Source organism: Staphylococcus sp. GDX7P312P, assembly GCF_008385775.1.
GTDB lineage: Bacteria > Bacillota > Bacilli > Staphylococcales > Staphylococcaceae > Staphylococcus > Staphylococcus haemolyticus.
The window spans coordinates 57,672-115,342 of the sequence record NZ_VUKI01000020.1 but is presented as its reverse complement, the minus strand read 5'-3'; the positions used below and the strand labels follow the sequence as shown (position 1 = coordinate 115,342).

The 57,671-nt window shown below is 32.6% G+C and carries 54 protein-coding genes and 1 riboswitch (1 of these 55 only partly in view); of the genes, 17 read left to right on the top strand and 37 right to left on the bottom strand.

The genetic code is table 11. The annotated features are described in order from the left end of the window. Positions 1-56: 56 nt before the first annotated feature. The 4 genes from hpf to fakB1 all read right to left on the bottom strand — a co-directional run bounded on the left by hpf (position 57) and on the right by fakB1 (position 3,632). A complete protein-coding gene (hpf, locus tag F1592_RS06110) occupies positions 57-635 on the bottom strand; it encodes a ribosome hibernation-promoting factor, HPF/YfiA family (protein ID WP_011276401.1) in 579 nt (192 codons plus the stop codon). A 61-nt stretch (positions 636-696) separates the two neighbouring features. Then, entirely contained in the window at positions 697-1,371 is a 675-nt protein-coding gene (locus F1592_RS06105; protein ID WP_053017761.1) for a ComF family protein, read from the bottom strand. Then, positions 1,364-2,620, bottom strand: a complete 1,257-nt coding sequence (locus F1592_RS06100) for a DEAD/DEAH box helicase family protein (protein WP_188294678.1) — start codon at positions 2,618-2,620, stop codon at positions 1,364-1,366. The genes F1592_RS06105 and F1592_RS06100 overlap by 8 nt, the downstream gene beginning before the upstream one ends. Positions 2,621-2,765: 145 nt before the next feature. Beyond that, on the bottom strand, positions 2,766-3,632 hold the full coding sequence (fakB1, locus tag F1592_RS06095) for a fatty acid kinase binding subunit FakB1 (RefSeq protein ID WP_053019042.1): 867 nt from the start codon (positions 3,630-3,632) through the stop codon (positions 2,766-2,768). Between the two features lie 143 nt (positions 3,633-3,775). Here fakB1 and F1592_RS06090 point away from each other — a divergent pair, with 143 nt between their 5' ends. After that, positions 3,776-4,417: a YigZ family protein gene (locus F1592_RS06090; RefSeq protein ID WP_037536361.1), complete on the top strand. Its 642-nt coding sequence runs from the start codon at positions 3,776-3,778 to the stop codon at positions 4,415-4,417. Positions 4,418-4,477: 60 nt separating this feature from the next. On the opposite strand, the gene F1592_RS06085 is transcribed toward F1592_RS06090, so the two are convergent. Continuing rightward, positions 4,478-5,563 carry a glycosyltransferase family 4 protein gene (locus F1592_RS06085; protein ID WP_107609767.1) on the bottom strand — a complete coding sequence of 362 codons (1,086 nt, stop codon included), beginning with the start codon at positions 5,561-5,563 and terminating at the stop codon, positions 4,478-4,480. Between the two features lie 364 nt (positions 5,564-5,927). On the opposite strand from F1592_RS06085, the gene gdpS reads away from it, so the two are divergent. The 4 genes from gdpS to pepT all read left to right on the top strand — a co-directional run bounded on the left by gdpS (position 5,928) and on the right by pepT (position 9,739). Beyond that, positions 5,928-6,998 (top strand): GGDEF domain-containing protein GdpS, encoded by a 1,071-nt coding sequence (gene gdpS / locus F1592_RS06080; protein ID WP_037536363.1) that lies wholly within the window; start codon positions 5,928-5,930, stop codon positions 6,996-6,998. 224 nt (positions 6,999-7,222) lie between these two features. Next, positions 7,223-7,984 carry a threonine/serine exporter family protein gene (locus F1592_RS06075; protein WP_037536365.1) on the top strand — a complete coding sequence of 254 codons (762 nt, stop codon included), beginning with the start codon at positions 7,223-7,225 and terminating at the stop codon, positions 7,982-7,984. A gap of 16 nt (positions 7,985-8,000) precedes the next feature. Then, the gene (locus tag F1592_RS06070) at positions 8,001-8,495 is read left to right on the top strand and encodes a threonine/serine exporter family protein (RefSeq protein WP_011276409.1); all 495 of its coding nucleotides are present in this window, start codon (positions 8,001-8,003) and stop codon (positions 8,493-8,495) included. Positions 8,496-8,509: 14 nt separating this feature from the next. Then, on the top strand, positions 8,510-9,739 hold the full coding sequence (gene pepT, locus F1592_RS06065) for a peptidase T (protein ID WP_053017756.1): 1,230 nt from the start codon (positions 8,510-8,512) through the stop codon (positions 9,737-9,739). A 75-nt stretch (positions 9,740-9,814) separates the two neighbouring features. Here the strand turns inward: pepT and F1592_RS06060 are convergent, their stop codons facing one another. The 3 genes from F1592_RS06060 to F1592_RS06050 form a co-directional block, all read right to left on the bottom strand. Further along, positions 9,815-10,936, bottom strand: a complete 1,122-nt coding sequence (locus F1592_RS06060) for a glycerate kinase (RefSeq protein ID WP_053017754.1) — start codon at positions 10,934-10,936, stop codon at positions 9,815-9,817. 310 nt (positions 10,937-11,246) lie between these two features. Continuing rightward, positions 11,247-11,567, bottom strand: a complete 321-nt coding sequence (gene ytxJ / locus F1592_RS06055; protein ID WP_011276412.1) for a bacillithiol system redox-active protein YtxJ — start codon at positions 11,565-11,567, stop codon at positions 11,247-11,249. A gap of 121 nt (positions 11,568-11,688) precedes the next feature. Continuing rightward, the gene (locus F1592_RS06050) at positions 11,689-12,564 is read right to left on the bottom strand and encodes an EMYY motif lipoprotein (protein WP_037536372.1); all 876 of its coding nucleotides are present in this window, start codon (positions 12,562-12,564) and stop codon (positions 11,689-11,691) included. Between the two features lie 109 nt (positions 12,565-12,673). Here F1592_RS06050 and F1592_RS06045 point away from each other — a divergent pair, with 109 nt between their 5' ends. The 3 genes from F1592_RS06045 to F1592_RS06035 all read left to right on the top strand — a co-directional run bounded on the left by F1592_RS06045 (position 12,674) and on the right by F1592_RS06035 (position 14,549). After that, on the top strand, positions 12,674-13,189 hold the full coding sequence (locus tag F1592_RS06045) for a GrpB family protein (RefSeq protein ID WP_053017781.1): 516 nt from the start codon (positions 12,674-12,676) through the stop codon (positions 13,187-13,189). An 89-nt stretch (positions 13,190-13,278) separates the two neighbouring features. Further along, positions 13,279-14,202 carry a UDP-N-acetylmuramate dehydrogenase gene (gene murB, locus F1592_RS06040; protein ID WP_037536374.1) on the top strand — a complete coding sequence of 308 codons (924 nt, stop codon included), beginning with the start codon at positions 13,279-13,281 and terminating at the stop codon, positions 14,200-14,202. Between the two features lie 32 nt (positions 14,203-14,234). Continuing rightward, positions 14,235-14,549: a CHY zinc finger protein gene (locus F1592_RS06035; protein WP_029376644.1), complete on the top strand. Its 315-nt coding sequence runs from the start codon at positions 14,235-14,237 to the stop codon at positions 14,547-14,549. A 57-nt stretch (positions 14,550-14,606) separates the two neighbouring features. Here F1592_RS06035 and F1592_RS06030 read toward each other — a convergent pair whose 3' ends face one another. The 8 genes from F1592_RS06030 to nrdI form a co-directional block, all read right to left on the bottom strand. After that, a complete protein-coding gene (locus tag F1592_RS06030; RefSeq protein ID WP_053017750.1) occupies positions 14,607-15,644 on the bottom strand; it encodes a ferrated catecholamine ABC transporter substrate-binding lipoprotein SstD in 1,038 nt (345 codons plus the stop codon). Positions 15,645-15,798: 154 nt separating this feature from the next. Continuing rightward, complete coding sequence (locus F1592_RS06025) at positions 15,799-16,836, bottom strand: ferrated catecholamine ABC transporter substrate-binding lipoprotein SstD (RefSeq protein ID WP_053017748.1); 1,038 nt, start codon at positions 16,834-16,836, stop codon at positions 15,799-15,801. A gap of 115 nt (positions 16,837-16,951) precedes the next feature. Then, complete coding sequence (locus F1592_RS06020) at positions 16,952-17,734, bottom strand: iron ABC transporter ATP-binding protein (protein ID WP_053017746.1); 783 nt, start codon at positions 17,732-17,734, stop codon at positions 16,952-16,954. Continuing rightward, a complete protein-coding gene (locus F1592_RS06015) occupies positions 17,731-18,690 on the bottom strand; it encodes an iron chelate uptake ABC transporter family permease subunit (protein ID WP_037536382.1) in 960 nt (319 codons plus the stop codon). Before F1592_RS06015 ends, F1592_RS06020 begins: the two co-directional genes overlap by 4 nt. Continuing rightward, positions 18,680-19,648, bottom strand: coding sequence for an ABC transporter permease (locus tag F1592_RS06010; protein ID WP_011276422.1), 969 nt, complete (start codon positions 19,646-19,648; stop codon positions 18,680-18,682). The genes F1592_RS06015 and F1592_RS06010 overlap by 11 nt, the downstream gene beginning before the upstream one ends. A gap of 249 nt (positions 19,649-19,897) precedes the next feature. Beyond that, positions 19,898-20,866: a class 1b ribonucleoside-diphosphate reductase subunit beta gene (gene nrdF / locus F1592_RS06005; protein WP_011276423.1), complete on the bottom strand. Its 969-nt coding sequence runs from the start codon at positions 20,864-20,866 to the stop codon at positions 19,898-19,900. Positions 20,867-20,993: 127 nt separating this feature from the next. Further along, entirely contained in the window at positions 20,994-23,099 is a 2,106-nt protein-coding gene (gene nrdE, locus F1592_RS06000) for a class 1b ribonucleoside-diphosphate reductase subunit alpha (protein ID WP_011276424.1), read from the bottom strand. Continuing rightward, positions 23,062-23,460, bottom strand: coding sequence for a class Ib ribonucleoside-diphosphate reductase assembly flavoprotein NrdI (nrdI, locus tag F1592_RS05995; protein WP_037536384.1), 399 nt, complete (start codon positions 23,458-23,460; stop codon positions 23,062-23,064). The genes nrdE and nrdI overlap by 38 nt, the downstream gene beginning before the upstream one ends. 788 nt (positions 23,461-24,248) lie before the next feature. On the opposite strand from nrdI, the gene F1592_RS05990 reads away from it, so the two are divergent. The 4 genes from F1592_RS05990 (at position 24,249) to F1592_RS05975 (ending at position 28,816) form a co-directional block, all read left to right on the top strand. Further along, positions 24,249-25,133, top strand: a complete 885-nt coding sequence (locus F1592_RS05990) for a DMT family transporter (RefSeq protein ID WP_011276426.1) — start codon at positions 24,249-24,251, stop codon at positions 25,131-25,133. A gap of 5 nt (positions 25,134-25,138) precedes the next feature. Beyond that, entirely contained in the window at positions 25,139-25,639 is a 501-nt protein-coding gene (gene queF, locus F1592_RS05985; protein ID WP_011276427.1) for a preQ(1) synthase, read from the top strand. A gap of 300 nt (positions 25,640-25,939) precedes the next feature. Continuing rightward, positions 25,940-27,445, top strand: a complete 1,506-nt coding sequence (locus tag F1592_RS05980; protein ID WP_053017742.1) for an S-Cys-Gly-3M3SH uptake peptide MFS transporter — start codon at positions 25,940-25,942, stop codon at positions 27,443-27,445. A gap of 444 nt (positions 27,446-27,889) precedes the next feature. Further along, entirely contained in the window at positions 27,890-28,816 is a 927-nt protein-coding gene (locus F1592_RS05975) for a diacylglycerol/lipid kinase family protein (RefSeq protein WP_149809660.1), read from the top strand. 72 nt (positions 28,817-28,888) lie between these two features. Here the strand turns inward: F1592_RS05975 and F1592_RS05970 are convergent, their stop codons facing one another. From F1592_RS05970 to F1592_RS05940, 7 genes are all read right to left on the bottom strand, one after another. Further along, positions 28,889-29,422: a 5' nucleotidase, NT5C type gene (locus tag F1592_RS05970; protein ID WP_053017740.1), complete on the bottom strand. Its 534-nt coding sequence runs from the start codon at positions 29,420-29,422 to the stop codon at positions 28,889-28,891. Between the two features lie 174 nt (positions 29,423-29,596). After that, positions 29,597-30,652 (bottom strand): histidinol-phosphate transaminase, encoded by a 1,056-nt coding sequence (gene hisC, locus F1592_RS05965; protein ID WP_037536396.1) that lies wholly within the window; start codon positions 30,650-30,652, stop codon positions 29,597-29,599. Between the two features lie 108 nt (positions 30,653-30,760). After that, a complete protein-coding gene (locus F1592_RS05960) occupies positions 30,761-32,275 on the bottom strand; it encodes a peptide MFS transporter (RefSeq protein ID WP_053017733.1) in 1,515 nt (504 codons plus the stop codon). Between the two features lie 168 nt (positions 32,276-32,443). Beyond that, entirely contained in the window at positions 32,444-33,958 is a 1,515-nt protein-coding gene (locus tag F1592_RS05955; protein WP_149809650.1) for an ABC transporter permease/substrate-binding protein, read from the bottom strand. Then, positions 33,955-34,923 (bottom strand): ABC transporter ATP-binding protein, encoded by a 969-nt coding sequence (locus F1592_RS05950; protein ID WP_149809651.1) that lies wholly within the window; start codon positions 34,921-34,923, stop codon positions 33,955-33,957. Before F1592_RS05950 ends, F1592_RS05955 begins: the two co-directional genes overlap by 4 nt. A 185-nt stretch (positions 34,924-35,108) precedes the next feature. Continuing rightward, a complete protein-coding gene (gene recQ, locus F1592_RS05945; RefSeq protein WP_053017728.1) occupies positions 35,109-36,887 on the bottom strand; it encodes a DNA helicase RecQ in 1,779 nt (592 codons plus the stop codon). Positions 36,888-36,901: 14 nt separating this feature from the next. Then, the gene (locus tag F1592_RS05940; RefSeq protein WP_149809652.1) at positions 36,902-38,782 is read right to left on the bottom strand and encodes an ABC-F family ATP-binding cassette domain-containing protein; all 1,881 of its coding nucleotides are present in this window, start codon (positions 38,780-38,782) and stop codon (positions 36,902-36,904) included. A gap of 119 nt (positions 38,783-38,901) precedes the next feature. On the opposite strand from F1592_RS05940, the gene F1592_RS05935 reads away from it, so the two are divergent. Next, positions 38,902-39,720, top strand: coding sequence for a ZIP family metal transporter (locus F1592_RS05935; protein ID WP_053017726.1), 819 nt, complete (start codon positions 38,902-38,904; stop codon positions 39,718-39,720). Positions 39,721-39,938: 218 nt separating this feature from the next. Here F1592_RS05935 and ltaS read toward each other — a convergent pair whose 3' ends face one another. The 7 genes from ltaS to F1592_RS05900 all read right to left on the bottom strand — a co-directional run bounded on the left by ltaS (position 39,939) and on the right by F1592_RS05900 (position 46,742). Continuing rightward, positions 39,939-41,876: a polyglycerol-phosphate lipoteichoic acid synthase LtaS gene (gene ltaS / locus F1592_RS05930; protein WP_053017237.1), complete on the bottom strand. Its 1,938-nt coding sequence runs from the start codon at positions 41,874-41,876 to the stop codon at positions 39,939-39,941. A gap of 537 nt (positions 41,877-42,413) precedes the next feature. After that, entirely contained in the window at positions 42,414-43,418 is a 1,005-nt protein-coding gene (locus F1592_RS05925; RefSeq protein WP_053017236.1) for a 5-oxoprolinase subunit C family protein, read from the bottom strand. After that, positions 43,406-44,122 (bottom strand): 5-oxoprolinase subunit B family protein, encoded by a 717-nt coding sequence (locus tag F1592_RS05920; protein WP_053017235.1) that lies wholly within the window; start codon positions 44,120-44,122, stop codon positions 43,406-43,408. Before F1592_RS05920 ends, F1592_RS05925 begins: the two co-directional genes overlap by 13 nt. 24 nt (positions 44,123-44,146) lie before the next feature. Then, positions 44,147-44,353, bottom strand: coding sequence for a hypothetical protein (locus tag F1592_RS05915; protein ID WP_037536417.1), 207 nt, complete (start codon positions 44,351-44,353; stop codon positions 44,147-44,149). A gap of 57 nt (positions 44,354-44,410) precedes the next feature. After that, positions 44,411-45,019 (bottom strand): aminotransferase class IV, encoded by a 609-nt coding sequence (locus F1592_RS05910; protein ID WP_037536419.1) that lies wholly within the window; start codon positions 45,017-45,019, stop codon positions 44,411-44,413. Continuing rightward, positions 45,020-46,165: a chorismate-binding protein gene (locus F1592_RS05905; RefSeq protein ID WP_037536421.1), complete on the bottom strand. Its 1,146-nt coding sequence runs from the start codon at positions 46,163-46,165 to the stop codon at positions 45,020-45,022. It lies immediately after the preceding gene. Further along, the gene (locus tag F1592_RS05900; RefSeq protein ID WP_053017234.1) at positions 46,149-46,742 is read right to left on the bottom strand and encodes an anthranilate synthase component II; all 594 of its coding nucleotides are present in this window, start codon (positions 46,740-46,742) and stop codon (positions 46,149-46,151) included. Before F1592_RS05900 ends, F1592_RS05905 begins: the two co-directional genes overlap by 17 nt. Before the next feature lie 155 nt (positions 46,743-46,897). Continuing rightward, a riboswitch (PreQ1 riboswitch) is annotated at positions 46,898-46,944 on the top strand. A gap of 160 nt (positions 46,945-47,104) precedes the next feature. On the opposite strand from F1592_RS05900, the gene queC reads away from it, so the two are divergent. The 4 genes from queC (at position 47,105) to F1592_RS05880 (ending at position 49,629) form a co-directional block, all read left to right on the top strand. Beyond that, positions 47,105-47,776 carry a 7-cyano-7-deazaguanine synthase QueC gene (gene queC, locus F1592_RS05895; protein WP_011276447.1) on the top strand — a complete coding sequence of 224 codons (672 nt, stop codon included), beginning with the start codon at positions 47,105-47,107 and terminating at the stop codon, positions 47,774-47,776. Position 47,777: 1 nt separating this feature from the next. After that, entirely contained in the window at positions 47,778-48,197 is a 420-nt protein-coding gene (queD, locus tag F1592_RS05890; protein ID WP_053017232.1) for a 6-carboxytetrahydropterin synthase QueD, read from the top strand. Further along, on the top strand, positions 48,197-48,913 hold the full coding sequence (gene queE / locus F1592_RS05885; RefSeq protein ID WP_149809653.1) for a 7-carboxy-7-deazaguanine synthase QueE: 717 nt from the start codon (positions 48,197-48,199) through the stop codon (positions 48,911-48,913). Before queD ends, queE begins: the two co-directional genes overlap by 1 nt. A gap of 104 nt (positions 48,914-49,017) precedes the next feature. After that, positions 49,018-49,629: a DUF2273 domain-containing protein gene (locus tag F1592_RS05880; RefSeq protein ID WP_053017231.1), complete on the top strand. Its 612-nt coding sequence runs from the start codon at positions 49,018-49,020 to the stop codon at positions 49,627-49,629. 47 nt (positions 49,630-49,676) lie between these two features. Here F1592_RS05880 and F1592_RS05875 read toward each other — a convergent pair whose 3' ends face one another. From F1592_RS05875 to ybaK, 7 genes are all read right to left on the bottom strand, one after another. Continuing rightward, positions 49,677-50,669 (bottom strand): glycosyltransferase family 2 protein, encoded by a 993-nt coding sequence (locus tag F1592_RS05875; RefSeq protein ID WP_053017230.1) that lies wholly within the window; start codon positions 50,667-50,669, stop codon positions 49,677-49,679. A gap of 163 nt (positions 50,670-50,832) precedes the next feature. Then, positions 50,833-51,672 (bottom strand): aldo/keto reductase, encoded by an 840-nt coding sequence (locus F1592_RS05870; RefSeq protein ID WP_053017229.1) that lies wholly within the window; start codon positions 51,670-51,672, stop codon positions 50,833-50,835. Positions 51,673-51,911: 239 nt separating this feature from the next. Beyond that, positions 51,912-53,288 (bottom strand): hemolysin family protein, encoded by a 1,377-nt coding sequence (locus F1592_RS05865; protein ID WP_037536437.1) that lies wholly within the window; start codon positions 53,286-53,288, stop codon positions 51,912-51,914. A gap of 555 nt (positions 53,289-53,843) precedes the next feature. After that, positions 53,844-55,817, bottom strand: a complete 1,974-nt coding sequence (locus F1592_RS05860) for a PTS fructose transporter subunit IIABC (protein ID WP_053017228.1) — start codon at positions 55,815-55,817, stop codon at positions 53,844-53,846. 5 nt (positions 55,818-55,822) lie between these two features. Continuing rightward, the gene (gene pfkB / locus F1592_RS05855; protein WP_053017227.1) at positions 55,823-56,743 is read right to left on the bottom strand and encodes a 1-phosphofructokinase; all 921 of its coding nucleotides are present in this window, start codon (positions 56,741-56,743) and stop codon (positions 55,823-55,825) included. 2 nt (positions 56,744-56,745) lie between these two features. Next, positions 56,746-57,501, bottom strand: coding sequence for a DeoR/GlpR family DNA-binding transcription regulator (locus tag F1592_RS05850; RefSeq protein ID WP_053017226.1), 756 nt, complete (start codon positions 57,499-57,501; stop codon positions 56,746-56,748). A 153-nt stretch (positions 57,502-57,654) separates the two neighbouring features. After that, positions 57,655-57,671, bottom strand: the final stretch of a protein-coding gene (gene ybaK, locus F1592_RS05845) for a Cys-tRNA(Pro) deacylase (protein WP_053017225.1). The gene runs 463 nt beyond the window's last position; only the last 17 of its 480 coding nucleotides appear in the window; the start codon falls outside the window, past its right edge — the gene reads right to left on this strand; it ends in the stop codon at positions 57,655-57,657.

Here is a 57,671-nt window from a genome sequence, read left to right as displayed (position 1 = left end):
TAACACCATAAATATATTTCAAAATTGATTTAAATTAATAACTTACTATTAATCAATTATTCAGTCGTTTCAATTAATCCATATTTACCGTCTTTACGTTTATAAACAATACTTGTACCATCTGTTTCACGATCAGTGAAGATATAGAAATCATGCCCTAATAATTCCATTTGTAATACTGCTTCTTCAGAATCCATTGGTTTTAAGCTAAATTGTTTAGAACGGATAATCTCAATTTCACTATCATTTGTTGGTTCAGCATTAACGTCATCAACATTTTCTGGCGGTGCTTCTTGTACTTCAGCTACAAACGCTTCTGGTTCTCCATGCGTTTTATGCTTACGATTAACACGTGTTTTATATTTACGTACTTGACGTTCTAATTTACTAGTAACTAAATCAATACCTGCATATAAATCATCATGTCTTTCTTCTGCTCTTAATGTAACATTCTTCAATGGAATTGTTACTTCGATTTTAGTTGTAGAATTTTGATACGTTTTTACTTTAACGTGTGCGACTGCATTAGGCACATCGTTAAAATAACGTTCAAGTTTACCAATTTTGTCCTCAATATAGTTGCGGATGGCATCTGTAATAGTGAGGTTATCTCCATGAATTTCAAATCTAATCATAGCTATCTCTCCTTTAACCTCTTATGTTGGTAATTCTTACTATTATAATACCACGTTTAACCTATCTTGAAAACGTAAACACTTTGAATTTTCTGACATTTTTATCGTATAATTTACACCCTGCATGATGAATTGTTAATCCTGTTGTATAAATATCATCAACGAGTAATATTTCTTTACCAGTTAAGTCCACATCTTCTTTAATATAAAAAGGATTTATAGCTCTTGCTCTCTCTACTTTCCCAAGTTTTGACTGTTTGGGACGCAATTCAGTTGCCAATAGGTTCGAATATTTAACCCCCATTTTTTCTAATACTGTTGCGACTGGGTTAAATGTTCTTTGAGTGTCTCGTTCAATTGGAGATGGAATTGGTACAATCAAATCATAAGATGTTTTTGGTAATTTGAGTTGTGAGGCTATAACCTCAGCTAAATAATAATCTTTCATTAGTTTGTATTGCTGTATCATTTCTTTCATAATACCGGAATATTGGTAGTCACAATAAAGCTGTTCCATTAGTTTAAAATTTTTAGCTAAAAATTGACAATCCAAGCAGTCATTTTCTTTATTATCCCGATAATTTAAGCACTTAGGACAACGTTGGTCATTCTTAATTAATTTCACACTATCCCACATTTCTAGACATGATGAACACATACGTTGAGGTACTCGATAAAAGTTAAAAACATTAAGCGATTCATATATTGGCAATCCGCATTGTATACATTTAACCAATTACCCACCCACGTTCTATACCTAATCGATTCATTTTTTTAATTTCTCTTTTAGCTTGTATCATAGCTATACTCACACCTTCATGCATAAATATCACTTTTCCTGTAGGTGCTTCTTGTTTACGACCAACCCGACCCGCAATTTGAATAAGTGCAGACTTTTCAAAAGTATGTGCATTGATGACAATGACATCTAATTGTGCCATTGTGAAACCTCTTTCTAAAATTGTTGTCGTAAAAACGATTGCATGTTCACCATTTCGTAGTGCTTGAACTTTGCTAAATCGTAGTGCATCTTTGCTTGAAACATAGATTAAATCTGAAAAGTGGTAACGATAATGTTCGTATGTCTTTACCATCAATTCAATATTGTTAAAGAATACTAGTGTGTATCGTTTTTCGGTAATTTGATTCATTAAAATTCTTTTCAATTTAAGTTGTATATGCTTAACGTTTAATTTGAAATATGTGAAATCGGGGACTGGTAGTGGATGTTTATGGAAACGCGCAGGTAATGTAATGATTTGCTCAGAAGATAAACGGTTCAACAGCTCTTTCGGAGGTGTTGCCGTCATAAATATGTGGCTATGTTTTTGTTTTGATGATAATCGAATTGCCTCCATAAGCCGAGGATCCATTGATAAAGGAAAGGCATCAACTTCGTCGATAAATATAACATCAAAGTGAGATTTAAATCTAAACAATTGGTGAACGGTTGCAACAATGAAGTGACCATTATATTGTTGTTGGCTACTTTGGTGTAATACATCTATGTCTTCTGAAATGAATGCTTCTTTAATGCGCAAACTAATTTCTACTACAACATCTACTCTTGGGGATACTATGGCTACATTAAACCCAAGTTGGCGCGCTACCCGTATACCTTCATACATCATTTCAGTCTTACCCGCACCAGTAACCGCATATAATAATAATGGTTGAAGCGTTTTAATTGCTTGTACAATGGCCTCTGAAGCATATTGTTGTTGTTCTGATAATTGAAAGGGTAAGTCGTAATATCCATCAGAAATAGCATTCTCACTTTGCGTAATTCTAAATTCTGTAATATTGTCCATGCGCCCTAATTGTATACAATACCTACAATAAATAATACGTTCTTCTGAAAAGGGTGTTTCATATTCATACATATAACGTTTATCTGAATTGCCACATTGAAGACATTGATAATTATCATCTGTAGCGATAATACCAGGTGTAACTTGAGTAACTGTCTCATCACTTAACGCCACATCTGGACTAACTAACTTTCCGTAAAATTTTATTACGAATCACTCCTTTTAAAATAAAAAAGCCTAAAAGATGTTAAAAAAGTATTGAAACACTATGTGCTAAACAATACTTTCTTAAACGCTTTTAGACTTAAATTATCAACAATTAATTAATTTCGATTTTTCTTGGGAAATATCCTAAACCTAATCCGCCTGAACCAAGGTGAGATGCAATAACTGGTCCAAATTCTGAATACTGGATATTGATGTTTGGATATGTTTCTTTTAAATGGTTATAAAAGTCTTTACCTTCATCAATTTTATCACCATTAATTACAAAAACGGTCACTTCATCAATATCTTTAATAATTTCAAAGATATTCTCTTCTAATGTATTAAATGCACGTTTTTTAGTACGTACCTTTTCAAAAGGATGAATTTTGCCATCTTTTTCGAAACGAAGTACAGGTTTCATTTTTAATAATGTTCCAACCCATGCTTGAGCACCAGTTATACGTCCGCTTTTTTGTAAATTCTTAAGATCATCGACAATTAAGTATGCGCCAGCTTGTTCTCGGATTTCTTGTAATTCTTCAATAATTACTTCTGGTGTAAATCCTTTGTCAATGAGTTCTTTAGCATAGATTGTATAACTTCCTTCAATCATCGCTGCCAATTTACTATCAAACGTATGAACATTGACACCCTCTACCATTTCTCCAGCTTGTGTAGCTGATTGATAGCTGCCACTTATACCACTTGATAAAGCAATCACAATAATATCAGTGTAGCCTTTATCTCTTAACTTCTCATAATTCTCAATCCATTCCCCAATAGCCGGTTGACTTGTTGTTGGGAATGTTTTAGATGAGGCCATTTTATTATAAAAACGTTCAATTGGTACGTTATCATTCTCAGTAAACGTTTCTCCATCATCAAATGCAACACTTAATGGTGCAATAGGTATCTCATACTGGTCCATAAAGTCTTGTGGTAGATACCCAGTTGAATCTGCCATTAATGCGATTTTCATAGTAGTCCTCCTCAATTATACTCAAAGCTATTATAAATTATTTTTATTGAAAAAGAAATTCATAATCAGATATTTATTCATTTAAAATGAAGCGTGTATAATAAAGGTCAAATATTCTTTTTATTTATTGGAGGTGAACATCTTTGAGCAATCATATTATCACGATTAAACAGGAACATTCGATTGAAAATGTCATTAATAAATCTAGATTCATCGCACATATCAAACCTGTTTCATCAGAGGATGAAGCTAAAGCATTCATAAACGAAATTAAGCAACAACACAAAGAGGCTACGCATAACTGTTCAGCTTATACAGTCGGTGATCAAATGAATATTCAGAAAGCCAATGATGATGGTGAACCAAGTGGCACTGCGGGTGTCCCTATGCTTGATATATTAAAAAAACTAGATGTACATAATGTTTGTGTCGTTGTTACTCGATACTTTGGGGGTATTAAACTTGGTGGTGGCGGACTTATACGGGCATATAGTGGTGCTGTTAGAGACGTCATTTATGATATAGGACGTGTAGAACTGCGTGATGCCATTCCTACTACCGTGACTATCAATTATGATTTAACTGGAAAGTTAGAATATGAATTGGCCTCTACAACGTACTTTCTAAGAGATACCACTTATACCGATAAGGTTAGTTATCAAATTGATGTCGTACAAACTGAATATGATGACTTTATTGCATTTTTAAATAAGAACACAGCTGGAAATTTCGAATTGCATGAAGCGGACGTAAAGAAATTACCTTTTGATATACCCACTAATTAATAAAAAACCTTGTTTGTATAACACTACCTAATCATTTAAGTAGTTATTACAAACAAGGCTTTATTTTTTATCATGTTGATCAACACCATTATCACCGTGATGTTGTTCATTCTTTTTTGTTATTAAATTAAGTATCGGACGGTAACTATCATCAATCAAACCTGTAAATTCAACAATCAATTCAATTGTGATAACAATTAAAATGAACATTAGGAGTACACCTAAAGGTTGAGATAAGTATAAAATGATACTTGATAAACTAAATAAAATCGCTATTGAATAAATTAATAATACCGTTTGTCTATGGCTATATCCTAAAGCTAAAAGTTTATGATGCAAATGCGACTTATCTGCTTGCATAATATGCTGACCATTTCGCATTCTTCGAATCATTGCAAATAACGTATCAATAAATGGTACAGCTAAAATCACAATTGGGAAAAACAATGAAATAAATGTGATGTTCTTAAAGCCAAGTAAGGATAGAAAACCAATGATAAATCCTATCAGTAGTGCACCACTATCCCCTAAAAAGATCTTAGCCGGGTGAAAGTTGAAACATAGAAATCCTAATAATGATCCTATTAGTACACTACAAATCATGATAATAAATACATTAGCTTGTAAAATCGCAATAAAAGCAATTGTAATAAGACCAATTGCAGATACTCCAGAAGCCAGTCCGTCTAAACCATCAATTAAATTGATAGCATTAGTTATCGCCACAATCCAAATAATGGTAATCGGTATACTTAATATTCCAAAATGTATTGTCGGGCCCATAGGAAACGAAATAAAATCTATGGTAATTCCATAAAATGCTACGATTGAAGCTGCGACAATTTGACCAATTAACTTTAAAATAGGCTTTAAATCATAAATATCATCAATTAATCCTATTAAATACATAACTATAGCCCCCATAACTAAGGGCTTAACTTCTCTTTCAATCGGATGTCCAAGCCAGATTCCTATTAAGAAAGAAAGTAGTATAACAGTACCACCCAATACTGAAACTGGTTTTGTATGTACTTTTCTAAAATTTGGCCTATCTACTAAATCAAATTTAATAGAGACCTTTATAATCATAGGTGTTAATATTAAACTGATTACCAATGTTACAGCAATAAGTAGTAAAGTATACATCAGTTCACCTTCAATAAATCTCTTTTAATTTTACATATTTGCGAGTTATCTATTCATTCTATTTAAACAATTTTCAAATCATTTTTGTATTGGACTATAGTTGTAAATTACTAACTATTCTTTAAATAGTTCATTAAACTTCAACTATTTTACCCTATTTCTTCAAATTAATCCTTATTTTTTAATTAATTGTAAATTTTTTGTAAAGATAATCAATTTATATCATATCACTTCAGTATTCATTTGAATATAAAAGTTCAAATATTCTATCTATTTTATTTATGTTATCTGATACAACTTAATGACAAATAGTAAGTTTTCACTTACAATAACTAATGGTTAAATTAAAGGAGTCGATTCCAATATGATTGAATCTATCATTTATAATGTTGCAGTTATGGTAGCTGGCATTTATTTATTTCATCGATTACAATATTCCGAAAATAAAATAATGGTCTTTTCAAAAGGCTATGTCACTGTATTAATGACGATTGTTGCATTGCTACTTGCAGCTTATCCAATTCCATTCCATCAAGAGTATTTAGTTCATTTAACATTTGTCCCATTGTTATTTTTAGGACGCTTTACTAATATGGGCTATACGCTTGTATCGGCAGTTATCGTTGCTTTAGTAGAAGTGTTCGCATTTGGAAACTCACTTCTTTATGGTGTAGTACTTATAGTAATAGGTATCATTGTAAGTATGGTTGGACCTTTTTTAAAACAAAATGACATTGTAGCTTTAGTCGTTTTAAATTTGATTAGTGTTATTATTTTACTTATTTTATCTATCTTTAGTCCGCTATATGATCTTACTGAAATCGCATTTTTAGTCCCAATTTCATTCGTTTTAACCATCGCTTCTGCAATTACATTTGTTGATATGTGGCACTTCTTTTCATTAGTCACACGCTATGAAAATGAAGATAAGTATGACTATCTTACTGGACTAGGTAATGTAAAAGAATTTGATAGACATTTAAATCATGTATCTCAGATTGCTGAGGATAAAAATGAAAGTCTTGCCTTATTATTAATTGATATAGATGGTTTTAAAGATGTAAATGATACTTATTCACATAAATCTGGTGATGCTGTGCTCAAACAAATGTCACAGTTATTGAAGAATTATGTACCAAAACAGTTTCAAATTTTTCGTAATGGAGGCGAAGAATTTTCAGTCGTGATTCGTAATTACTCATTGGATCAAAGCGTTAAATTAGCTGAAAATATTCGAACAGGTGTTGAAAAGTCTTCATTCCACTTACCAAATAAGGAAGTCATAAAATTATCTGTCTCTATTGGTGTAGGTTACCTATCGCAAGATGACCATAAATCACAACGAAAAGTCTTCAAAGATGCCGATGATATGGTTCACGTTGCTAAGAATGAAGGTCGTAATCAAGTGATGTTTAATCCAATCATTAAATTATAGAAACGTAAAAGAAGTCAACGTATTGATTAACCAAATTATTAATATATCTGGTTATCTAAATATGTTGACTTTTTTATATGTAATTAGACTTAATTTCATGTTAGCAACGGCCTAGATTTGGTATGAATACTAAGCGTACTATTGCAAGTTGCGTGTGCAAGTTGTACACTTCAAATTGTCTATTGAAATAAATTCAATTATCTAATGTTACGGAGGTGCCGTTTATGTCAGATTCAATCACTATTATCGATGAAAATAAAGTGATTGATGTAGTTTTAATAGCTGGTAGAATTCTTTTAGAAGCTGGTGCGGAAACTTATCGTGTTGAAGATACGATGAATCGTATAGCTCATAGTTATGGTTTACATGATACATATAGCTTTGTAACATCAACAGCCATTATCTTTTCACTCAATGATCGAACAAATACACGACTTATTAGAATCCGTGAACGTACTACAGATTTAGAAAAAATCGCACTCACTAATAGTTTATCTAGAAAAATTTCCAGAAATGAATTAACCATTGATGAAGCAAAGTCTGAATTAATTCATTTGCGCCGAGCATCATTGCAATATTCATTTTTACTAAACTTTTTTGCTGCTGCAATTGCCTGCGGATTCTTTTTATTCATGTTTGGCGGTGTAGCATCTGACTGCTGGATTGCTGTTATAGCTGGTGGAGCTGCTTTTCTTACTTTTAGTTTAGTACAGCGTTTTATTCAAATTAAATTCTTCTCAGAATTCGTTGCTTCCGCTGTCGTCATAACGATTGCAGCCACATTTACCAAACTTGGTATTGCCACGAATCAAAATATCATTACCATTTCAAGTGTAATGCCACTTGTACCTGGTATATTAATCTGTAATGCAATTCGAGATTTAATGGCTGGTGAATTATTAGCTGGAATGTCTAGAGGCGTGGAAGCTGCATTAACTTCATTCGCCATCGGTGCTGGTGTAGCCATCGTTTTACTAATTATTTAAGAAAGGCTGTTTATAAATGTTATTTTATTTATTCCATTTTACAATTAGTTTCATTTCTACAGTACTCTTCTCAATTATTTTCAATGCACCGAAGCGACTACTCGCAGCATGTGGTTTTGTAGGTGCTGTAGCATGGACAATTTATCAATTCACTGTAGATATGGATTTAGGAAAAGTAGGTGCCTCATTTCTAGGAAGTTTAATACTCGGGTTACTTAGCCATGTTATGAGTCGTCGTTATAAGCGCCCTGTTATCATTTTTATAGTGCCCGGAATTATTCCACTTGTTCCAGGTGGAACTGCATATGAAGCAACACGTTATCTAGTCTCAAATGATTATACGCAAGCAGTGAATACTTTCTTAGAAGTTACACTTATTTCTGGTTCAATCGCATTCGGCATTTTAGTAGCAGAAATCCTCTACTATATTTACACACGTATAAAGCAGTATTATGATAAAATTAAAGGTAAAACATATAGAAAATCATATAATATGAATAATAGAGTCTAAGGGGATGTCTTGCTATGAAAGCACAGCTTATAGATAGATTATCACGTTACGTAAAAATCGATACACAATCTAATCCGGAATCTTCAACTACACCTTCAACTGAGAAGCAATGGGATTTATTGCGTTTATTACAACAAGAACTTGAAGGTTTTGGCTTAGAAACGGATCTCGACGACAATGGATATTTATTTGCGACGTTAGAAAGCAATGTATCTTTCGACGTCCCTACCGTTGGGTTCCTGGCACATGTTGATACATCACCAGATTTTAATGCCAGCAATGTGAATCCGCAAATTGTAGAACAATATGATGGTAAAACAATTAAATTAGGTGATACTGGTCGAGTATTGAGTCAAGAAACTTTTCCAGAATTAAAAAAACTTATAGGTCATACGCTAATGATTACTGACGGCACATCACTGTTAGGTGCAGATGATAAAGCTGGAGTTGTCGAAATCATGGAAGCAGTAAAATATTTAATAGAACACCCAGAAATCAAGCATGGTCGAATCCGTATCGCATTCACGCCAGACGAAGAAATTGGACGAGGTCCTCATAAATTCGATGTGGAACGTTTCAATGCAGATTTCGCTTATACAATGGACGGCAGTGAATTTGGAGAATTACAATTTGAAAGTTTTAATGCCGCTGAGGCTAAGATAACTACACATGGTGTGAATGTCCATCCAGGATCTGCTAAAAACATCATGGTCAATGCTATCTCATTAGGCCATCAATTTCATAGTCTACTACCCGCTGGCGAAGTTCCTGAACGTACGGAAGACTATGAAGGATTTTATCATTTGATGAAATTCGAAGGTAATGTTGAAAAAGCAACATTACAATATATCATTCGTGATCATGATAGAGAATCATTCGAATTACGTAAGAAAAAATTATTAGAAATTCGTGACGATATTAATGTCCATTATGAAGATTTCCCAGTGAAAGTAGATATAGAAGATCAATATTATAATATGGCTGAAAAGATTGAACCACATCCATATATTATTGATATTCCTAAAAAAGTGTTTAAAGATTTAAATATAGAACCAAACACTGCACCTATTCGTGGTGGAACTGATGGTTCACAATTATCATTTAAAGGCTTACCAACTCCTAATATATTTACAGGTTGCGGTAATTTCCATGGACCTTTTGAATATGCGTCAATCGATGTAATGGAGAAAGCAGTGCAAGTCATCATTGGTATTGCTCAAGAAGTCACACATCACCATAAATAAACATAACGAATAAGGCAAACCACAATTACCATGCTTATATAGGTAATTGCGGTTTGCCTTTTGTTAGTTATTCATTTATGCATTATTTAATGTCGTTTTTAATAATCTAAGTGCTTGAACAGTAAAGTGTCGGATTTGTATACCCATTTTAAAGTCTGTGTATCTTTCTGGCATCTCAACGAAAGTATTAAACATTGCTGTAACATGGTACTGATCAAAGACATCAAACTTGTCATCAGTTGCACAAATAGCAATCGCAGGTTTATTATGTTTTTGCGCTAATTCTGCAATCGTTAAAGTCGTTGTTTCAAGTAAGTGATCCTCTTCTTTAACACCTTCACCAAAGATGATTAAATCCGCCTGAGAAACTAAATCATCTAAATGTGTTATTTGGTTAACCAATTCATGACTTGTTAATATTTCAGCATCGTACAATCCATTTAATAATGCTGCAATACCACCACCAGCGCCACCTCTATCGATAGGACCCATAGCAATTTTCATTTCATTTTTAACAAGTTCACTGAAGTACCAAATTAAATTATCTATTTCTGCAGCTTTTTCTCGTGTCATTTGATGTGTTTCATACGTCTTCATAATTTCACTATGCTTACCATATAATTTACTAGAAAAATCAGACATCAATTTAATGTGTGCATCCTTGAAATTTTGAGGTATTGCAGAAAAATCTATTCGACGAATAAATTTAATCACTTGAGCACCTTCACGTGCATCTAGAAGTTCTCCTTCATCATTATAGAATTGAGCACCTAAAGCTTGCATCATCCCAATACCACCATCGAAACTATCGATGCCACCAAGTGAAATAACAATGTTATCGGCTCCATTATTCAGTGCATCTATAATTACTTCTCCTAAACCGTAACTTGAACGTTGTTCAACCGGTTTTTGTCCTTTTATAAATAAATTCCCCTCAATTATAGTTAATCCTTGTTCAGTTTGACCATAAACTGTTTCGACTTCCTTCATATCCGCATCATGCACATTTACTCTATATTTCGTACCTGATTGCCATAAGAACACCGAATCCATTAGTTCATGACGCCCATTAAATAATGGCACTTGTACAATATCAGCATCTTCAATTTGACTGGCTACCGCTTCTTCAACGAAGCGATTCGCTTGATAACTTGAGATTATACCGTTAAATTCATCCATTGCTACTAATATTTTCATCTGTTAATCACCTCATGCCATTTTCTTTATTTATATATTGATTTAGATGTTATACATTCGACTTCACTTTCACATTATACATGGGTTGTCTCTACTTTTCATAATAATAGCTGTTGCAAATAGATAAATAAAAACAGGAGTGACACGGAATTCATCTAGAATTCATTGCTCACTCCTGCATGGATGACTAGAGCTGAGAAGCCATTGTGTGGCCAGTCTCTCAGATTTGTCAGTTACTGCGCTTTATAATGCAGTCTAAACTATTATTTTTAACCTAAACGCGTTTACTATTTTTAATTGTTGATAGTTGTTATTCTTCAGCTTGAGCTAATGAAGATACATTAATATCACTGTGACTAGCATTCCAAGTTGCTTCACCATCAATAAAATAGAACGCTTGTGGCGATTCATGTTTCACATTTGTCTTTTCAGCGATATAGTCAGAAAGTTTTCTTTCTTCTTGAACGACTAAGTAATAGCCATCCATATCTCTTTCATATAAAAATTTATTAAATTGATCGTATGCATCTGCTGAGATAGGACAAGTATCACTATGTTTTAATACAAATACATATTTATTATCTTTAAGTACTTGCTCAAACTGGTCAATCGAACTCAGCTTTATAGCCATTCTATTCACCTCTAAAATTATTTATGCCCATGTTTCTTTATAAACTACTCAACGGGTTCAATTATACACATTTCAAAGTCCATTGTTAACCAAAAATTTTAATTTTATCAACTATGTCTATCTATTGCTTTTTTAACTTTTTCAAATCTTCGTAAAAACCATTATTATCCTTACTTAATTCTTTACCCGTTTTCGGTAACTTTTCTACATCAATTTTAGAAAGTTTTTTCTCTATTTCAATCGTAGTTTCTCGCGTATCATAGTAATTCAATAAATTATAATACATTTCAATCGCATTTTTGCGAGCACTGTTGACTTTTGGGTCAGTAATATTGGTTTGGTTTAATTCTGTAATTTGCTTCTCAATTAACGGTTTAATATGTTCGTCAATTGCTTTCTTAGAATTAGTATCATCACTTTCTAAGTATTTTTGTGCAGCTTCTTTAAGATTTTGATTGTTACTTTCAATTTTAGATGTTAACTGATTGGCATCTTCTTGATTATTTGCCTTTTTAATTTGCGTTTCTACTTGTGAGCGATTACTTTCAAATAACTTTGTATAATCCAAGATATCTTCATTCGCCTTAATTGACTTATTACATAAATCTACAAAGGTTTTAATATCATATATAGATTGTTTTTCCTGTTTTACATTTTCTAAGTACTTGTTCTTTAAGTCTTTAACATCTTGATGTTCAGCTGGTAAATGTTTAGCTGACTTTTCATATTTTTTAAATTGTGGAATTAAGTGTTTGTTAATATCTTTCTGTAGTGCTTCAAACTCTCTTTTATTCTTATCAGTGGTGTCCGTCTTGCTCAATTGATCCAATTGTTTCAAGTGAATCTTGTCCATTACAGTTTTAAGATCTTTCTTCTCATCTTCAACCTTATTAAGTTGTGTTTGAAAATCCTTTAAGTCCGCGCTACTTTGATTGCCACACGATGAGAGCAAAATGCCACATATCAACATTATAGAAAGTATTGCTAATTTCTTCATAAATGCACTCCTATCAACACGTATTATACCTAAAGCTATTTATATTGAAAATGATTTGTGTTATAGTATTTCAGAATTTGTCAAAACTTATAATTTAAAGGAGATACGAATGTACTCAACCGTTCAACCTTTTATTCATGACGACACTCAATCTGAATATGACACATTATATCAAACAACTAAAACATCATTATTCAACTTGCTAGATTCTCCTGTAAAGTTCACGCAACATATTGGAGGTACAAGTCATTTTAATTATGCAACAGAGCCCATTTTAGATGTTTTAGTTGGTGTAAATAATTTACATGATATCACAGCTCTAGATGAGAAACGATTAAATTATTTAGGCTTTTACCGTCTCCATCATCCCTATAAGAAGAAAGTTATGATGGCTAAGTTTAATAATATGATTGATTTGAGACAAACCATTCGCTTACACATCATTCAAATGGACACACCCTTATTTAAACAGTATGTTGAAGTAGACAAAGCACTTGCAACACAATCAGTTATAGCACGTCACTTTTCAGAAAAAAAGACTTCTATTGTCCAACATGTTAATTATATAAGACCATATGAAAATCAAAAACAGAAATACTTTGAAGATATATTTCAAAAGTTGTAAAACTTTGAATTCTGTTGTCGTTTTCGCAAATCATCTATAAAATTGCTATAATAAAAATTAGATTATAGAAGAGAAGAAAGGATGTACTTATGTTAAAGCAAGAAGACATCTTACAAGATTTAAAATCCTTAATACCTGAAGATATTATCAAAGTGAATGAACCTTTAAAACGATATACATACACCGAGACAGGTGGAAATGCAGACTTTTATTTATCTCCCACTAAAAATGAGGATGTACAAGCTATTGTAAGATACGCTAAAGAAAAAGATATCCCGGTCACATACCTCGGAAATGGGTCAAACATTATTATTCGTGAAGGCGGCATTCGTGGTATTGTTATTAGCTTATTATCATTAAAGCATATTAATGTTTCTGATGATGCTATTATTGCTGGAAGCGGTGCTGCAATTATAGATGTTTCACGTGCTGCTAGAGACCATGTGTTAACAGGTTTAGAATTTGCTTGTGGCATTCCAGGTTCTGTTGGAGGAGCTGTTTACATGAATGCTGGCGCATATGGTGGTGAAATCAAAGATTGTATCGACTACGCGCTTTGTGTTAATGAAGAAGGTGATTTAATTCAATTTACCAATAAAGAATTAGAATTAGATTACAGAAATAGTATTGTACAAAAGCAACATTTAGTTGTACTTGAAGCTGCTTTTACACTTGAACCAGGAAAATTAGACGAAATTCAAGCGAAGATGGATGACTTAACTGAACGCCGTGAGTCTAAACAACCACTAGAATACCCATCATGTGGTAGTGTGTTCCAAAGACCACCCGGTCATTTTGCAGGAAAATTAATACAAGATTCAGATTTACAAGGTTATCGTGTTGGTGGCGTAGAAGTTTCTAAAAAACATGCAGGATTCATGGTTAATGTAGATAATGGAACAGCTACTGATTATGAAGATTTAATTCATCACGTACAAAAAGTAGTGAAAGAAAAATTCGATGTCGAACTTCATCGTGAAGTTCGTATTATTGGAGAGCATCCTGAAGAATAGCAACTATATATGTTGATGGGAGACGATGAATGATGCCAAAGGTTTATGGCTCACTTGTAGACAATGAAACACGATGCACACATTACCATACTTTTTTAGATGTTATAGCAATAAAATTCAAATGCTGCAATAAATATTATCCGTGTTATCAATGTCACGAAGAACACGAAACACATCCTATCAAAAGATGGTCAGAACAAGAATTTGATGAAAAGGCAATTATGTGTGGTGTATGTAAACATGAAATGTCTATTCAAGATTATATGATGACAGAGCTATGTCCTAAATGCCAAGCACATTTTAATAGTCGTTGTAAATTCCACTATCATTTATATTTTGAATTATAATAAAGGCTTAGTAACGATTGAAAGATTGTTACTAAGCCTTTATGCTTTGCGTTTTTATTATTTTAATTTTTTCAAGATTTGATTTAATTCATCAATTTGTTTGATTGTTGTTGAAGTTGAACCAGCGCTAAAGTACCATAGTTTAGGATCTAATTCATAAACATTACCATTTTTAACTGCATTTACATCTTTAATTACATCATTAGATAACGTTTGTTTTGCACTTGATTTGCCACTTACAACTTGTCCTCTATCCATTGCTAAAATAATATCTGGATTTTTACTTGTAATATACTCATTATTAATATTTTGGCCATGTGGACTTGCTTTAACATGCTTATCTGTAGGTTTAAATCCTAATGTATCGTAGATTAAATCTCCAAATCTACCACCTGGTCCAAATGTAGATAATTCACCTTCGTTAACTAAAAGATACATTGTTTTCTTATCTAATTTTTCAACTTTCGCTTTTGTATCCGCTATTTTTTTATTCAACTCTTCAATTAATGATTTAGCTTTATCTTCTTTACCATAAATTTTTCCTAATTTAGTTGTTACAGATTTCATATCATTTATATAATTTTTCTCACTGGCACCAACATAAACGATTTTAGCGTCTGGTGCAGCTTTTTTAAGTTCATCTATATTCTTCACTGTTGCCGTTCTTCCAGAAATATAAATGACCTCTGGTTTAGCTTTAGCTATTTTATCAAAATTAATTTGTATTAAATTACCAGTATTGATGTATTTATCATCTTTGAATTCTGAAAGAAATTCAGGTAACGCAGCATTTTTCTCACCTTTAGGTAATCCAATAATGCGGTCTTGAACGCCAAACGCTTTTAATACATCAACGGCACCATAATCGAAGACAATTGCACGTTTTGGATTCTTCGGCACATCAACAGTTTTTTTAATTTCTTTGGCATCACTTTTATCTTTTTTCTCGCCTCTTGTCTTATAATTATTTTCAATTTGAACAATGTCTTTATTGTCATTCTTCTTCGAAGTATCATTGTTACCGTCAGAGCTTTTACCACACGCTGTTAAGACTAAAGCAAGACTTAATATTAAAAACAAAATTATTTTCTTCATCGTTGCAACATCCTCTAGTTGTATTATTAAGTGATAACGATTATCAATATCACTTAAAATTATATTACTTTATTATAAAATAATTTTCAACACTAATTTTATTCAAAAAAATATCGCCCTATTCTGGGCGATATTGATAACTTATACCATCAATTTATTTATCGACTACTTCTTCTAATTCATCAATTTGTTTCATAGTTGTTGTAGTTGAACCAGAAGCAAAGTACCATAATTTAGGATCTAATTGATATACTTTATCATTTTTAACTGCTTTAACGTCTTTAATAACATTATTACTTAACACTTTTTTAGCAGTTGATTCTCCGCCTACAACTTCACCACGGTCCATTGCTAAAATAACATCTGGATTATGCTTGCTAATATATTCATTATTTACATTTTGACCATGTGGACTATTGCTAACATTCTCATCTGCTGGTTTAAAGCCTAAAGTATCAAATACTAAACCACCAAATCGACCTTTAGGACCAAATGTTGATAATTCACCTTCATTTACCAATAAATACATTACAGTTTTATTGAACTTCTTAGTTTCATCTTTCATTTCAGATATTTTTTCATCTAAGTCTTCGTTAATATCTTTGGCTTTATCTTCTTTGTTGTAAATTTTACCTAAGTTTTCAGTGTTTTTCTTCATGTCTTTAACTAAGTTTTTCTCATCCGCACCTACGTAAACGATTTTAGCGTCTGGTGCAGCTTTTTTGAATTCATCTAAATTCTTCTGATTTGCCGTTCTACCTGAGATAAATATAACTTCTGGTTTAGCAGCAGCTACTTTGTCGAAATTAACTTCTTTAAGATTTCCAGTGTTAACATATTTATCATCTTTAAATTCTTTTAAGAAATCAGGTAATGATTCGTTGTTTTCACCTTTTGGTAAGCCTTTTACTTTATCAGCCACACCTAATTCTTTAAGTACATCTAAAGCACCATAATCTAAGACTACTGCATTTTTAGGATTTTTAGGAACTTCAACAGTGTTGCTTACCTTCTTAGCGTCACTACCATCTCGTTCTTTACCTGAAGCTTCGAAATTATTTTTAATTTTCACAGTTTCTTTTGAATCTTTGCTGTCACTCTTAGAACCCGAATCGTTACTACTTGATCCATTACTACAAGCTGATAAAACTAATACTAAAGATAATACTAAAAATAAGACTGTTTTTTTCATATGTACGACTCCTCTAAAAATATTTAACCTTTATGCTGCGCATCAATTGGACTTCTCTCTTGTCTACGTCTTCGAATAGCATCACCCCTTTGAAATATGAGGTTAAATTATTTAATTATAAAAGTGAGTCAAAAGTGTCTTCATCGTAATACAAACAAATTCGTTGTCCTCTAATTTCTTCGATATGAACATCCATCTCGTATAATTGTTTTAAAATCTCAGCTTGTATAACGTTATCTTTTGTATCTGCTTTGACAATTTCACCATTTTTTAGTGCAATGATGTCATCTGAATAGCATGAAGCAAAATTTATATCGTGTAGAACAATGACAATCGTTTTATTTAAGTCTTTGCAGAGGCGGCGTAACGTCTGCATAATCTGTACAGAATGTTTCATATCTAGGTTGTTTAACGGTTCATCTAATAATATATAATCTGTATCTTGAGCAATTGTCATTGCAATATAAGCACGTTGTCTTTGACCACCAGATAACGTTTTTATATTTCGATGACGAATATTCTGGAGTTGCAATAAGTCTAGAGCATATTCAACTTGTTCATAATCTTCTTTCTTCATACGACCTTTTGAATATGGAAATCGACCAAAATTAACTAATTGCTCAACTGTTATATTCATTTCTGTATGATTTGTTTGTTTTAAAATACTTAATTTTTTAGCTAAATCATCATTTTTATAATCTACGACAGCTTTACCTTCAATCTTAATTGTTCCCTTTTCATACTCAAACAGACGACTAACAGCAGACAGTAAAGTACTTTTACCGGCGCCATTAGGTCCTATAAGCGATGTTAGTCTACCTTTTTGAATGTCGACGTTAATATTTTTTAAAATTGGCTTATTCTGTATAGCTTTGTCTAAATTTTTAATTTCAATCAATTTGCACTTCTCCTTTTGACAAGTAAGTAAATGAAGTAACTTCCACCGATTAAATCAATGATTAAGCTAAACTCTGTTGTCGCTTCAAATAAATTCTCAACGACCCATTGCGCCATAAATAAACTAATCCAACTAATTAATATCGTCGCTGGCAATATATATTTATGTTCATATGTCTTCATTAATTCATGGGCTAAATTTACAGTTAGTAATCCTAAAAATGTAACAGGACCAACTAAAGCAGTGGAAATAGAAACTAATAGTGCCACTAATATGAGTAGCAAGCGCGTCATTGTCTCGTAAGAAACACCTAAATTTATTGCTTGTGCTCTTCCAAGTAGTAGTACATCTAAATATGGACGCATTATCACGGTAATAATAATTAAGACAAGCAATAAACATGTAGATACTAATACCAATCGTGAGTTTGATGCTTCGAAACTCGCAAACATGGCACTTTGAACCGCTAAGAATGACTCAGGATCCATGATTAACTGAATAAAGCTAGTAATGCTTCGGAAGAATGTTCCTAAGATGACTCCTACAAGTAAAATGAAATACACTGAGAAATGTCCTAATTTAAACATGCCTTCAAAAAGCAATAATGAAAATAAGACCATCGCAATTAACGTCACAAAAAAGTTTAAATACACATTTGTAACCACTGCAGCTTGTGTACCGACTAAAAAAACTGGCAACACTTTTACAAATAGATAAACGGAGTCGAGACCCATGATTGATGGTGTTAATAATCGATTCGTTGTAATCGCTTGAAATATAACAACTGATGCCCCTATAGCACCACCAACAATGAGTATAAGTATTAATTTTCTTAATCGACTCTGAAATTGATATTGAAAAATTTCAAAGTCTAAACCTACTAATAAGTAAAATGCTGCCATGCAAATTGTCGCAATAATTAATATGATGATTTTCTTGTTAGAACTAATTTGCATAATGCTTTCTACCTTTCATTAGTAAGATTAGGAATATCACTGTCCCAAATACACCTATCGTTAATCCTATATTAATTTCATAAGGATAAACGATTAATCTACCGATGATATCAGCGAATAATACAAATATTGATCCTAACATCAACGTATGTGGAAGTGCATTTTTAAGATGGTCCCCTCTATACATTGAAATAATATTAGGTACAATGAGACCTAAAAATGGCAAAGTACCTACAGTAACAACAACTAAAGCCGTCAATGCTGCTGTAATAAATAATGCAATGTTTATAATTTTTTCATAACTTACACCCAAATTATGACTAAAGTCTTTCCCCATACCAGCAATCGTAAAATGATTCGCAAAAATAAAAGCGATAATGAGTAATGGAACTACAAGATAAAGCACTTCATAACGTCCGCTTGTGATAATTGCAAAGTTACCATTCATCCAGTTGCCAATACTTTGTAATGCATTGGTTCTTAACGCAATAAAAGTAGTAAAGCTAGATACAATACCACCGATCATAATTCCTAATAATGGTACGAAGATAACTTCTTTAACACGAATCAAATTAATTAACTTCACAAATAAATATGTCCCTGCTAAACTCAATCCTACTGAAAATAGCAACTTGATTAGGATGTGACCTTTCGGAAAAAAGATAAGCGAAATCAAAATACCTAACTTGGCCCACTCCATTGTTCCTGCCGTAGTCGGACTTACAAATTTATTTTGCATCATCTGTTGCATAATTAATCCTGCTAACGCGAGTGAACTACCTGAAAGTAGGATACTAACCGTCCGTGGAATACGACTTGAGAACAAAATATTTTGTTGCTCTTCACTTAAGTGGAAAATATCTGAAAGAGAGAGCTGACTCACTCCAACAAACAAGGAGACTATAGTTAAACAAACTAATAAAATAAGTAAAACATAACCCTTAAATAAAAACTTCACTAATAATTCTCCTCATCTTGCTATATGTATCGAAATGATAATTGTTATCAACGATAATGATTATCATTGTCGTCAATATTAATATTAAAGATTACAGACGTGAATTTCAATAGTATTTTTATACATAAGTAAATATTTATTTTTGTTCAAATACGATGTACTCTTTTTCATACAAAAATAAGCCACTAAATTCGTAGTTGTTATCAACAACACTGAATCTAGTGGCTTATTAATGTTAGCCTTTGATAATTAATTATCAAAAATGAAATCTTCGTCTTGTAAGGCTTCTACATTTAATGCCAATGTGTATCCGTCACCTTTAACTGAGAAGAAATCATGGTTTTTAGTTGTAGTATCTAATGCATTTTCAATGATAGGATTAAATTCTTTTTCTTCAAAGTATGGTTCAAAACCTAAGTTAGACAATGCTTTGTTTCCATTGTATTGGACATAGTTCAATACATCTTCACTTAAGCCGATATCATCGTACAACATATGTGTATAAGATACTTCATTAGCGTATAAATCTTCTAATAATTTATACATCTCTTTATCTGCTTTTTGTTTTTCATTTTCAGATAGTTCGTTACGTAAACTTTGAGCATCTAATCCTGTAAACACACCATGGATTGATTCGTCTAGTAAAATCTTTCTAATGATTTCACCAGAAGTAGTCATTTTACCTTGTCCAGCTAAATATAAAGGATAATAGAAACCAGAGTAGAATAAGAAGGTTTCTAAAAATACACTTGATACCCTTGCAATATATTGATCATATATAGAGGCTTCTTTGCCCCACAATTTGTGATAGTTTTCAATAATTTTATCAGATTTATATTTTAAATGAGGCTCTTCTATTACCCAAGTATCTAGTAAATAGTTTGTTTCACTAGATGGAAGTAAAGTTGTAAATATATGTGAATAACTTTTCGCATGAATTTGTTCCATCATTGCCATAAATGAATACACTGCTTTTTTACGTAAGTCTGTTGTGTGTAACATAATTAACGGCATACCATCATCTGCTTGATGTGTATCCAATCCTGTTAATCCTGCTAACGCACGTTTAAATGTATTCTTCTCGTCTTCAGTTAGTGTCTTCCAACTTGCAATATCTTTTGATACTTTAAATTCTGTTTCTACCCACATTTGAGAAATATTTTGACGCCAAAACATATTCGTCATATCTTCTTGGGTATTCCAATTGACGGCCTTCATTTATAAATCCTCCTTAATTACTAAAAAGCAAATCTCATTCGTTTAGAGGATAAGTTGAGAGTCATTTTTAAGTTTTGACTCTACAACCTTCCTCCTTTTCAAAATTTGTTATCTTAAGTTTCTTAAATTAGATAGCACAGCTTGTACATTCTTCTACACTCAATAATTTGTTACGAGTATAATATAGCGATTTAAGCCCTTTATGGTGAGCATAAACATATAATCTTGATAATTCACGTGTTGAAATTTCAGAATTCACATATAAAATTGTTGAAATACCTTGGTCCACGTGTGTTTGAATCGTAGCGATTAAATCTATTAATTTCATTTGGTCAGTATTGAATGCTGATTTATAATACCACATTGTTTCAGGAGACAAGAATGGCATTGGATAAAATGTTTCAGCATTACCATAAGTACGACGTTCAATTTGATCAACAATTGGCATAACTGAACTTGTTGCATTTTGTACATATGAAATACTTTGTGTAGGTGCAATTGCAAGTCTATATGCGTGATATAAACCATGTTGTTGAACTTGTTCTTGTAATGCTTTCCAATCTTTAGCAGTTGGAATATCAATATGATCAAATAGTCGTTTCACTTTCTCAAATTTAGGTTCAAATTCTTGAGAAGTATAAAACTCAAAGTATTTACCACTAGCATAATCTGATTGTTCAAAGTCTTGGTATACTTCCCCACGTTCTTTCGCAATTTCCATTGAACGTTCTATTGAATAATAGTTCATCATCATGAAGAAAGTATTTGCAAAGTCTTTAGCTTCCTCTGATTCATATCCTATTTTATTTTTAGCTAAATAGCCGTGTAAGTTCATTACGCCTAGACCGACAGAGTGTAACTCACTGTTAGCTTTTCTCACGCCTGGTGCATTTTGAATATTTGCTTCATCACTAACTACTGTTAATGCATCCATACCTGTATGAACAGAATCTTTAATTTTACCTGTTTCCATCACATTTACAATGTTTAATGAACCTAAGTTACATGATATGTCGCGTTTAATTTCGTCTTCGATACCATAATCATTAATCACTGATGTCTCTTGTAATTGGAAGATTTCTGTACATAAATTACTCATTTTAATTTGACCAATATTTGAATTGGCATGTACTTTGTTAGCATTATCTTTAAACATTAAGTATGGGTAACCTGATTGTAATTGTGTTTGCGCAATCATATTCAACATTTCTCTTGCGTCTTTTTTCTTCTTAACGATATTTGGGTTTGCAACCATGTCGTCATAGTATTTTTCTAAATCAATATCATCTAATGTTACACCATATTCTTGTTTAACCGTATGTGGTGCAAACATATAGAAATCTTTGCCTTCTTTTGCTAAATCAAAGAATTTAGATGGCACTATAAGACCAGTTGAAATTGTTGATAAACGTAAGTCTTCATCAGCATTTACCTTTTTAGTGTCTAAGAACTCTTCTACATCATAATGGAAGATATTCAAATATACTGCACCTGCACCTGGACGTTGGCCTAGTTGATCAGCATAGCTAAATCCGCCTTCTAATGCTTTGGCAACTGGTAGCACACCTTTGGCTACACCTTTAATACCTTTGATGGCTTCACCACGAGCACGTAATTTAGAAAGATTTATTGCTACACCACCACCAATTTTACTTAATTGCTTGGCAGTAGAATCAATGAAATTGATAGAGTTCAAGCTATCATCTACCTCTAGTAGGAAACATGATACTAATTCACCGCGACGTGCGCGACCAGCATTCAAGAAAGTTGGTGTTGCAGGTTGATAACGTTGTTCGACCATTGCTAAGATAAATTGTTTCGCTTGCTGCTTATTACCATCCGCTAAATATAGTGCAACGATTGCGACATGTTGATTATAATCCTCTAGATATTGTGATTTATCATTAGTTTTTAGCGCATAATCTTTATAAAACTTACTAGCAGACATATAGCTTGCAAATTCAAAGTTGATAGATTTGGCGAATTCAGTGATTTCAACTAAATCTTCTTCGCTATATTTGTCAAAGACATTAAAATAAAAATTATTATCTACTAGATAGTGTAAACGTTCAATCTCACTGTCAAAATAAATTGTTTTGTCATGGATTTCTTCTAGATAAACCGCTAATGCTTCTTGATCTTTCTCCAAGTTAAAGAAACCATTGTCTTTACGTTTCGTAACTTCATTATTTAGTTCAATATGATTGTACTTTTTCTCGTTCATAATTTTCATTGAAATGCCCCACCTTATTTTTAAATTCAATAACATCTTTATTAGAACCTTGTACTTCAAATTTCATTAATAAAGGTACATGGTATTTTTCGGAAATTGTTCTACCCGCTTTCGCAAAGTTTTGTCCCCAGTTACGGTTACCACTTGCCGCAACAGCGTGTAAATTATGATGATTAACTTCTAAAAACGATTGTACTTCTTTAGGCACTTCACCAAATCCAATTGTTCCCGTAACTAAAATATAAGGTTCTTCAAATGGATCTGTACAATTATCCTTAGTAATTTCCATTACATCTGAAATTTCACTTCGTTTAATAAATCTTCTTACATTACCTGAAAAAGAAAAATAAACTACTTTCATTGGAACGCCTTCTTTCGTCAGTCCATAATATTAATTAAAAAGAAGTTCTCTTAATAGATAAGAAAACTTGCTAGACAATAAATACGACATATTTTAGACATTTAATTGGATGTCAACTAGCTGATGATTAATATACTAAAAGAAGTGACTTGCATTTCTAGCCACTACATGTAGTGTTCAGACTAAAATTTCGAGACTATTTCATCTATATGCTCGTTCGTATTAATAGTATTAAATTGGGAATTTCAACTTAAAATCAGTGTGAAATTGCCTTTAAAATGAATAATTTGTATAACACAAACTTTTTATACAACCACAACATGTTGTGGTTCGTTTTAAAATTCAATACTATATTCTGTGTTTCATTATACAGAATTGCTCTCTTAATTAAAAGTAACTATTTCGTGACAAAAGTTCGGAAAAACGTCTGAATGTGCATCAGACCAAACTTAAATTGACGCAAATATTTATTTTTGAATATTTGATGTGTTTTAGTTGCATTTTTAGCAGCTAAATAAACTATTGAATTGTCGGCATTCTTGAAGTCCAATCATTTAAATTATCAATATATTTTGCGCAATTATTCAAATGTTAATTATAATTTGCTTCAAAAACACGAATATAACATTTGTAAAAAAATAGTATTTAACGTGTTTTTAATATGAACAGAACGTTTGTTCGTATTTAAATAATAATACATCTTGGTATTATTTTCAAGTATTCATGCATTAGCATTTGAATTATGCTACTATATATACGGTAATTTTTTACAAATGAGGCGATTAACCTTGAATCCAAAAGTTAAAGGTATAATTGCAATTTTAATTTCAGCTGTCGGTTTTAGTTTTATGTCAGTCTTTTTTAGACTCGCCGGAGATTTACCTGTATTTCAAAAATCCCTAGCTCGAAATTTTGTTGCAATGTTCATACCATTATTCTTCATATTTAAATATAAACAACCTATGTTTGGGAAATTAAGTAGCCAACCCCTTCTAATTTCTCGATCTACACTAGGCCTTATAGGTGTCTTATTAAATATATACGCTATAGATCATATGGTATTAAGCGATGCGGATACACTGATGAAACTCAACCCTTTTTGGACGATTTTACTCAGTTTAATTTTTCTTAATGAGAAAGTTCGAAAATATCAAATCATTGCTATGATTGTAGCAATCTTAGGTATGTTATTTATCGTTAAACCAGAGTTTTCTTCAACAATGATTACTTCTTTAGCTGGATTATTTTCAGGTATCTTTGCTGCCTCTGCATACACATGTGTTCGTGCATTAAGTACCAGAGAAGCACCATATACTATAGTTTTTTATTTTTCATTATTTTCAGTTGTCGTTTTAATACCGTTTTCAATCGCAACTTATGAGCCAATGACGACAATACAAATGGTTTATCTTTTAGGGGCAGGTCTTTCTGCTGCAGTTGGTCAAATCGGTATTACACTAGCCTATAGTTTTGCACCTGCAAAAGATATTTCTATCTTTACGTATGCTTCAATCATTTTCACGGCTATATTCGGATTTATTTTATTCGGTGAAACACCTGATTTCTATGCCCTTATCGGTTATGTCATTATTATTGGTGCAAGCTATTATATGTTCGAAAAGGCACGACGACAAACCGCTATAACTAAACAACAATCTAACACTAAGGAGTGATTCAATTGACTCAAGGACGTCAAAAAGAAGAACTACAAGATATTACCTTATTAGGTAATCAAAATAATAAATATGAATTTGACTATACACCAGAAGTTTTGGAAACATTTGATAATAAACATCAAGGACGCGATTACTTCGTAAAATTCAATTGTCCTGAATTTACATCTCTTTGCCCAATTACAGGTCAACCAGATTTCGCAACGATTTATATTTCGTACATTCCAAATATTAAAATGGTAGAATCTAAGTCATTGAAATTGTACTTATTTAGCTTTAGAAATCATGGGGATTTCCATGAGGATTGTATGAATATCATTATGAATGACTTGATTGACTTAATGGATCCACATTATATTGAAGTTTGGGGCAAATTCACTCCACGAGGTGGTATTTCAATAGATCCATACACTAATTATGGACGCCCAAATTCTAAATATGAGAAGATGGCTGAACACCGATTAATGAATCATGATTTATATCCAGAAAAAATAGATAACAGATAAAAGATTAACTTAACCACTAAATTGTCAAACAATTTAGTGGATTTTTTCATTATTTGTGAGATTTTATTTAAATTTACTATTGCCTATTAGTGAATTAAAGCGTATTTTATTATTATCATTTAAAATTCCAAAAGAGTAAGATGATCTAAATAAAGCAACTTATTCTCATTCGATTTTAAATCATCAACTCATTGACTGAAATTTCTAAAAATTTCTATTTTTAAGAAATTAATCAATTTTACTTATCATATTTTTGATTTTAAATTTCAGTCTATAAAGAAAGAAAGGATTGGGATACATATGGCAACAAACAATTCCCATGAACAAGCTGTTCAAACAATACCTCAGCGAGGGTTCTTCGGACACCCAAGTGGTTTAGGAGTACTATTCTTTGTAGAATTTTGGGAAAGATTTAGTTATTACGGCATGCGTGCCATGCTTATTTTCTACATGTATGATCAAATTAAAAATGGTGGTTTAGGAATTGATCAAACTACTGCCATGTCTATCATGTCAGTTTATGGCGCATTAATTTACATGTCTTCAATTCCTGGTGCATGGGTCGCAGATAGACTATTCGGTACTAGAGGGGCAACCTTGATTGGCGCAGTACTCATTATCATCGGACATATTTGTCTAAGTTTACCATTCGCAATGTTCGGTTTATTTGCATCAATGTTCTTTATCATTATTGGTTCAGGCTTAATGAAACCAAATATTTCAAACATCGTTGGACGATTATATCCTGAGAATGATACTCGTATGGATGCCGGTTTCGTTATATTCTATATGTCAGTTAACCTAGGTGCGCTTATCTCACCTATCATTCTGCAACATTTCCTAGACGTGAAAAACTATCACGGTGGTTTCTTAATTGCAGCGATTGGTATGGCATTAGGTTTAGTATGGTATATGATTTTCAATAAAAAGAATTTAGGTTCTGTTGGTATGAATCCAACCAACCCACTATCTTCTGAAGAAAAGAAAAAATATGGATTAATCGTAGGTATCATTGTAGCAGTCATTGCGATTGTACTATTAGTTACATATTTCACAAACACTTTATCATTCAATCTTATTAGTAATACGGTTCTAGTACTTGGTATAGCTTTACCAATCATTTACTTCACTACTATGATTCGCAGTAAAGATGTTACAGATGTAGAACGTTCTCGTGTTAAAGCATTCATTCCGTTATTTATTTTAGGAATGTTATTCTGGGCAATACAAGAACAAGGATCAAACGTATTAAACATTTATGGTTTAGAACGTTCTGATATGAAAATGAATTTATTCGGTTGGACAACAGATTTCGGTGAAGCATGGTTCCAATCAATTAACCCATTATTTATTCTTTTATTCGCACCAATCGTATCTGCAATTTGGTTGAAAATGGGTAAAAAACAACCAAGCCTTCCAGTAAAATTTGGAATAGGTACGCTATTAGCTGGTGCTTCATACATTTTAATGGGACTTATCGGTATGAGTTATGGTGATACACACTTCTCAGTAAACTGGGTTATCCTATCATACGTTGTATGTGTGGTTGGTGAATTATGTTTATCACCTACTGGTAATAGTGCGGCTGTTAAATTAGCACCGAAAGCATTTAATGCTCAAATGATGAGTGTTTGGTTATTAACAAACGCATCTGCACAAGCACTTAATGGTACATTAGTTAAATTAATCAAGCCTTTAGGGCAAACGAATTATTTCATCTTCTTAGGAAGCGTTGCTATAGTAATTACAGTAATCATCTTAGCTTTCACTCCTAAAATTTCAAAAGCAATGAAAGGTATTCATTAATCACCTTTGTGTTGTTAAAAGATATAATTTAATTAAGACAAGTAGTTAACTTGAGCCCCTTCATAGTATTTTTATAAACTATGAAGGGGTTTTTTATAATTCTATCTTTATTGAGACATTGACAAGAGCTTGAGCCTGGGACATAATTCAATGTCTCAGGCTACAAATATATATATTGGCAGTAGTTGACTGAATTAAAAATGCAATTGTAACTTGCTTTTTTTAATTCTAGTCAACCTTGCCGGGGCGAGGCAACGAAATAAATTTTGAAAAAATATTTTTTCTGCCTCGCTCCCTCTATCTTGTCATTTTCTTTGTATATCAACTAAAAAAATGTAATGATAAATACTTAAGCACTTGTTTTACTCAAATTATAATTAAGCAAATAACATTTCGGGTAAATAAATGTTAAATCAGAGTAAATAAATGAAAGTAGGCATACGTATGGGTCAAAAATTTAATCATGGTGTTCTTTTTTACCATGAACATAGTGGTCTCAAAGATATATATGAAGGTTTAGGAGAAGTAACTAAATCACTTACTACTATGTGCAAACACCTATCAATTCAACTAAGTGAAAATGAAGGCGACATTATTAAGTATTGTGAAAGAATTAAAAATCAAGAATATAGTAGTGATGTTGATATGGTTTTTATACTAGGTGGCGATGGTACAGTTAATGAATTAGTTAATGGTGTTTTGGCAAATGACCTAAATGTACCTATTGGAATTATTCCTGGAGGTACATTTAATGATTTCACTAAAACATTAAACTTGAACCCTAACTTTAGTAAAGCTAGTGAACAACTTAAAACGTCTCACTTGGAATCATATGATGTTATGAAAGTGAATGGCACTTATGTGCTTAACTTTGTGGGATTAGGACTTATAGTTCAAAACGCGGAAAACGTGCAAGAAGGTCGTAAAGATATCTTCGGTAAATTAAGCTATGTTGGTTCAACTGTTAAAACATTAATGAATCCAGAAGATTTTGATTATACATTAACTGTAGATGATAAAGAACATAATGGTAATACCTCTATGCTAGTCGTTGCTAACGGTCCTAATATCGGTGGCAGTAGAATACCACTTATGGATTTATCACCTCAAGATGGTAAAGTGAATAGTTTTATTTTTGATAAACAAAGTTTTACTATTCTCAATGATGTGTTCAAAAAACGCGATAGTATGGATTGGAATGAAATTACAAACGGAATTGATCACATAGCCGGCAAACATATTACATTATCGACGGATCCAGTTATGAAAGTAGATATTGACGGTGAAATTAGTCTTGAAACGCCAATTACAATTGAAGTTCTACCAAAAGCACTTCAGATTCTAACTTTTCCAGAGAATGCTGAACAATAAGAATTTATTATACTAATATAAAAGCGATTAAGGTTAATGATTGGATTATCATACCTTAATCGCTTATTTTAACTACTCCCCTAGAAAGAATGCTTCTACATCTTTCCAACCGTTAACACGTTTAAAACGTTCTTCACTTAAATTGTGAGACGCAGTAAAAATGATTGGTTCACCCTCAAATATTTGTAATTGACGCGGATTATCATCTATTAAATAATCTGTTTTCACTACATTTTTACGACCACAGAAGACAAATTGCTGCGGATCTAAAAATGGAAAGAATTCAAGTAACCACTCATATTTATCATGAAATGAAGTTGGAACATCCATAGCTGCAGTAGCAATGTAAACATCATATTGCTCAGTCAATTTCTTAACGACTTCTTGTGCATGAGGCATAACAGTTAAATTTCTAAAGAAGCCTGGCGCTCTTAAAATATCACGAACTAAACCATCATGCTCTGGTATTACATTTTTAAGCTTTTGTCCATTTAAAGACTCAACTGTAATTCCTAATTCCGTTTTTACGTTAACCGCTTCAATAATTGCACCTAACGTGTCTGCTAATACTTCATCCATATCTATTGCTATAGATTTTCTAGACATACTATCTCTCCCTTAATCATCACCTATATACTTTTAAAGTATAGCAAAAATTTAAAAGGGAGTGCTACAAGACATTTAGAATCAATTGTAGCCCCCCTTGCATAATCAACTTATGATGTACTTCTAAAACTCAACTAATCATTGTAAGTTAAAGAGCTTACGTATTTGACCAACTTAATAATCAAAATGTTTTAATACTTCAATCATTCTGTCATTTTGTTCTGGGAACCCGATTGTAATACGAACGCCCGTTGGAAACGGACGTGTGATACAACCCACTTTTAGTAACGCTTCATATAATTCTTGTGCTTTTTCAGTTGCTACAAATACAAAGTTCGTCTGACTAGGTAAGAAATGTTCACTTTGTGGTATCTCAAAGAATTTTTCACGTTCTTTTGCATTTTTAGCTGTAATATCTTTCAAATAAGCTTGATCTTCTAATGCTGCAATCGCTGCGTATTCTGAAATACGAGTGACATTGAATGGTGGTCGAATGATATTCCACTTTTCAATAGCTTCATTTGTAGCTACGACATACCCTACACGCAACCCAGCTAATCCATATGCCTTAGAAAATGTTCTTAACAAGAATGCATTATCAAAGCGTTCTTGCAATTTCAAGGTATCTGGGTAATCTTCTGCTGTCACAAATTCAAAGTAAGCTTCATCAATCAATACAGGCACATGACTAGGTACGCGTTCTAAAAAGTGTTCCAATTCATCATGATTAAAATAGGTTCCAGTCGGATTATTCGGATTACATAGCCACACTAAAGCAGTCTCTTCATCGACCTCTTTAATAATATTCTCTAAATCAAACCCACCATTTAGTAAAGGTACTTGAACAACTTCAGCTGACTCTACAATCGCATTATGATAATATTGTCCAAATGTGCCTTCACTTGTAACTATTTTATCTCCTGGCGTTAGCACTGCTCTTGAAATCATCAAGATAACTTCGTCTAACCCCGCACCAAATAGAATTCGAGAAGGATCCACGTTCAAATGTTCACTAATTGCCTTACGTAATGAAGGTGAGCCAGTCTCAGGATAATAAAATAACTCATCCAAATGTGCTTGAACTGCTTGCTTTGCTTTTGGAGAAGGACCGTATAAATTTTCATTTGAAGCAAGTTTATATAATTCGCCTTCTATACCGTGCTTCTCTTTAAGTGCTTGTGGTGATAATCCTGGTTGATACGCTGCTAATTGATTTAATTGTTGTTTCATTGCCAACCACTCCTTTTTCAAAAAATTAAAAATGTTTATTCAATTATAAACCTGATCCTCTAACATTGTTAAATTACAAGTCATTGACTAGTAAAAATTTATATTAACTTAATGTACACCATTCATCGCTCTCTTAACCATTGGAGAAATAGCTACTAAGATAACACCAATAAGCAGTGTAAACAATCCTGAGTATAAGAAGAACTCTTTCTCACTAATAATCTTAAATAATACAACGATTTGGCTATTGAGACTTTGTGCAGTGGCGTTACTGAGCATCCACAATGCCATCATTTGTGCAGAGAACTTTGCAGGTGCTAGTTTAGATGTTACAGATAACCCTACTGGTGAGATACATAATTCACCTAACGTGATTAAGAAGAAACTTAACACTAACCATATAGGGTGAATCAAATGCGCATCACTATTTAAAGGTATAATCATGACTAGATATGATAAACCTGCAAAGATGGCACCCAATGCAAATTTATATACTGTACTTGGATTATGTCTGCCTAATTTAGTCCATAAACTAGCAAAGACAGGTGCTAACATAATAATAAATACTGGATTGACAGACTGGAACCAAGCTGCTGGTATGTGGAAATCTAACGCACCATTAGTCAATTTAGCTAAGCTAAGTTCTGTCTTCTGGTCTGCAAAGTTAGCCAAAACGGTCGAACCTTGTTCTTGAATCATCCAAAATGCAACAGACGTAATAAACAACGGTATGTAACTATAAATTCTAGAACGCTCTTCTTTGTGCGTCTTATTACTTGATAACATATAAACAAAAATACAAATTGGTAACACGATACCTACAATCGTTACAATGACACTGAAACTAGATAAACTCAATTTTCCAATAAATTGCAAGATAAGTAGGATAATTGCAAAAAATATTACGACAATGCCGGTAATAATTGATAATCTTTTGATTTCTTCTTTTCTAAGTGGGTTAGGAACGCTTAAACCAGCCAATCCTAGATTCTTTTTATTTGTAATAAAATAAGTGACTAATCCGATGAACATCCCTATTGCTGCTACCGCAAAACCAAAGTGGAACCCTAATCTTGTTTGTAAGTAACCTGTTGCAAATGGTGATAGAAAACTCCCTAAATTGATACCCATATAGAAAATAGTAAAAGCAGCATCTAAACGTCTATCATTATGGTCATATAATTCACCAACTGTAGTTGAAATATTAGGTTTCAATAAACCTGTACCAATAATAAGAAGTAATAGTGCTATCATTACTACTGTTAAACTACCTGGTATCGTTAACATGATGTGACCAAACATAATTAATATGCCGCCATAAAATAATGCATGTCTTGTACCAATGATTCTGTCTGCTATCCAACCCCCGATGGTTCCAGACATATAGATGAGTGCACCATATAATGATACGATTTGTAACGCTGTACCCTGTGGTAAGCCGAAGCCACCTTTACTAACTGAATAGTACAGATAATAAGCTAGAATCGCTTTCATACCATAGTAACTGAATCGCTCCCAAAATTCAGTAAAGAATAGTGTACTTAAACCTTTGGGATGTCCAAAAAATCCCTTTTGAGGTACACTCTCAACAATTTCTTGTCTCGAATAATTTCTAGTATTCATATTCTCCCCCCTAAAAACCATACACGCTTTTTGTGTATTTATAGAATAGTGTAATTAAAAATAATTCAGATTACAATTGTATTTACAAATTTTGCGCTTTAAAAAAAGAACAAAACAACGAACTCATAATTAATTCGTTGTCTTGTTCCAACATTTTCACGTGACTATTTATTTTACTAAACCTTCTTTTTCAAGATAATGTTTCGCAACATTATACGGATCTTCATTTTTCACGGTCACTTTGTAATTCATTTCTTGCATCTCTTCATCTGAAATTTTACCCTCTAATTTGTTGAGCGGTTTTTTAATTTCTGGATGTTGTTTTAAGAATTTTTCTTTAAACATTGGTGCACCTTGATATGGTGGGAATACGTGTTTATCATCTTTTAAGACTACCATATCATATTGTTTTAATTCTGCATCTGTTGAATAAGCGTCAATTAAATTAATGTCACCTTTTTCTACTGCAGTATAGCGTAATTTAGGCTCCATTTTTTTAACATTAGATAAGTTGAGACCATAAGCTTTCGACACAGCTTTATAACCATCAGGTCGATCATTAAATTCCATAGTGAATCCTGGTTTAATTTTATCTTCAACCTTTTGTAAATCACCGATTGTTTTAATATTATTTTCTTTAGCAAAGTCTTTCTTCACCGCTAAAGCATACGTATTATTATATTTCATTGGCTTTAACATCGTCATGTCATATTTCTTCTCTAGACTTTGTTTAGCTTGTTGATATACTGCATCTTCTTTTTTAGATTTTAAATCTTCTTTAGTTAATTCACCTAAAACTGTCCCTGTAAATTCTAAATATCCATCGATGTCGTCTGATTTTAATGCATTAAATAGGAATGATGTTTTACCCATACCATCTTTAACATCAACTGTATTATCCGTTTCATCCTCAATTAAAATTTTGTACATATTCGTAATAATTGAAGGTTCTGAACCTAATTTACCTGCAAGCGTAATTGTGTCACCTTTTTTACCGAAAAGTGGTACAACAATGACTAATAGTATAATAAGAATCATTGCACCTACAGTGATTAGTAGTTTCTTATAAGATAATTTCTCCATATAACGTAGTATTAAATCAAACATAATTGCGAGTAGTGCAGCAGGAATCGCTCCGATAAGGATTAGAGACGTATTGTTACGGTCAATACCTAGTAAAATTAAATCCCCTAGTCCACCAGCACCAATTAATGCGGCTAAAGTTGCTGTACCGATAATTAAAACCATAGCAGTACGAATACCGGCCATCATCACTGGCATCGCTATTGGCAATTCTACTTTAATCAAACGACGTATCGGTTTCATACCAATACCTTTAGCTGCTTCAATAAGAGACGGATCAACTTCTTTAATGCCTGTATATGTATTTCTCAAAATTGGCAACAGTGCATACACAACCAATGCAATAATTGCTGGCACGCGACCAATACCAAATATTGGAATCATTAACCCTAATAATGCCAATGACGGAATGGTTTGTAATATAGCAGCTATGTTCATAACGACTTCAGATAACCGCTTCGTCTTTGTTAAAGCAATCCCTAATGGCACGGCGATTAAAATTGCGATTAGCAGTGCAATAAATGAAATTTGGATATGTTCCAAGATGGTCGTAAGTACTTCGCCTTTACGATCATTGAGTGTGCTAAATAGTTCGCTCATACTTTAACCTCCTTATCATGGTCTATCTCAGATAAATATTTAAAGATATCTTCACGTTTTAAGAGTGATTGCGTAGAGGTTGATACATCATTAACAATAACCGCTTCATGTTGGGCTAATGTAGAATAAACTGAACGTAATTGCACATCACTATTGATTTCCGGATAATCATGTTGTGTTTCTTTTTCTGTGAGTGGTGAAGTAATATTAAGATCTTTCAACTGTAAGCTTTCTTTATCTTGTTCTAAATGGCTGCCCATAAACTCTTCTACAAATTTATTTTTAGGTTGATTACGGAATGCTTGTGGTGTATCTATTTGTTCAACATGTCCATTGTTAAGTAAACATATTCGATCACCTAGCTTCATTGCTTCTTGAATATCATGCGTTACAAATACAATTGTCTTTTTGATTTTAGTTTGTAATTCTATTAAATCATCTTGTAGTTTTTCGCGACTGATTGGATCCAGTGCACTAAAAGGTTCATCCATCAATATAACTGGTGGATCTACAGCTAATGCTCTTACTACACCAACCCTCTGTCTTTGACCACCTGATAATTCATCTGGTTTACGATCTCGATATTTTTCAGGTTCTAAACCAACCATTTCAAGTAATTCGTCAACACGTTGATCTATATCTTTATCTTTCCATTTTTTCATCTGTGGAACCTGTGCAATATTCTCTTTAATGGTCATATGAGGGAAAAGTGCGATTTGTTGCAACACATATCCAATATCCCATCTCATTTCATAAACAGGATAATCACTTATTGGTTTATCTTTAAAATAAATATAGCCTTCACTTAACGGAATAAGTCTATTAATCATTTTCAAAGTAGTTGTTTTACCACACCCTGATGGACCTATGATTACAAAAAACTCACCCTCATTTATTTTGAAACTTACATCATCAACTGCCACATTATTCCCATAACGTTTTGTTACGTTTTTAAATTCAATCATTTAGTCACCTTCATTTGCTCTACTTATTCAAATAGTTTGCATTCTTATTCCCTATTTAAACATGTTTAATTATGAATTCATATTAAATTAATCGAAATATAGAAATTACATTTAAAATTAAAAAATGTGGCAATAAAATAAAGGTAAGGTTCGCTACAGAAATAGTAACAACCTTACCTTTCACTTTATATACTCGCTTTATATGAATGTATAATTTCTAAGAATTTCGGACAATAATGTTTCAATTTATAGCTACCAACACCATCTATTGATATCATTTCTTGTTTCGATTCTGGCTTGCGTTTAGCAAACTCTTCTAATGTGTAATCCGAAAAAATACTAACCGGTGCAATATCCAGTTTCTCACTTAATTTTCGTCGAACTTCAACTAATTCACTGTATAATGCTCGATCTACACCTTCAACTGTATTGATATAGACTTTTTCTTTGGATTTTTGTTTAAATGGTGTCGTAAATACTTTCTCTTTATTGTTAAGTAACTTTTTAACACTTTCATCACATATTAAGATTTCATCATTTTCGTTTAAAAACCCTTTGAAGCGCAATTCATCAATTAAATGACTTAATTCTGAAGTGGTATAATCTTTCATCAAACCATGTGTCGTCAACTTATCATAATCATTATATTTAATATAATCACTTGTTTCTCCACGCAAGACTTGAATGATTACGCTATAGCTTTCTTTTTGACGCATGCGTGCGATACAACTAATGATCATTTTAGCTTCTTGCGTCATATCATATGTTTTATTTTGTTGAATGCAGCTACTACATTGCCCGCACTCTTCTAATTTTTCGTTAGGTTCAAAATAATGTACTACAGTCGCTTCAAGGCATTTTTTCGTTTTCGTGTATTGAATCATTTTAGTGAGTTTCTCACCCATTTTATCTTTATAATCTTCATCAGCCTGTGAAACTGTAATAAAATATTCATGCAATCCTTTATCACGTTCACTAAATAAAAGAATGCATTCACTTTCTAATCCATCACGACCTGCACGTCCTGCCTCTTGATAATATGATTCTAAATCACCTGGCATATTATAGTGTATAACGTATCTAACATTTGATTTATCTATCCCCATACCAAAAGCATTTGTCGCTATAACAACCTTCACTTTATCATATACAAATTCGTTTTGAGCAGTCTCACGTTCTTTATTTGTTAAACCAGCATGATAAATTGCCGAAGAAACATTGATAACATCTAATGCTTCTTGTAACTCCTCAACTTGTTTACGTGTAGAGCAATAGATAATTCCTGCTTGTTCTTTATGTTTCTGCACATAATCTACAACAAATTTCTGACGTTGATAGGTAGGATTCACTTTAAAAATAAGATTCCGACGTTTCGTACTTGTTTTTACTTCATCTCGTCTATCGATGTTTAACTTTTCCATAATATCTTGTTGTACTTCTGCAGTAGCTGTTGCTGTTAGTGCAACGATTGTAAAGTTTTGTGGTAATGTGAATACTTTCTTAATTACACTTTGATAGCTAGGTCTAAAGTCATGCCCCCACTTAGAAATACAATGTGCCTCATCAAATGCGATAAGATGAATATCAATTCGACTTAATAAACTTAAAAAATATTGATTATCGAAACGTTCTGGCGCAACATATAAAAACTGAATATGACCTTTCATTAAATCATCTTCGATTTCTTTTTGTTGCTTCTTAGTTAAACTACTATTTAAGAATGCTGCTTTAATCCCCATTGCTTTAAGTTGATCAACTTGGTCTTTCATTAAAGATATTAGTGGACTAATTACAATTGTAGTTCCACCTAACATTAATCCAGGCACTTGGTAGCAAATTGATTTACCACCACCTGTAGGTAATACACCTAAAACATTATGATGATCCATTATTTTAGTTATGATTTCTTTTTGACCAGGTCTGAAATTGTCATACCCAAAATAATGCGATAATGTTGCTTCCATACTTTACATTCCCCTTATTGCTCTTTTAGTTCTTCTAATTCACTCCATCTCGTGATGTCAGTTTCATATGTTAGCTCTAAATGTTCTTTCTCTTCATTTAATTCTTTGATTTTGGCATAATCAGCACTGGCCTCAATCATCTCTTCATCTATTTCTTCTAAGCGTGTTTCAGTTTGTTCAATACGTTCCATCAAAGTTTCATATTCTCGTTTTTCTTTATAAGACAACCCTGATTTTTTTCGCACCGTTGTTTTTTGTTTTGGTTGTTGTGCTTGTTTCTCTAGAGAAGCTAATTTATCCTGCTCTTTCTTATAAGACTCATAATCTTCAAAGGCCCCTACAATACGTTCCATCTTTCCGTCATGAATATACCAGTACTCTTGAGCGACTTTATTTAAAAAATAGCGATCGTGACTAACAGTTATAACTGAACCACCAAAACTACTAATATAGTCTTCTAAAATAGTTAATGTTTCTGTATCTAAGTCATTTGTCGGTTCATCTAGCAACAGTACATTAGGTTGATGCACGAGTAATCTTAATAAATATAAGCGTTTTTGCTCTCCGCCTGATAATTTGTATATCTTCTTACCATGTGTTGAGCTTGGGAACAAGAAACGTTCTAGTAATTGAGTTACAGAAATTGAAGTTCCATCCTTCTCTTTAGCCACTTCACTCTCTTCTCGTAGGTAATCAATCATACGTATATCTCTATCTAACGTTTCTTCTGTTTGTTTAAAGTATGCTACTTTTACAGTTTGGCCAATTTTAAGTGTGCCTGTATAATTGTTGTCTTCTCCGCTTAAAATATTTAATAACGTGGTCTTTCCAGCTCCATTTGGCCCAACAATACCAATACGTTGCCCACTTTGAATAATTTCAGTAATATCTTCAAATAATGTTCTGCCGTTAATTTGTTTTGAAAGTTGTTCTAACTCATACACTTGTTTGCCTAATCTTGAATACGCTAGATTCAGTTGCCCTTTATCTTGAACGTGTTGAGCTTGTACTTCCGATTCTAAATCATTAAAACGATTGATACGCGCTTGTTGCTTTGTCGTTCTTGCCTTAGCGCCAGCTCTCATCCAAGCTAATTCTTGTTTATATAAAGCCTTTTGCTTTTCTTGTTGTTTTTGTTCAATAATTTCATTTTCTGCTCGCATTGCTATGTAATCTTCATAATTACCTGGATAAGATTTTAATTTACCTCTATCTAATTCAATGATTCTACTCGCAATTTCATTTAAAAAGTAACGATCATGGGTTACAAACAATACGGTATGAGGATACTGCTTCACATAATTGATTAGCCATGTTATAGATTCAAAGTCTAGGTGGTTTGTAGGTTCGTCTAATAATAATAGATCAGGTTGTTCAATAAGCGTTTTAGCAAGCACTACGCGTTTTTGCTGACCACCTGACAGTTCGTTCACCTTTTTGGTCGTGTCATTAATACCTAGTTTAGATAATATGGTTTTAATTTCTGCATTATAATCCCATGCACTATTTTGGTCCATAGCCTCTTGTGCTTCCATCATCTTTTGAAAATGCGCGTCATCTTGTTGTTGTGTATAAGCATTAACTGCTTCTTCGTAAGCTTTTATAATTTGAAGAGTCGTTGTGTCTGAGCTAAGTACAGCTTGAAAAACAGTCATATCTCCATCTAGATCCTGCTTTTGAGAAGAATACCGTATACGATATTGATTAGGATGCGTAATATCAGCTGTATAATCATCATCTATATTTCCGATAACTTTAAGTAGAGTACTTTTACCAGTACCATTTATTCCAACCAATCCTATTCTCTCATGTTCAGAAATAGATAGGTTTAAATCATCGAAAATGATTTTATCCGCATATGATTTTTTTAAGTGCTCTATTTTATACGCTTCCATGCATCTACTTCCTTTTCAAAATCGAAATATCGAATTTTTTAAATATTTTTGATAAGCTTAAATCAGTTCTATATATTATACACCTTTTTAGGCTTAAATGATACAAGGAGACAAGAGTTATGATTGACTTTTTCGAAAATTTATCGCCTTATTTACAGGCGCTTGTAGCAGGTATTATTACTTGGCTACTCACAGCATTAGGTGCTGCTTCTGTATTTATATTTAAATCCGTAAATGAACGAATTCTAACATCTATGCAAGGATTTGCTGCGGGCATTATGATAGCTGCCAGCTTTTGGTCTTTATTACAACCCTCTATTGAATATGGTAAAGATGGTAGTTTACCTGCTTGGTTACCTGCTGCAATTGGCTTTTTATTTGGTGGTATCTTCATACGTGTCCTCGATTCAGTTATTCCTCATTTACATCAAAGAATTGGCGATAAGAGTCAGTACCGCGAAGGTGTTAAGACTTCTTTAAGTAAGAATACACTATTAGTACTAGCTATTACGTTACATAATATTCCAGAAGGACTATCGATTGGTGTTGCTTTTGGTGGTATAGCAACTGGAAATAGTCAAGCTACATTTCTAGGTGCTTTAGGGTTAGCAATTGGTATAGGAATACAAAACATTCCGGAAGGTGCAGCATTATCTATGCCTATTAGAGCGGCAGGCGCATCTCGTTGGAAAGCGTTTAATTACGGGCAAGCTTCTGCGATTGTAGAACCTATCTTTGCTACTATTGGCGCTGCATTGATTTTAGTTATTACACCTGTTTTACCTTATGCATTAGCTTTTGCAGCTGGCGCTATGATATTTGTTGTTGTTGAAGAACTTATACCTGACTCACAATCTGGTAACAACACGGATTTAGCAACACTAAGTCTAATGTTAGGCTTTACAATTATGATGATTTTAGATGTAGCGCTTGGATAAAACTTGCAATTATCACAGATATTTAAATTAACTATTAATCAGCAATTATTTAAATGACAACATCATTTAAGACATGTATCTATAGCATCAACTATATATTGCAACTCAACATGTTGCACATAATCAAAATCATATTAAAAAAGACAATTTCTATTTATTTCAATAGAAATTGTCTTTTTTCATTAGTCTAGAAATTTTATATTATAGACTTTACTTGATTATTTTTGGTTCCCTTTAGGACCAGTTTTGTATTCATATTTAGATGGGTCAATTTTTTTGAAATCAGGATTTTTATAGAATCTGAACAAGTCACCATTTAAGACATTGTCACTCATTTCTAAATCTTTCTCAACCTGTTTCTTATTCTTATCTAAATCTTTAGGTTCCGTTTCTAATAGTTCATTAGTTTTATTAGAATAAGCTTTACCGTTTACATATTTGTAATCTTTCGTAATGAAATCACCATTACGGAATGGAATTACATCATTATGATCTTTAGATAACATGTCAGTACCAAACATTAAGAAGTTTTTAGAGTCAATTCCTACTAAATGTAATATAGTAGGCATAACATCCATTTGACCAGCATAAGTCTTATCTACTGTACCTTCTTTACCAGGAATTTTTAGCCAGAAACCTGTACGGTTTAAGTCCATAAATTTCGCTGGCGTAATCTTTTCACCTAATAATTTTTCCATCGCATTATTATGGTTCTCTGAAATACCATAATGGTCACCATAAATCATAATAACTGAATCGTCGTATAAACCTTTCTTCTTAAGATCTGTTACGTACTCTTCAAGTGCTTGGTCTAAATAATGCGCTGTTTGAATGTAACCATCAACAGTTGAATCACCTGTATTAGGTTTATCAATATCTGCATCTTCCTCACTCAATGTGAATGGATAGTGGTTTGTTAATGTAATTAAGTGTGAATAGAATGGACCTTTCATTTTAGATTGATATTCTGCTGACTCTTTAAAGAACGGTTTATCTTTTAAACCTAAGTTAACAATATTATCGTCAGACATATCATAATATGTTGCATCGTAGAACTTATCAATACCAAAATGTTTATAAACTTGGTCACGGTTCCAGAATGTTTTGTAGTCACCGTGCATAACATCAGAAGTATAACCTTGCTTTTGATCTAAAATAGCAGGTAATGATTGGTAAGTATTATCACCTTTTAATGAATATGCAGAACCTTGTGGTAAACCATAAAGGCTGTTATCCATTGTGAACTCAGCGTCTGATGTTTTACCTTGACCAGTTTGATGGAAGAAGTTTGGATAGTATCTAAAATCTTCGTTACCTGTAGATAATTTATTTAAGAACGGTGTTACTTCTTTACCATTAACCTTTTTATTGATTAAAAATGTTTGGAAACTTTCTAGATGTATTTTAATAATATTTTTCTTCTTAGCAACACCAAAATACTCTGAATTTGGCGTTGTATTTTTTTGTTTCGTGTAATTCAATACTTTAGTTAGGTCATCTTCAGAAGCCAATGCTTTTTGTTGGTTATTCTGGATCGTTTTAACGCCATCATAAACTGTAAAGTTATATGGACCTAAATACTTCACTAAATATTTATGATCAAACGTACGTGTTAATAACTCAGGACGATCTGTTTCAGCAAAAGCTAAATTCAAGAAGAATAATGCTACTGAAGCAGCCATTACAACCGGTACAAACTTTTTACTGAAGACACGCTTATCTAACCAACTTCCTCTAAAAATAAGGATGAATAGATAAATAATAGTATCTATAAAGTAAACAAAGTCATACCATTTAAATGATGCCCCAACAGCACCACCCATAGACTCAACATTCCCCGCTTGGTTAAGTGTACTAAATGTTAAAAAGTCCGAGAAGAATCTAAAATAAACTACATTTGCATATAGCAAGAATGATAGTAAAAATCCTCCAATAAAGATGAACCAATATGCTTTTTTTCCTTTAAAGAATAAGAACACACTTAAAATAAGCGCGATTAAACTATATGGATTCATCAATAGTATTAAGTTTTGAACTAGTCCTTTAACACCCAAAGAAAAATCAACATAATATGAAAAATACGTCTTCAATGTCACTGTAAAAACAGTCAGTAAGAAAAACGCAAAAAGACTTATTTTCTTTTTGTGTAAACTCATGTATGTTTCCTCCGTTTATAGTTATTCAACTTTGAAGAAATGTTAAAGACTTAACCGAAGACTTAAACACTTACTCAAATATGACCGTTATGCAATTACTTACTAATTTTTAAATTTCGCTATTTTAATTTATTAAGAATATGTCATACACATACATTAAATACAAACGATAATTCACTCTTACATTTTTATCCCAATGACGAACTATACGTTAGTAATGCCTTATGTATACAATGTTGGATGCTATTCTATTTAATTATTAATAAAGTATTAACAAATTATGAACTTTGTAATATTATTGTAATATTGCCCGTAGTTCAATATATAAATATATAGTATTTTTACTCATTTATCAAGAAAAAACATCTTTATATATCGACATCTCAATAGTTTGTCACAAATATATACAAGTATAATGATGACGCACTGATTTATTTATTATAGCTTCTTATATGATATTTTTAATCAGACTATAGACCTACTCAATCTATTAAAAATCCGTATAAATAAATCGTACATTCAATTAATTATTAACAGTTATTTCATCATTTCTAATTGCATTCTGAATTCAATGCCGTGAAACAGTTGATTCATCCAATTGCTAAATTTCACAACATTTTTTTCAGCAGTTTCAATATCAATAAATTGGAATTTCAAACGTGAACCTTGTGGTTTCTGTGCAAGTTTAGTCAAATGATAACTCGCAATCGTTCCAATTTGAGGGTAACTTCCTATTGTATAATGATCGTTTAATAAGATAATCGGTGTACCATCTCGTTTAACTTGAATCGTTCCTCTTTTAACAGATTGATGTGCAGGCATATCATCATAATATGCTTTTATCTTCTCACCATCTAATAACATACCAACACGATTCGATTTATTAGTTACTTTATATTCGCCTTTAATAAAATGGGATTGCGTTTCCTTATCAAAGTCTTCAGTACCTTTATTAGCGATAACATGAAACACGTCAGAGATATAGTTGAACGACAATGCATAACCATCAATACCCCAATCAGTAGTACGCTTTTCTTTTAGATTTTCAAACAGCTTATGATGACGTTCAGTATATTCTCTTTTCATTTCAACTTCATCGCCATTTTCAAGTTTACGCCCGTGATAGCCACCAATGTGAACATTTAAATCTGTAGAATCCGAACCTAGCCAATTGTCTAATTTAAATCCTCCACCTATAGCAAGATATACACGTGACGTTTTATTTGTTTCTTTAAAAGATAACACATCATCTTTACCTAAAAGGTATAGTTTATAAGGTTTTACTCGCATGTTTTGTGTATAAGCTTCAAAATTTTGACCTGTTAATGCAATTAAAGTAGGTTCAGTGAATCGAATTTTAGCCATTATATGTGTCATTTCAAGTGTTGCTTCATTCTTGTCATTAGCGACAAGACGATTTGCTATTTCATGACCTAGTGTATCTAAAGCTCCACACGGAATAACACCTGCATATTCATATCCATGACGCCCGAAATCTTGAAAGCTACTAAACAATCCAGCTTTTTCTATTATGATTGACATGGTTTAAATTCTCCTAATTCAATATCTTTGCGTTTTTCTGGTTTGAAAGTGACATTATCTCCTAATTTTAGCAGTGTAAAATCTTCTTTTTCAGGAGTAAACAACGTCATAGGCGTGTACCCTATCACTAACCAATCATTATATGTATCAGTTGTTACAATCCCGCATTTTTTTCCTTCAATAATAACTGAACCTGCAGTAACAAGTTTCTTCTTATTACTTGTATGATTAACATACAATGCTTCATTCATTCCAGTTAAATATGGAAAGCCAGGAGCATAGCCCATCATAGAGACAAAGTAAGCCTTATCAGAATGTAATTGAATAAATTCATCTTTTGTTAATTTGTAATACTCTAGCAAGTCCTGTAAATCGGGACCAAATTCATCACCATAAATAATAGGAATTTCATAGGTCGTGCTCTCATCTTTGTTCATTTCTAATTGTTTTATTTCTTCTTGTATAGATGTTACTGAAGCCTTCATATATTGAAAAGGTGAAGTAATATTATGATGTTTAATCATATCTCGAGCATCATAGCAAATCATCATATCTGATTCAGTAGGAACAATTTCAGTTATAAATGGTAAATCTTTCTTTAATAAATGATTACACACTGCGATTAACTCAGTTGTTACATTTTTAGATACATCTTTTTCAACCGCAATTACAATTGCTTGATCTCCCTGACTATAAATCTTCATAACTCCACCTCAAAATAATTATATTTAATGATGATAAAATATATTTAGAAAATCAACCGCATAAGGAATGATTGATTTTATTAAAAAATAAATGAATACACATTGAATTAAAACGGTAACGGTTGCCACAATTCGTGCCTTAATGAGTGCATTATTATTTAAATATCGATCTGCTAAATATTTACTTATCACATTTAAAATCACAATAATTACAACCCATAATATTGCCATAATTCACTCCGTTAGTTCGTTTTTATCAATAAATACGCATATACTTCCAATATTATTTTATAGATAAATAGACACATCGGCAACCTCTCGTAAACTATTTAGTAAATAGATACGTACCTGCTGATTATTTAATTTCTCGCTGAGTTCTGTTTTAGTATAATTTTTGATTGAAAGTTTTCCTTCATCTATAAGAGATTGACGCATGCATCCTAATAAAAAGTCGTTGTCATAACTCGGCGTATAGTATGTACCTTCTTCCTCTATCATGATATTACCAATATCAAATTCCAGAATTTTACCTTTTTCATCATATAATAATATTAAATCTGTTTCATGATTGTGTGCTAAATGCTGGCGTTCTGTGGTTTTGTTAATAATATATCGTTCGTTATAGTGCGTTTGAACTTGCTGAAATTTAGCCGTAAACAGCGACTTTTGAGATAAAGGTTTAATTACATAATTCATATCGCCAGTTTTATCTATTTCTATTTTAAGTCGGAACGTGCCCTGTTGATGATTTTTTATAATCTCTTTTACAAGATGTAACCAGTTCTCCTTTGAAAAGGCATAACCCAAACGTCCACATGATTGTTGTATTCGATTAATATGATATTGAAGTCTTGGAATTTCACCATTTTCCAGACGCATCGTTTCAAACAAGTTCATTTATAACATCTCCAATATCTTTGTTTTATCTCGAAACTCTTGTACTTCCTTTTCAGGTATAGAATCAATTGTAATACCTGCACCCACACCGTAATGAACTTTCTCATTTCGATACTCAAGCGTTCGAATTGGAATATTAAATATCATTTTATTATCCGGAGATAATAATCCAATTGTGCCACAATAAATATATCTAGGATTAGGCTCAAGCGCTTTAATGTATGACATCGTATTAAGTTTCGGTGCGCCCGTAATGGAACCACATGGAAACAGCGCTTTTAAAATATCAGTCAAACTCGTTTCGGCTTCTAATCGACCCGAGACCATACTCGTCATTTGATAAACAGTCTTATAACTTTCTATAAAGAATGGCTTATTAACGTGTATAGTTCCTGGCTTAGAAATTCTAGAAATATCATTACGCAATAAATCAACAATCATTACATTTTCAGCACGATCTTTAAGAGAGTTCTTCAATATGTCATAATTCATCAAATCTTCATCTTTATTAATACTACGTGGCATTGTCCCTTTCATCGGTTTACTTACGACTACATTTTCTTGGTTATTGAATGCTCCTTTTTGAAAGAATAATTCAGGAGAAATTGAGGCAACTTTAATCTCTTCTACATCTAATAATGCAGTATAACCACCATTATTTGTCTGAGTTAAATAATAATATAAATCAGAGATAGGGTAATGGATATCACTAACTAAACGTGTTGTATAGTTCACTTGATACGTTTCTCCATCAGTGATTGCGTCTTGAACTTGTTTGATCTTATCTTGCATTTCTGCATCACTTTCCAAAAAGCGAAACTGATGTTTAGGTTTGTAGCTTTGCGAAAGATTGTTAGACGGATGTTTAGCCATATTAGGATTGAAACTATATGCAAGAGCTATGACTTGATTATTATTCAATTCGTGCGTAGCCATTTCTTGATTAAAAAATTTTGCCGCTTCATATGTAAGATATAGCGCTACGTAACGCCCGTTTGATTGTTCATCTTGAGCAAAGCGAACTACTGCACCGATGTCATTCAAAGTGTAAGCCACCTTTTTAGAGGCATACGTGTCAAAATTCAATGCTACTGTTTCAAAATGGTCAGGTGTCGTATAGTATCGATAATTAAATGCGATGTTCATAGTCTATCCCCACTTTTTCTAAAAATAGTCGTATCTGTTCATGCCCATATTCACTTAAAATAGATTCAGGATGATACTGAACGCCATAAATAGGATATTTATTATGTTCAAAAGCCATTATAATCCCCTCTTCGTTATAAGCTGTCATATTTAAAATGGTAGGAATATGATTTTTATCTGCAACGAGTGAATGATATCTCATTACTTCAAACGATTGAGGTAGTCCTTTAAATAGTCCAGTTCCTCTATGAGTTAACGTTGTGGTATGACCGTGAACCGGCTTTAATCCATGAATAATCGTACCTCCATAATATTCATAAATAAATTGGAAACCTAAACAGACACCTAATATAGGAATTTTACTCTCAAATAGATTCATAATTTCAGTTAAAATTGGATAGTCACTAGGTTTACCTGGACCTGGCGAAATGACAATTGCCTCTACGTTAGATGACCTTAATAGATCAACGGAAACGTCATCCACCTCGTATACAACTATCTCTTTATCAGTTTCTGTCTTAAAATAATCTATTAAATTATATGTAAATGAATCTTTATTATCTATAACTATAATCATTTATGTCGCTCCAACTCTATGTTAAATAACTTCATCTATAACTTTATTATAATTAATATTTTTTTGAAAATGTAAGGGTTTACTATTTATATTGCTTTAAAATATAGCTTGATTTTAAGAAGTGAATATATTACGCTAACTAGCGTACTAAAAACTCAAAAGAGGTTCCTAGCTGAAACCCTCTATAAAAAACTAGACAATAATCGAAATATTTAGTTTGAAAGTAACATTACTTTTGTATAACTAGTTGAAATGTTTCTAAGTCTATCTTTTTTATAGAGATAGACTTTTTTTATGTTCTCATGGCTAGGTTAGAGACGGCATAAAGTATGATCTAATCTTTTCAAAAAAGGAGAATATTCATGACAAATCAAAATTTAAACAAGGACAAAGCCATTGTAGTATTTAGCGGGGGGCAAGATAGCACAACGTGTTTATTTTACGCTAAAAAACATTTTAAAGATGTTGAATTGGTAACATTTAATTACGGTCAACGACATGATGCAGAAATTGAAGTTGCTACACGCATCGCAAAAGAGCAAAATTTAAAACATCATATTTTAGATATGTCACTATTATCACAATTAACTCCAAACGCCTTAACACAACACGATATGGACATTGAAACTGGTGAAGACGGTATTCCAAATACGTTTGTACCAGCACGTAATTTATTATTCTTATCATTTGCTGGTGCATTAGCTTATCAACGCAATGCTAAACATATTATTACCGGGGTTTGTGAAACGGACTTTTCAGGTTATCCAGACTGTCGTGATAGCTTTATTAAATCAATGAATGTAACGCTTAGTTTATCTATGGATAAAGACTTTGTTATTCATACCCCTTTAATGTGGTTAGACAAAGCACAGACATGGGAACTTAGTGACGAATTAGGTGTTCTAGATTATATTCGACACAATACACTTACATGCTATAACGGTGTTATTGGTGATGGTTGTGGAGAATGTCCAGCATGTCAATTAAGACAACGTGGTCTACAACATTATTTAGAAGCAAAAGGAGCGAATTAAAATGATTCAACAACTCTATCCGTCAGTTGCCCACCCCTATAGTTTTGAACTTAATAAAGATTTTAATTTTTCAGCCGCGCATTACATTCCAAGTGAAGATGCCGGTAAATGTATGAGAACACACGGGCATACTTACTTTGTTAATTTAACAATTGCAGGGGATAAACTCGATCATAATGGTTTCTTAATCAATTTTAGTGATTTGAAAAAACTAATCCACGACCAATTCGATCACTACTTATTAAATGATTTACCTCAATTTAAAGATAAGAGTCCTTCAACTGAAGTTGTAGCTCAAACAATATATAAAATGGTCCAAACTCATCTACAAAACTGTGATAATCAACCTCAATGTGTTCAAGTTTATCTACGTGAAACGCCGACTAGTTATGTCGTATATCGCCCAAAGGAGTATAAATAATGGCTGCTAAAATTCCAGTACTCGAAATTTTTGGACCTACGATTCAAGGTGAAGGACGTGTTATAGGTCGCAAAACGATGTTTGTTAGAACTGCAGGTTGTGATTATCGTTGTAGTTGGTGTGACTCTGCTTTCACTTGGGATGGAAGTGCTAAAGAAGACATTCAGTTAATGACAGCTGAAGAAATATATAATCAACTGAAAAAAATCGGCGGTGAACGTTTTGATCACGTTACGATATCTGGAGGTAACCCAGCACTAATTAAAGGTATACAAGATTTAGTGGATTTATTTGAAGAAAAACAGATATACACTGCTTTAGAGACTCAAGGAAGTAAATTCCAACCATGGATGAGACAAATTAACGATTTAACTATAAGTCCTAAACCACCAAGCTCTAACATGAAACCTAACATTGACATATTAGATAGTGTAATCGAACAATGCATTGAATCAACACTTAATTTAAAGGTTGTTATTTTTGATGATGATGATTACGAATTCGCTAAAATGATACATCATCGCTACCCAAACATTCCTTTTTACTTACAAGTCGGTAATCCCTACCTAGATGATGATGTTGACAATCATACAGAGAAACTTTTGAGTCGATATGAAGCATTGGTTGATAGAGTGATGGCCAGTAATGATATGAACCAAGTTTATGTTTTACCACAGTTGCATACGTTACTGTGGAGTAACAAAAAAGGTGTTTAATAATTACTTTATAAATGAAAAATATTTTTTAAGTGTTTTGAAATGATTAAGTTTGTTTTAATTGGTATAATGTTCTAATGAACTATGTTAGATAGGAGTACAGCATGATTATATATGTATTAATTAATATCGCCGTAGTGCTTGGTGTACTCGGCTTTGACTTATATAAGCACCAATTCAAACAGCTTAAATTTAGCTCCGTATTAATAGCAATAACGATTAACGCTTTAATTAATGCTATCGTCATCGACAAATTTAATTTTATAACGTTATGCTCAATCGCTTTTTTTATATGTTGGTTGGGACTTCAATATTACTTGAATCATCAACACTATACACTTGTTATTTACGAGTATAAATCGATTGCCTTGATATTTTCTATCATAATAAGTTGCTCATTATTTATTACCTATGGATCAAGTGATCAATCAATTTACATGTCTGTTCCATACTTAGCGCCAACAATATTCTTAATAGGTGCTAGTGCGATATTTTTAGGTACTTTCTCTAGAGGAGAACTTGGAATTTTTAAATTTATAAAAAAGCTTAAATTTCCAATTACTATAGGCTATATGCTTATTATAATTTCGATTGTATTATTAACTATTTTGACGCCATTCTGGTATATCTTCTTAATCATTTATATTCTTTTAGGTATCTATCTAACATGGCAACTTAAAAATACTAATTTAAAACATCATATAGAAAATAATTAAACGCTTGAAGTTTCATCATTTAGAACTTCAAGCGTTTATTTTGATTTTTATAAATGTACTTTTTCTTTCTCTTGCTCTACTACTTTTAGATCGTGCGTTGGTTCTTTTAAATTTGATGCTTGCACAATATATTTAGGTCGTTGCTTAACTTCATAGTAAATCCGTCCAATATATTCACCTACTACACCAATAGAAATCAATTGAATTCCGCCAATAAGTAATACCGCAGCTATCGTTGTAAAATAACCAGGATTATTAATGCCATTGACCATTATACCTATCAGCAGATACAAGATATAAACGATACTTAAACTGAATATCGTCATTCCGAGATAAATCATCGCACGTAAAGGTTTATTATTAAATGAAATTAGCCCATCAATACCATAATTTAATAATTTAGTGAATGTCCATTTAGAATGACCCGCTTCTCGTTCTACATTTTGATATGTAAAGATTTTAGTATTGTAACCAATCCATTCAAATAAACCTTTTGAAAAGCGGTTATATTCTTTAAGAGAAGCCATTGCTTTAACTGCGCGTTGACTCAATAATCTAAAGTCACCGACACCATCTATGAATTCAATGTCTTCGACAAAGCTATTTATCAATTTATAATATAACTTTGTCATTGACTTACGGGCTAAGTTCTCTCCTGTTCGATCTCGCTTAGCAATAACTTGGTCATACCCCTCTTGGAATCCTTCTATCATTTGTGGAATGAATTCTGGTGGATGTTGTAAATCTCCATCTACCATCACCACAGCATCACATTTCACACTATGTTGAAAACCAGCTATCATTGCTGATTCTTTACCAAAATTTCGGCTGAAAGAAATATATTTAACATGTTGATCTAAGCTTGCTAAATGTTGAACATGGTCGATTGTGTTATCTTTACTACCATCGTCGACAAATAAAAGGTCATAATCATACCCTTTGTCCAAGCTATCTTTCATCAAAATTTCAGTCAATTTGTCGTAAGTTTTTGTTACGACTTCACCTTCGTTAAAACAAGGCACAATGACTCTGATTTTCATTAAATTACATCCTTTTCATCATTCTTAGTACTATTTTATCAATAAAATAAATAACTATTCTACTAAAAACTATGCAATTAACAAATAATTAATAAAAATTAAATAAAAAATATACAATCATTCTATAATTTTCAATGTCTGATTCCATTTAATAGAAACCAATTTATTTCAAATCACCTATACTCACTTCATCAGGATCTTTACCTTGACGCGCATTGCGATTTAAACTATCTATTTCAGCTATTTCTGTTAGTTCAAGATTGAAATCAAATATATCATGATTTTCTCTTATACGTGATGGTGTTTTAGATTTTGGAATGACAACACGATTATGTGCCACGTGCCAACGTAATACGATTTGCGCTGGTGTTTTATCATACGCTTTTGCTAGTTTTGTTATAGTAGGATCGTCTAACAATCCTCTGTTTCTCATTAATGGCATCCATGCAGTAACTACTATATCATGCTTATCGCAGAAATCTTGGACTTCTTGTTGATTAAAGTAAGGGTGCACTTCAATTTGATTAACTTGAGGTACAATATTAGTTTCACGCATTAATTTTTCTAAGTGATGCACTTTGAAGTTACATACTCCAATTGCTTTTATTTTACCTTCTTCATATAATTTTTCTAATGCCTTATATGTTTCAATATAAAGTTCATTTTTTTCGCAAGGCCAGTGAATTAAATATAAATCGATATATTCTAAACCTAAATTATTTAATGAGCGATTAAAATACTCAAGTGTACTATCATAACCTTGATGGTCGTTCCATAGTTTAGTTGTAATAAACAAGTCTTCTCGAGGCACTCCACTATTTTTTAGTGCTTTACCGAGTGCTGCTTCATTATTATAAAAATACGCTGTATCAAATGCACGATAACCATCATCTAATGCAGCTTGAATCGCTGTTTCCATTTCTTCATCTGTAACCTTATAGACACCTAAGCCAAATCTCGGCATCGGATAACCATTGTTTAAAATTTGTGTGTCATTTACCATAATATCTTCTCCTAACGTTCTTGATAATTTTCAATCTAGTAATAATTAGGATAACTCTAATAGAGTGTATTGAACAATTAAAAGGACTGGGACAGAATTCTTTTGAATTCGTTGTCCCAGCCCTCAAAGTTAAAAAGAACTGAGAAACGCTTCATTTAGAGCGCCTTCTCAGCTCAGTCAGTTTATGCAAATTTGCGATATAGCTTTGTATAGTATTAATTCATCCAATACTCTTTAAATTATTCACGACTTTCATCGCTATTATCTTTTTTATCTTCACTTTCATCTTCGTCTTCACCGAATGTTGGTCTATTATCGATGAACTCATATTTAAGTACAACCCAAACTAGTTGATGATTATCCATTTCAGACACAATCCAACGATCATATTGTGTATCGATATGATCTTCAACTTGTAAGTTAGTGTTGTGGGCTTGGAGCCAACCACCTATTGTATCAATGTCTTCTGAATCTTTAAATTCAATGTTGAATTTTTCATTGAGGTCATCAAGAAGGACACGTCCATTAATCTGATACGTATCTTCACCAAGTTTAACGATGTCATTTACTTCATCATCATCAAACTCATCACGTATTTCACCGACAATTTCTTCAAGAATATCTTCCATTGTTAAAATACCAGCTGTGCCACCGTACTCATCAATAATTAAACTGATATGTACGTGTTCACGTTGCATTCTAACTAACGCATCACTAATGCGAGTTGTTTCTGAAATCATTGGTAATTCATGGATATAATTATTGATTTTGATAGGTTTCCCAGAAGCATACTCTGTTAAGAATTCTTTAACGTTGATGAAACCTTTAATATGGTCTTTGTCTCCATCCTCAGTAATTGGGTAACGTGTAAATTGATGTTCTTTAATCGTCTCTAATAATTCGTCAACATTGAATGGTTCATTTAAAGTCACCATCTGAGTACGTGGTACCATGATATCTTTTGCATGTCTCTCATCAAATGAAAAGATATTTTGCATATAGTTTAATTCTGTTTGGTTGATTTCACCACCATTATAACTGTTGTTAATAATGATCTTAATTTCCTCTTCTGACATAGCATCAGTTTGAGCGTCTGGATCAACACCCAACATTCTAATTATCACACGTGCTGAACCATTCATTAACCAAATCAAAGGTTTCATTATATTACCGAAATAGTACAATGGTCTAGCGTAAGTTAGGGCTAATTTTTCTGTATGTTGAATTGCTATAGATTTCGGTGCTAATTCACCTAATACTACGTGTAAATAAGTCACTACGATGAATGAAATTACAAATGAGATTGTTGTAGTTAATGCATCAGGTAACTGTAATAAGTTAAATAGAGGATGCAACAATTTTTCAAATGTTGGTTCCCCTAACCAACCTAATCCTAATGAAGTAACTGTAATACCTAATTGACAGGCTGATAAATAATAGTCAAGATTTGCAATCATCTTTTTGACAATTTTAGCGCTACGATTACCTTCTTCAGCTAACTGTTCAATACGCGTTGAACGTACTTTAACTAATGCAAATTCTGAACCTACAAATACTGTTGTTAATGCTATTAATAGAAAAAATATTACTAAATTTATTATGGTCACTGTATCCAATTAATTCCCTATTCCTAGGGATTCACCTCCAAATAAATGTGTCCCATATGGGTAACACGAATTTAATTCGTAATGTGCTTTGACGATATAAACACATGTTAAGACCTTCCCATTGCGACACCCCCGAAAAAATGTATTACTTTTATTTTATCATATATTAATTACAAATAGTTGATTGTAACGCTTTTGATTAAAAAGTTACAACTTATCATTTAAAACTAATATTGCGTAATAGTCAAGAGAGGACTACACTAAAGCGCTCGGGAGTCACAAAGCATAAATTCTTTATCACTAAAACGCTTTACTTCCTATGACATACTCTCATATGTCTACCCATTTTTACATATTTTAATGACTCTATACCAATTTGAAATGATAATGTTTTATTAGCGCTGAAATTTATGACTAAGACAAAAATGGAGCAAGACATAATTCATAATGAATTCATTATCTTGTCCCAATCTTGATAATATAGACTCCTCGTCTAGTTATGAAGAATAAATTAAAGTATTAAAAAATCTCTCGCCCAATTATTAGGGCAAGAGATTTTTATTTCTATTCATCCATAGCTTTTGAAGCTTCAATTTCGTTTTTAGTTACTTTTGGTTTCAATAAACCATACATAATTGCTGAAACAAGTGTACCTACAATTAAAGCAATTAATGTTTGTAAGATATGACTAAAGTCAGTCGCTGCAATAACAATGATACCACCGTGTGGTGCATTGATTCTTGAACCTAATGCTAATGCAATTGCACCACCGACACCTGAACCTACCATCATTGATGGAATCACACGAAGTGGATCCGCTGCCGCGAATGGAATAGCACCTTCAGTGATGAATGATAATCCCATTACATAGTTTGGTACGATTGAGCCACGTTGTTCTTTAGTGAATTTACGCTTAAATATTAACATTGCTGTCGCAATTGCTAATGGTGGAATCATACCACCGACCATTGCTGCAGTTATTGGTGCCGCGTTACCTTCTGTTAAGGCTGCAGTAGCGAATACATAAGCTGCTTTGTTAAATGGTCCACCCATATCGATAGCCATCATTGCACCGATAACTAAACCAAGTAATACAATATTTGAACCTGATAAGCTATTTAATCCATTTAATAATAAGTTATTTAACCATGCTGCTGGCGGGTTAAATGCATAAATCATTAATAAACCAGTGATAGTTACACTTAATAATGGATAAATTAACGTTGGTTTTAAACCTTCAACTGCTTGTGGTAAGCCACGTGTAATATATTTAATACCTTGTGTTAAGTAACCTGCTAAGAAACCTGCAATAATACCACCGATAAATCCAGAACCACCAGAAATGGCTAACATACCGCCTACTAAACCAGCTGCGAAACCTGGTTTATCTGCAATACTACGAGCGATGAAACCTGATAAGATTGGAATGATTAAGGCAAAGGCACTCTTATTACCTATATTCCATAATTGTTCTGCAAAAGCGTTGTGCTCAGAACTTTTAGGATCAAATGAGTTAGCACCGAATAAGAATACGATAGCCATCAAGATACCACCAGCGATTACTAAAGGTAGCATATTTGATACACCGTTCATTAAGTGTTTATAGAACGCTTTACCAAAGCTTTGTTTCTCATTACTTTCACTATCTGTAGATTTAGAGTTACCACCACGTGCTACAAATGGTTTACGACTTGTATCAAGTGCTGTATTAATAAGTTCTTCTGGTCGTTTGATACCATCAGCAACTGGTACTTCAACTACGTTTTTACCGTCGAAACGATCTGTTTCAACATGAACATCTGCAGCTACGATAACACCTGTCGCACGTTCGATGTCTTGTTGAGTTAAATGATTTTTAATACCGCCTGAACCATTTGTTTCAACTTTCATTTTAACGCCCATTTTATCGGCTTGCTTTTTCAAAGCATCGCGAGCCATGTAAGTATGTGCGATACCTGTAGGACATGCTGTTACTGCTAATACATAAGGTTCATTAGGGTCTGTTGTGCTTGTAGAACCACTTGTTGCACCAGCGACAGCTGCTTCTTGTTCTTGTGCTTCTTTTTCTTCTTCTTTAGTTGCTTCATCATCTGCATTATCAATAATTTGAAGTACTTCTTCAGGAGAGTTTGCATGTAATAAGCTTTCTCTCACTTTATCATCCATTAAGATACCAGATAATTTAGCTAGCGCATCTAAGTGTGTTTGTGCGCCACCTTCTGGAGCAGCAATCATGAAGAATAAATGTGCAGGCTGACCATCTAAACTTTGGTAATCAACACCTTCTTTAGATTTACCGAAGGCAATGGCTGGAGATTTTACTGCTGCTACTTTTGCGTGTGGAATTGCAATTCCTTCTCCAATACCTGTTGTACTTTGTGATTCACGATTATGAATTGCTTCTTTAAATTGAGCAATATCACTTAATTTGCCAGCTTTATCTAATTGATTCACTAGTTCATCAATGACACCATTTTTATCAGACGCTGATAAATCCATAGCAATTGTATCTTTTGTTAGTAATTCTGTGATTCTCATTAATTTCACTCCCCATCAAGTACTGTAATAGTAACTTGTGATTTAATTTTTTCTATATCTTCTATTGTTGCTAAATCTTCAGTAAATGCCGTTGCTGTCCCAGAAGCAACAGCTTGTTGAAATGCATCTTCAAGTGATAATCCAGATTCAAGACCTGCCACCATACCAGCAACAGTGCTATCTCCTGAACCAACCGTATTAACGACTTGTCCTTTAGGATTTTGAGCTTTTATACTACGCGTTTTATCTATATAAATTGCACCATCTCCACCTAGAGATATAATGACTGATTGTGCACCTTCTTTTAAGATTTCACGACCATACTTAACAACATCTTGGTCGCTCTCAACAGTCATATCAAACATTTCTTCTAATTCATCTTTATTAGGTTTAATAAATAATGGTTGATATTTTAGCACTGTGTTAACTAAATCTTTTTCAGCATCAACCACCAATTTTGCACCTGTGCTTTGAGTTATTTCTGCAATTTGAGCATACGCATCACTTGGAATACTCTTAGGTACACTACCAGCAACAATAACTGTATCTTCCTTTGTTGTCTGTTTAATTTGATTTAATAATGCTAGGAATTGGTCATCAGTAATAGACGGTCCTGGTGCATTAATTTCAGTTTCGTCACCAGATTTCAGTTTTACATTAATACGTGTATCTTCATCAACTTTAATAAAGTCCGTTTTAATTTGACTTTCTTCTAATGTTTGAGCTATAAATTCTCCAGGAAAACCTCCAGCAAATCCTAATGCTGTAGATGGTACACCTAGTGTTTTTAAAACACGAGATACATTGATACCTTTCCCACCTGCAAATTTATAAGTAGATGTCGCTCTATTTAACCCTTTTATTTCAAATCCATTAGTAAACATAATGTAGTCAATAGATGGATTGAATGTTACTGTATAAATCATGGTTACCCTCCTATAAACACGTACTTCTCTTTATATTGTTCAAAATGTGAAAGTGCTATTGTTTGTTTTGAAACCACCATTTCAACATGGTTTTGACTAATTGGCACATGTGCAAAATAAACTTCATCTATTTTTGAATGATCAAGTAAAACATATGATTGATTTGCTTGTTCCATGGCCTTCTCTTTTATTAGTGCCTCTTTTTCATCTGGCGTTGTAAGACCATATTTTAAATCTAAACCATTCATTCCTAAAAAAGCCTTATCAAAACAATAACGACTCAATGTATCAAGTGCACTAGCACCTACTGTGGCAAATGTTGTTTCTTTAACCTGTCCACCTATCATCAAAGTTTTGATGCCTTGGTTAAGTAACTTTTCAACATGCGTTAATCCATTTGTAACCACTACAATATTTTGTGCTTTAATGAATGGAATCATTTCAATCGTTGATGAACCAGCATCCATAAAAATACAGTCATTATCTTCGATGAGTTTTGCAGCAAATTGACCAATCATTCTTTTTTCTTTTAAATTTTGCGACAATTTATCCGACAGAATTGGTTCATTATTTCTATTACTATTTAATGTTGCTCCTCCATGAACTCTTTGAAGTCGACCTTGTTGTTGCAATTTCGATAAATCTCTTCTAACAGTTGAAGCGCTGCAACCTGTTCGATCTATTAATTCTTGGAGTGTGAGAAAATCTTTTTTCCTTAATTCCTGAAGTATTAAGTCATGTCTTTTTTCAGAAATCATTTAACCACCCCGCTTCAACTCACATTATAATGTGTACGCTTACATTTTTCAATCACAAATTGTCAAAAACAATCAAAAACATTCATTTCGGTTTAAAAATTAACAGATATTACACAATTTGTCATCCCATTTGTAATATCTGTCACTATATTGCTATTTTTGAGTAATGT

Coding starts and splice junctions, on each gene's coding strand:
- hpf (WP_011276401.1), bottom strand. CDS start 635: ATGATTAGATTTGAAATTCATGGAGATAACCTCACTATTACAGATGCC.
- fakB1 (WP_053019042.1), bottom strand. CDS start 3,632: ATGAAAATCGCATTAATGGCAGATTCAACTGGGTATCTACCACAAGAC.
- F1592_RS06085 (WP_107609767.1), bottom strand. CDS start 5,563: ATGTATACTTTACTACTTATTGCTGTAACATTGGTAATCAGTTTAATA.
- gdpS (WP_037536363.1), top strand. CDS start 5,928: ATGATTGAATCTATCATTTATAATGTTGCAGTTATGGTAGCTGGCATT.
- F1592_RS06075 (WP_037536365.1), top strand. CDS start 7,223: ATGTCAGATTCAATCACTATTATCGATGAAAATAAAGTGATTGATGTA.
- F1592_RS06070 (WP_011276409.1), top strand. CDS start 8,001: ATGTTATTTTATTTATTCCATTTTACAATTAGTTTCATTTCTACAGTA.
- pepT (WP_053017756.1), top strand. CDS start 8,510: ATGAAAGCACAGCTTATAGATAGATTATCACGTTACGTAAAAATCGAT.
- F1592_RS06060 (WP_053017754.1), bottom strand. CDS start 10,936: ATGAAAATATTAGTAGCAATGGATGAATTTAACGGTATAATCTCAAGT.
- ytxJ (WP_011276412.1), bottom strand. CDS start 11,567: ATGGCTATAAAGCTGAGTTCGATTGACCAGTTTGAGCAAGTACTTAAA.
- F1592_RS06050 (WP_037536372.1), bottom strand. CDS start 12,564: ATGAAGAAATTAGCAATACTTTCTATAATGTTGATATGTGGCATTTTG.
- F1592_RS06045 (WP_053017781.1), top strand. CDS start 12,674: ATGTACTCAACCGTTCAACCTTTTATTCATGACGACACTCAATCTGAA.
- murB (WP_037536374.1), top strand. CDS start 13,279: ATGTTAAAGCAAGAAGACATCTTACAAGATTTAAAATCCTTAATACCT.
- F1592_RS06035 (WP_029376644.1), top strand. CDS start 14,235: ATGCCAAAGGTTTATGGCTCACTTGTAGACAATGAAACACGATGCACA.
- F1592_RS06030 (WP_053017750.1), bottom strand. CDS start 15,644: ATGAAGAAAATAATTTTGTTTTTAATATTAAGTCTTGCTTTAGTCTTA.
- F1592_RS06025 (WP_053017748.1), bottom strand. CDS start 16,836: ATGAAAAAAACAGTCTTATTTTTAGTATTATCTTTAGTATTAGTTTTA.
- F1592_RS06015 (WP_037536382.1), bottom strand. CDS start 18,690: ATGCAAATTAGTTCTAACAAGAAAATCATCATATTAATTATTGCGACA.
- nrdF (WP_011276423.1), bottom strand. CDS start 20,866: ATGAAGGCCGTCAATTGGAATACCCAAGAAGATATGACGAATATGTTT.
- nrdE (WP_011276424.1), bottom strand. CDS start 23,099: ATGAAAATTATGAACGAGAAAAAGTACAATCATATTGAACTAAATAAT.
- nrdI (WP_037536384.1), bottom strand. CDS start 23,460: ATGAAAGTAGTTTATTTTTCTTTTTCAGGTAATGTAAGAAGATTTATT.
- F1592_RS05980 (WP_053017742.1), top strand. CDS start 25,940: ATGGCAACAAACAATTCCCATGAACAAGCTGTTCAAACAATACCTCAG.
- F1592_RS05975 (WP_149809660.1), top strand. CDS start 27,890: ATGGGTCAAAAATTTAATCATGGTGTTCTTTTTTACCATGAACATAGT.
- F1592_RS05970 (WP_053017740.1), bottom strand. CDS start 29,422: ATGTCTAGAAAATCTATAGCAATAGATATGGATGAAGTATTAGCAGAC.
- hisC (WP_037536396.1), bottom strand. CDS start 30,652: ATGAAACAACAATTAAATCAATTAGCAGCGTATCAACCAGGATTATCA.
- F1592_RS05960 (WP_053017733.1), bottom strand. CDS start 32,275: ATGAATACTAGAAATTATTCGAGACAAGAAATTGTTGAGAGTGTACCT.
- F1592_RS05955 (WP_149809650.1), bottom strand. CDS start 33,958: ATGAGCGAACTATTTAGCACACTCAATGATCGTAAAGGCGAAGTACTT.
- F1592_RS05950 (WP_149809651.1), bottom strand. CDS start 34,923: ATGATTGAATTTAAAAACGTAACAAAACGTTATGGGAATAATGTGGCA.
- recQ (WP_053017728.1), bottom strand. CDS start 36,887: ATGGAAGCAACATTATCGCATTATTTTGGGTATGACAATTTCAGACCT.
- F1592_RS05940 (WP_149809652.1), bottom strand. CDS start 38,782: ATGGAAGCGTATAAAATAGAGCACTTAAAAAAATCATATGCGGATAAA.
- F1592_RS05935 (WP_053017726.1), top strand. CDS start 38,902: ATGATTGACTTTTTCGAAAATTTATCGCCTTATTTACAGGCGCTTGTA.
- ltaS (WP_053017237.1), bottom strand. CDS start 41,876: ATGAGTTTACACAAAAAGAAAATAAGTCTTTTTGCGTTTTTCTTACTG.
- F1592_RS05925 (WP_053017236.1), bottom strand. CDS start 43,418: ATGTCAATCATAATAGAAAAAGCTGGATTGTTTAGTAGCTTTCAAGAT.
- F1592_RS05920 (WP_053017235.1), bottom strand. CDS start 44,122: ATGAAGATTTATAGTCAGGGAGATCAAGCAATTGTAATTGCGGTTGAA.
- F1592_RS05915 (WP_037536417.1), bottom strand. CDS start 44,353: ATGGCAATATTATGGGTTGTAATTATTGTGATTTTAAATGTGATAAGT.
- F1592_RS05910 (WP_037536419.1), bottom strand. CDS start 45,019: ATGAACTTGTTTGAAACGATGCGTCTGGAAAATGGTGAAATTCCAAGA.
- F1592_RS05905 (WP_037536421.1), bottom strand. CDS start 46,165: ATGAACATCGCATTTAATTATCGATACTATACGACACCTGACCATTTT.
- F1592_RS05900 (WP_053017234.1), bottom strand. CDS start 46,742: ATGATTATAGTTATAGATAATAAAGATTCATTTACATATAATTTAATA.
- queC (WP_011276447.1), top strand. CDS start 47,105: ATGACAAATCAAAATTTAAACAAGGACAAAGCCATTGTAGTATTTAGC.
- queD (WP_053017232.1), top strand. CDS start 47,778: ATGATTCAACAACTCTATCCGTCAGTTGCCCACCCCTATAGTTTTGAA.
- queE (WP_149809653.1), top strand. CDS start 48,197: ATGGCTGCTAAAATTCCAGTACTCGAAATTTTTGGACCTACGATTCAA.
- F1592_RS05880 (WP_053017231.1), top strand. CDS start 49,018: ATGATTATATATGTATTAATTAATATCGCCGTAGTGCTTGGTGTACTC.
- F1592_RS05875 (WP_053017230.1), bottom strand. CDS start 50,669: ATGAAAATCAGAGTCATTGTGCCTTGTTTTAACGAAGGTGAAGTCGTA.
- F1592_RS05870 (WP_053017229.1), bottom strand. CDS start 51,672: ATGGTAAATGACACACAAATTTTAAACAATGGTTATCCGATGCCGAGA.
- F1592_RS05860 (WP_053017228.1), bottom strand. CDS start 55,817: ATGAGAATCACAGAATTACTAACAAAAGATACAATTGCTATGGATTTA.
- pfkB (WP_053017227.1), bottom strand. CDS start 56,743: ATGATTTATACAGTAACATTCAATCCATCTATTGACTACATTATGTTT.
- F1592_RS05850 (WP_053017226.1), bottom strand. CDS start 57,501: ATGATTTCTGAAAAAAGACATGACTTAATACTTCAGGAATTAAGGAAA.